The organism is Priestia sp. JNUCC 25, from assembly GCF_053667915.1.
In genome coordinates this window covers 590001-647671 of record NZ_CM132211.1, presented here as the reverse complement: position 1 = coordinate 647671, position 57671 = coordinate 590001, and the positions used below count along the sequence as shown (strand labels likewise).

Sequence of the window (57671 nt, the reverse complement as noted above, 5' to 3'; positions counted from 1 at the left end):
ACTCATCGCTATCTTCTCCACCTTTTCCACTATATTTAATTGCTGTACCAATCAGCTTTCCTTCCTTATCTAAAAATCCATCAGTTCCGCTAATAATATGAACTTCTTCAAGCAAAGGAGATAACGCATTTACCGCTGATGTTACTTTCGGAATCATTCCGCCGTAAATTACTTTTTCTTCAATAAGTGCATCAATCTCTGACTTTGTAAGCTCAGGAAGCAATGCTCCATCCTTTAACACACCTTTTACATCCGTTACAAACATCAGCTTTTCAGCATTTACTGCTTGTGCAACGGCTCCAGCTGCCACGTCAGCATTAATATTATAGCTATTGCCTTCTTCATCGGCTCCAATGGAAGAAATAACTGGAATATACTGACTGTCAGTTAGTTGTTTTAATAATGTATCATTTACGCCTTTTACTTCTCCAACGTAACCTAGACGTTCAACATCGATAGCCTCTGCTTTAAGCAATAATCCATCAATTCCTGATAGTCCTACCGCTTTTAAGTTCGCTTTTTGTAGTTCTTTTACAAGCTGCTTATTAACCTTGCCTGCTAATACCATCGTCACAACTTCTAATGCTTCTTTGGACGTTTTTCGAAGCCCATCTACAAATTCCGTTTCAATGTGAAGTTTGGTAAGCGTATCTTGAATATCAGGCCCGCCTCCGTGCACAACAATGATTTGATATCCACTCGCTTTTAACTGCTGAATACTTTCAAAAAAAGCGCTTGTTAACTGATTGACAATGCTGCCTCCGCATTTTACAACGACGATTTTTTCACTGCTCATTTCACTCTCTCCTTACGTTCGATAACTGGCGTTGATTTTGACATAATCATAAGTCAAATCGCAGCCCCACGCCTTGCCAATTCCATTTCCCTGCTGCAAGTCAACATAGACTTCGACCGTATCATTTTCTAGATAAGCCTTTGCTTCTTCTTCACTAAATGAAACAGGCTGACTGTTTTCTAACATCTGGATATTGCCTAACGAAACATTCACTGTTTCTGGATTAAGCGCTACTCCGCTGTACCCAACTGAACAAATAATTCGTCCCCAATTAGCATCGGCTCCATACATGGCCGTTTTCACTAGGTTCGAGCCCACAATTTGTTTAGCAATCACATTTGCTTCTTCGTTTGTATGAGCACCAGATACGTTTACTTCAATTAGTTTTGTTGCTCCTTCACCGTCGCGTGCAATTTGTTTGGCTAAATCTTCACACGTCAAGCGCAGTGCTTCATAAAACGAATTCCATTCAGGATGATCTGGTGTAAGCGACTGGTGACCAGCTTTTCCATTTGCTAAAACAACAACCATATCGTTGGTTGACGTATCACCATCCACTGTAATTTGATTAAAGCTTTTATTTGTAATAGAACCTAGCGCATCTTGTAGCACTGAAGCTTCAACCTTAGCATCCGTTGTGATAAAGCTAAGCATCGTAGCCATATTTGGGTGAATCATGCCTGATCCTTTCGCTGTGCCGCCAATGGTAACTACTTTGCCGTCAATTTTTGTTTCATAGCAAGCTGACTTCATCACTGTATCTGTTGTTAGAATAGCCGTTTGAAATTCTTCTGCTTTTTCTTTGTTCGACGAAGGACTTAATAACCTAATACCTCTAACAATTTTTTCCATATCTAGAAGCTCTCCAATTACGCCTGTAGAAGCTACCGCTACATGATGAGGTAGGATATTAAGCTTTTCTGCACATGTATTTCGCATTTGGTATGCATCTTTTAATCCTTGTTCTCCAGTACATGCATTTGCACATGCGCTGTTCACAACGATCGCTTGCAGCTTCTGCTCCACCGCTACACTTTCTTTTGTAACAGCTAAAGGCGCTGCTTGAAAGGCATTAAGCGTGTAAACAGCTGCGCAATTAGCTGGCACGTCGCTTACAATAACTCCTAAATCTTTTTTAGCATAACGTAAACCAGCGTGAACGCCATCTGCTGAAAAACCTAGCGGCGTTACAATTGTACCGTTCTCTATTTTCTTTATCTTTTCTTTCGTTTGTTTAACCGTAATCACTATACGTTCCCTCCTGCTTTTATCGTGATTAGTGATGCTGTGTCTTTATGGGAAGACAGGCAGTAGCCCGATACCCGCTTGCTGTTCAAATCCCATCATGATATTGGCATTTTGAATGGCCTGACCAGCTGCCCCTTTAACTAAGTTATCAATGACAGAAACAATCGTGACACGCTTTGTTCGTTCGTCAAATGCAACACCGATATCGCAATAATTTGATGCACTTACTTCTTTAGTAGACGGAAATTCACCAGCTTTTCGAACGCGAACGAACGGGGAGTTTTGATATGTATCTACATATAGCTGATGAAGTTCTTGTACTGAGCTTTCTTCAGAAAGTTCAGCGTATATTGTACTCATAATCCCTCGCGTCATTGGAACTAAGTGCGTACTGAACGTAACGTGGCCAATTTCCTCATCCCACTTTTCTAAAATAGATTCGATTTCTGGGATATGCTGATGTTGATTAACTTTGTATATTTTCATATTTTCATTGATTTCAGCATAATGAACCATTTGCGAAAGACCGCGTCCTGCTCCTGAGATTCCGGACTTTGCATCAATGATAATAGAGTTTGATTTCACCATTTGTTTACTAACGAGGGGAGCTAGCCCAAGCAGTGTAGCTGTTGGATAACAACCCGGGTTCGCAACGAATGTACTGCTTTCGACTTCATCTGCAAACCATTCTGATAATCCATACACAGACTGTTGTAAAAACGCTTCGGCTGCAGCAGGCTTTTTGTACCATTTTTCATAAAGCGCTTCTGTTTTTAATCTAAAATCTCCAGATAGATCTACCACTTTTATTCCTTCTTCTATTAATTGAGGTACAAGTTTGCTAGAAACACCGGACGGAGTTGCTGTAAACACTAAATCTAATTCTTCAGCCATATTCTTAGGGTTTATATCTTGCAGTGTATATACAGTATTAGAAAGGTGAGGATAAACTTCTGCTAGTTCTGTCCCATCCTGAGATGATGAATAAACTGCATAAACATGAAAATGTGGGTGATTCGCTAACAAACGAATCAGTTCTACTCCTCCATACCCTGTTGCTCCAACAATTCCTACCTTGTATTCTTTCATTTTAAAACTCCTTTTTCCACGTATCTATTTGAATTATTTATCATTATAATACCGTATAAAAATAAAATCAAATGAATATTTAAAAAATCCAACACTTTATTCTATATTTTTAAACATTTTTATTTATTCATAAGTTTTTATTTTTATAACAACTTTTCTATTTTTGTTTAGAAATTGTTCACAGATATTTTTGGAAAACACTGGTTGTTTTTGTGTATAATAAGAATATCGATAAAAATCATCCGTATGATATTTTTTATACGGCTAGTGGACGTACAGCATATACAGACTGTTCTAACTTAATAGATTAATAAGTAGAAGTCGAAAAATTTTTAATTAAAAGGTGATAACATGATGAACATCACAACGGATTCTTTTTCGAATGAGCTGCAGCAATTTTTTATGAACTTTGATCATAAAATTTCGTTTAAAAAAGGTGACTTTCTCTTTCAAGAAGGTTCGACTTCAACTCATTTATTTTTTATTACGTCAGGGGCCGTGCAAGTAGGTAAAGTGACACCGGAAGGACGCGAGCTGACGCTTCAGCTGGCGAGTTCAGGAGACTTAGTCGGGGAAGTCATGCTATTTTGCGGATCTACTCCCCATATGCTTCAAGCAAAAGCTATTGAACCTTGTACGGCAATCAGTATTCAAAAAGGGGTGTTAGAAAACGAACTAGCACAATACCCTGCTCTTTCTATGGAGTATATGAAGTGGATGGGACTACAAATTAAGCGAATGCAGACAAAATTTAGAGACTTAATTCTAAATGGAAAAAAAGGTGCTCTCTATTCTACTCTGATCCGCATGTCTAATAGCTTTGGAGTAATGAAGCCAAATGGTATTTTATTAAACGTAACGTTGACAAATCAAGAAATCGCCAATCTATGCGGGACATCTCGAGAAGTGGTCAACCGCATGCTCGCTGAGTTGCGAAAAAACGAAGTGATTTCAATGGCAGATGGAAAAATTATCATTCATAAGCTTTCTTTTTTAAAGAAAGAAATAGACTGTGAGGACTGCCCTGTGGAATTGTGCAGAATTGAGTAAGAAAAAAAGCCATCGTTGATGGCTTTTTTCTTATTGAACACCTAATGCAATTTTAGCGTAGCGCGTCATGCGATCTTTATCCCATGGCGGATTAAATGTGATATTCACTTCTACATTTTCTACTTCTTCAAGCGAAATTAATTGTTTTTTCACTTGTTCGCCAATCACACCAGCTAGCGGGCAGCCGATAGAAGTTAACGTCATCGTCACGATAACCGTGTTGTTTTCTTCCATTTCTACACCATACACTAAGCCTAAATTTACGATATCAACGCCAAGCTCTGGATCAATTACTTCTTCTAGTGATTCCATGATTTTATCTTCTAACTGTTTATCCATATTCATTCTCCTTTCTTTTACTTCCGTAATTATCTTCACGTATTAAATATACCCTTAAACAATTTATCGTAAGCAATCAATAACTATGTCTTACACCGTAACAAGACAGCTTTTGCATGTCAATCGTTCTGCTTTGCTCCTAAGGAAAAGTTGTGTAAAATATGGGAATACAAGCATGAATATTAGTAGAATTCAATATAATCGTATAACTACTTCAATTTAAAAGGAGCCCTATATGAGAAACGATCAACACTTAATCGCCTTAGATCTGGATGGAACATTGTTAACGAATGAAAAAACCATTTCACCTACAACAAAACGGGTATTAGAAAAAGCCAAACAAGAAGGACATATTGTAATGATTGCAACTGGTAGACCTTATCGTTCCAGTGCTATGTATTACAGCGAATTAGATTTATCCACACCTATCGTAAACTTTAACGGAGCGCTTGTCCATCACCCCCTTCAGCCTGATTTCGGCACGCATCACGAACCTTTAAACCGCCGCACTGTCCATGACATTGTGACAGCTATGCAAGACTATCGCATCAACAATATCATGGCAGAAGTACAAGATGATGTGTATCTTCATTTTGAAGATCGAAAATTAATGGATGTACTTAGCCTAGGGGATCCTAAATTACAAATGGGTGATTTGCGTCATACGCTGCAGCACGATCCAACGTCTATTTTAATTCACGCAGATGAAGAACATGTACAAGATATACGCTCTCACCTTTCAGATGTTCATGCAGAAGTACTAGAACATAGACGCTGGGGAGCACCTTGGCATGTCGTTGAAATTGTAAAAAAAGGACTTAATAAAGCTGTAGGTCTTGAGCGCGTAGCTAATCATTATCAAATTCCACGCGAACGAATTATTGCGTTTGGAGATGAAGACAATGATTTTGAAATGATTAAATTTGCAGGACACGGTATCGCCATGGAAAATGGTATTAGCGAATTAAAACAGCTAGCGCGTGAAGTAACAAAATCGAATGAAAATGATGGTATTGCTTATTATTTGGAAAAAACGTTAAATTTATAACTTAGCTTTTTTTGAAAAGCAAGGTAAATTTTTATCGCTATCATTTTTTTTATTTAGCACACACTATAACCGACACTTCTTAAGGTGTCGGTTTTATTTATATTACGAGGAGGAATTTATGATGGGCAGAGGCAATCGATCAAAACGTTTTGTGAAACAAGGTGCAGACGCAGTTCAAAAACATGATGAACGAATTCCTTATCATATGACTATGGCAGAGGCAGAAGCATTTCAAGCTCAGCAGCGCCAAACTCCTCATGGAGGACAGTAACTTATGAAAAATTCACTTTTTGGTCAAGTAAAAGATGCGATTCGAAATGCAGTATCCGGCCATTCAGAAGATCAGCTTCACCGTCAAAAGCACGGCAATGGTGAGCTTGATATTTCAGAAGGCGTATTAAATAGTATTGCTTCTAACGCTTCTCCTGAGGAGCAAGAGCAGCTGAAGCAATTCCAAAACTCATTGCATCAAGCGTATGATACAGATGGAGAATCACATTCACAAGAGAAAAGCGCAGACATTACGTCTGATACGCTGTCTCATATCGTTCAGAATGCTTCTCCAGAAGAGAAGGCACAGCTTGAACAGCTTCAAAACACTTTAGAAGGCGGTCAGTCTCACGCTCACGGTAAAGCTCCCACGTCCAGTGAAAGCGTGGCAGCTGATATATTATCTCATGCACAGCAAAATGCTTCTCCTGAAGAAAAGAGCCAGCTTGAACAGCTTCAAAGCACTTTAGAAGGCGGTCAGCCTCATGCTCACGGTGAAGCTCACACGTCTAGTGAAAACGTAGCAGCTGATATGCTGTCTCATGCACAGCAAAGCGCTTCTCCTGAAGAACAAGCTCAGCTTCAGCAGCTTCAGAATACATTGGGAGCTGCTGGTCAAAATCATCAAACGTCTCAAGCTCATACGTCTGCAGCTTCTGATGAAAACATTGCAGCTGATATGCTGTCTCATGCGCAGCAAAATGCTTCTCCTGAAGAACAAGCTCAGCTTCAAGAACTTTCTAATGACTTAAAAGGTACACATTAATACAAAGGGTCCAGGTAATTAATACCTGGACCCTTTTTTAATCCTTGCGAAACAAACCAAAGATTCCCGTTGTCTGAACGATATTAGTAAATGCTTTAGGATCTACCTCTTTAATCACTCGTTCCAAGTCAAATAATTCATATCTGGTCAAAACAATCATTAGCATTTCTTTATCTTCGTTTGTAAAGCCGCCTTTAGCCGGCACCGCCGTAATCCCTCGCACGAGTTTGGCGTGAATCGCCTTTCTTAGCTCCACTCCTTTTTTCGTTACGATCATTGCTGTGAGTTTGACATGACGCGTATGAATAACATCAATGACGCGAGTAGTTGTATAAAGCGTCACAAGCGTATAGAGTGACTTCTCAGCACCATATAAAAGACCTGCTAGCACGATAATAATTGCGTTTAATATGAACATATAAGTGCCAATTGGTCGGTCTTTTACTCGAGACAAAATCAGGGCAATAATATCGAGCCCACCAGTTGAAGCTCCAAATTTTAACGTAATTCCTACCCCTACCGCTAAAATAACGCCTCCAAAAACTGCGTTAAGGATGATGTCTTTAGAAAGTGCTTGAATAGGAATAATTCCAAGAAACAAAGTTGTTGCAGCAACGCTGATAAAGCTGTAAACAGTAAATGACTTCCCAACTTTTTTCCACCCTAAAATAGTTACAGGAATATTTAACAACAACAGCAGCACTCCCGTGGAAATAGTAAAAGGGGTGTAATCTGTCACGATACTCGAAACAAGCTGCGCTACTCCTGTAAAGCCGCTCGAATATACATTAGCAGGTATCAAAAACAAGTTGAGCGCAAGCGCATTCAATAATGCTCCTACCAAGACGACTATCGCTTTTTTTGTTTCAAGCCACATATTCAAATGACCGACCTCCGCTTTTTTAAAACTTCTTACTCTCCTATACCCATTTATAAAATGAATAAAGTCAGCATCTTTAAAATAGTTAGTACATATAGTATGTACGATTTGGCAGAATTAAAAAAACTTATTCAAAAATTGTATTTTCCTCAAAGTGCTTATACACTAATACTATGTCGTATATAACGCTTCTCAATGTTTATACATCAAATTCATTTAATATTTTATAAATGCAATTAGGAAGGTGACATTTATGTCAATTAAACTTTTAACCGATAGCGCAAGCGATTTGCCTTTATCCTTTTTTCAAGAAAATAACGTTGGCTTTTTACCGCTTCGCGTAAGCCTGGATAATCAAGAATTTTTAGATCTACAAACGATTGAACCAGCTTCTGTCTACGAAGCCATCCGTAAAGGCAAGATGCCAAAAACATCTCAAGCGGCTCCAACTACTATGTATGAAGTCTTTGAGGACATAGCTAAATCAGGTGATTCTTGCGTTTATTTAGCTTTTTCTTCAGAATTATCCGGTACATATCAAACAGCAATGATGATTCGAGAAGAACTCCTAGAAAAGTATCCCGATTTCCAATTAGAGATAATCGATACGAAATGTGCATCTCTTGGCCAGGGAGTAGTTACTTATTATGCAGCACAATTACTACAACAAAACCTCTCACTAGTAGAGATGACAGAAAAAATAAAACAATACGCGCTGCATATGGAACATATTTTTACGGTCGATGACTTAGATTTTCTTGCTCAAGGAGGACGCGTGAGCAAAGCTTCTGCTTTTGTAGGAGGTCTGCTTAATATTAAACCGCTGCTTCATGTGGAAGATGGAAAATTGATTCCAATCGAAAAAATCCGCGGCCGTAAAAAAGTATTTAAGCGCATGCTTGATGTAATGGAAGAGCGAGGAAAAAACCTCTCTTCTCAAATCATTGGAATTAGCCATGGAGATGATTTAGAAACAGCTCTTCAGCTGAAAGAGATGATTCAAGAACGTTTTGGAACCAAACATTTTATTATTAATATTATTGGTGCAGCCATAGGTTCTCACTCTGGCCCAGGGACGATTGCAGTATTCTTTTTGAACGAAACCATCGAATAATTTAAAGAGGTCAGGGCATTCTAAAGGTACGATCAAAAAGGGGTGTATCACAATGCCAAAAACGAGCGATAACGATAAAAAAGCAAAAGATAATAACGCAAAGCTTCACGAAAAGAATCTGCAAGCTAAGCATAACCGTGAGCTTGGAAAACATTCATTTTCTAAAAAAACTGATCACTTATAAAAAGAAGCCGCTGAATTTTCAGCGGCTTCTCCTTTTAGTTTTCTTCTTTTTTAAAATATGTCCATCCTTCTTCTTGATAAACTTTTCCTTCTTTCATCAGTTTACCAAGCGCACGTTTGAACGCAGCTTTACTCATATTAAAGCGCTCGCGAATATCTTCCGGATAGCTTTTATCCCAAAATGGCATAACGCCACCGCGGCTTTCCATGTAATCGTATAGTACTTGTGCATCTTCATCCATGCTTTCTTGCTTGCGCGGAAGAAGCGATACGTTTAGCGTTCCGTCTTCTTTTACATTAATTACGCGGCCTGTTACATACGTACCAAGCTTTGGTTCTTTGCGTCTCTCGCTTTCATGAATAAATCCAACATATCCTTCATCTGTCATAATAAATGAACCTACGCGCAGTACGCGATAGATGTATCCGCTCACTTCACGATTAAAAAGTTCGGGCGGAGCATCTAATGCCATTGCTTTCATCACATCGTCTGTAGCAATTTTTCCGTACATCTTACCGCGCTTTGAAATCTTCATTGTACAGTAAACCTTGTTTCCGACTTCTGGCCACAGATCTTCTAGCGCAGGTAAGTCTGTTGAACCAATTAACATATCTTTGTTCATGCCGATATTTACAAACACGCCCAAACCTGGATTAACATCTACGACCTCGACCCACTCATAAACACCTTCTTCAACAAGAGGTAAGTGCATCGTTGCCGTTAAACGGTCATGCTGATCAAGGTATAGAAAAACTTCTACTTCTTCTCCTTCAGCAAGTTCTCTTGTTGTTTCATTTTTATGTAGCAAAATTTCTTCTTCACCTTCTGCTAACATATAACCAATCGGCGTTTCCCGGTTTACTGTTAAATACGCTTTCATCCCAGCTTCTACATTCATCGTTCTATCCATCCTTTATATAAATTAGTAGTGACTATTCCGTCACCACATACCTTCTCACTTTGCATCGAACAGCATTTTAAATTTCAAATCAACTTAAATGCATGCATTGTTTAAAAAAGCTGCTTCTATAGCTTACAACAAAAAGCATAACTTGTATTGTATCAATTACCGGCTCTCTATTCAATATCAGTTGTATACAGTTTGTGTTTTATTTATAATAAAAGAACAAACTCTTTACATATGGAGGTTATTATGGCTAAAGATAGTTCATTTGACATTGTGTCACAAGTCGATTTATCAGAGGTAACAAACGGCATTACCATGGCAACAAAAGAAATTAAAACCCGCTACGATTTTAAAGGCAGTAAAAGCGAAATCTCGCTTGAAAACGAAGAACTTGTTCTTATTTCTGATGATGAATTTAAGCTTGAACAGTTAAAAGACGTACTGATCTCTAAGCTTATTAAACGCGGCGTACCTACACGCAATATCTCATATGGAAAAATTGAGAACGCATCTGGAGGAACGGTTAGACAACGCGCCAAGCTAATTCAAGGTATCGACAAAGACAACGCTAAAAAGCTAAATACAATTATTAAAAATACTGGTTTAAAAGTAAAAAGCCAGATCCAAGATGATCAGCTTCGCGTAAGCGGTAAAAATCGTGATGACCTGCAGCAAATTATTTCAGCTATTCGCAGCGCTGATTTACCTATTGACGTACAATTTATTAATTACCGCTAAAAAAATGGATGCCCCGGCATTCATTTTTTCTTTTAAAGCCTTTTTTTATTCGTTCAGGCTTATTCCTATGCATAGATACACTTTCTTAACAAATACTAGTATACGCTTACATACTCATATTAATTAAGGAGTGTATACCAATGAATCAAAATCAAAAACAAAACTTCCCTCCTCAGCATCAGCAAACTCAGCCAGGTATTGAGAAAGATATGCATCCAATCCCTACCTCTATCGCTCCAGACTATAAGGCAAGCGGAAAATTACAGAACAAAGTAGCCATTATCACCGGAGGAGACAGCGGCATTGGACGTTCCGTCGCTTATCATTACGCTAAAGAAGGCGCAAATGTTGTCATAACCTATCTTAATGAACATGATGATGCAAATGAAACCAAAAAACAAGTTGAACGAATGGAAGCTTCTTGTTTATTGCTTGCTGGTGATATAGGAGATGAGCATTTTTGTCAAGAAGTCGTCTCAAAGGCCATTCAGACTTTCGGAAAAATAGACATCTTAGTCAATAATGCAGCTGAACAGCATCCTCAAAAAAGTATTACGGATATTACGACTGAACAGCTTACTCGTACGTTTCAAACGAATATTTTCTCAATTTTTCATCTCACCAAAGCTGCATTGCCTCATTTAAAACAAGGAAGCGCTATTATTAATACAACGTCTGTGACAGCTTACCATGGGCATGATCAGCTGATTGATTACTCTTCAACCAAAGGTGCTATCGTTGCTTTTACACGTTCTTTATCAGCTTCGCTCGCAACAAAAGGCATTCGCGTAAACGGCGTAGCTCCGGGACCCATTTGGACACCTCTTATTCCGTCTACGTTCGACGAACAGCAAGTTGCGACATTTGGGTCTAATACACCTATGAAACGGGCAGGACAGCCTTCTGAGCTCGGACCGGCCTATGTATACTTGGCAAGCTCTGATTCTTCTTATATGTCCGGGCAAGTTCTGCACATTAATGGGGGATCCATTGTAAACGGATAACATTTCTCTTCGGTCATTCATTTATTTTTATGTGGAAACACTATCAGAATTCAGTTATTTTTGTTTAAATAGAGATATGAACACCGCTAAAGGAGAGTATTTGAATGACCGATACATTAAGCACTCTTAAACATATATATGAAACCATTTTAAATAAAGTCGATGCCGGTATCCATGCGGTCGATGAAACAGGAAAAACTATTATTTATAATGAAAAGATGACAAAGATGGAGCTGATGGATGAACAAGACGTTTTACATAAAAACTTGTTAGATGTGTTTATGTTCAAAGAAAATCAGCAAAGCACACTTGTACAGGCGCTGCAAAAAGGAAAAGAAACGGTTAACGTCAAGCAAACGTATTTCAACAATCAAGGACAAGAAATCACGACGATTAATAATACCTTCCCTATTTTAAAAGACGGGGTCATTCAAGGAGCGGTTGAAATTGCTCAGGACGTGACGAAACTAGAGCGTCTAATCCGGCAAAACATTAGGCAAAAAGGAAACACACGCTTTACGTTTGATAGCATCATCGGAAGCAGTCAAGCGGTTCACGATGTGATTGAAGATGCCAAGCGTGCAACTAGAACTCCTTCTTATGTCTTAATTATTGGAGAAACAGGCACAGGGAAAGAACTGTTTGCTCAGAGCATACATAATGGCAGCAGCCGCTCTTCTGCTCCTTTTATTTCACAAAACTGTGCTGCGCTACCGGATAATTTAATTGAAAGCCTTTTGTTCGGTACGAAACGCGGAGCTTTTACAGGTGCAATGGATAATCCTGGTCTTTTCGAACAAGCGCAAGGAGGCACATTACTGCTAGATGAAATCAACTCGTTAAACCCAAATCTTCAGGCTAAGCTTCTTCGAGTGCTGCAGGAAAAAACCGTACGAAGAATTGGGGATACAGTGGACAAACCGGTTAACGTTCGAGTGATTGCGAACATGAATGAAGATCCAATCGATGCAATTGCAGAAAACCGATTACGCAAAGACTTATATTATCGACTTGGCGTCGTGACGCTTTTTATTCCTCCTCTTCGTGAACGAAAAGAAGATATTATTGAATTGACAAAGTTTTTCATCAAAAAATACAATGATTTGTTTCAGATGAATGTAAAAACCGTAGATCACCAAGTCATGTCTTCTTTTCTCTCTTATGACTGGCCAGGGAACGTACGGGAATTAGAACACATTATTGAAGGTGCAATGAACTTGGTAATGGACGAAGATGTTATTCACTATTCTCACCTTCCTTTCCAATACAGAACGAAGTTCCAGCTAAAGCAGCATGAACATTTTGAAAATAAAGCAAGCAGTGACGCACCTTCTTACCCAAGCGCTTTTCACCCTTCTCTTCCTTTAAAGGAACAGCTGTTAGCGTTCGAAGCAGAATGTATTAAACAAACGCTTGAACAACACAGACACAACATCTCAAAAAGTGCTAAGATACTAGGGCTGACCAGACAAAGCTTGCAGTATCGTATGAAACGATTAAACATCCGCTCTAAATAAAAAAGAAGTGCACAGTGCACTTCTTTTTTATTTTGCTTTATAAACCGGTGAATCCGATTGTTTTTGATCAATATTTTTCTTGATTCCTACGTGATAATACACGTAGAGTACAATGATTAAAGGGACACCACAGTAAAGACCAATTCGTTGATCCGGAATAAAAATTAAGCTGATTAATACAAGTCCATACAAACAAAAACCTAGAATAGGAACGAACGGATAAAGCGGCGTTTTAAATTTCAGTTCCTTTATGTCTCCTCCTTCCGCTAAAAAATGACGGCGGAACATAAATTGAGAGGCACAAATGGACATCCAAACAATAATGGTCACCATTCCTGAAATCGAAATAAACCAAAGATATACGGTTTCAGCAGCCACGATGCTTGTAATCAACGAGCACCCTGAAATAATCATTGTCACAATTAATGCGTTAATTGGAACACCTTTTGAAGATAATTTCTTCAAAGATTTTGGCCCCATATTGCTGTTTGACAGTGACCAAAGCATACGAGAAGCAGCATAAACGCCGGAGTTCGCCACTGATAGAACGGCTGTTAAAATGACAAAGTTCATGATATCCGCTGCGTATGGAATGCCAATTTGATCTAATACGGCAACAAACGGACTTTCAATGACGCCTGCTGTTTTGTATGGCAGAATAGAGACTAAAACAAACATAGCTAACACAAAGAAAAACAGCGTTCTCCAAATGACGTTTCGAATAGATCTCGGCAACGTTTTCTCAGGACTTTCACTTTCTCCTGCTGCAATGCCGACAAGCTCCGTTCCTTGAAACGAAAAGTTAACCGTTACTAAAGTCAATAGAACTGCCAGTATTCCATTTGGAAAAAGACCTGCACCTTGCGTGAAATGCGAAAGAAACGGTGCGGGTTCTCCTCCCTTGAAGTCGATAAAACCAAAGACAGCAGCTCCTCCAATTAAAATAAACAGAATAATAGCCGTAACTTTAATACTCGAAAACCAAAACTCAGTTTCAGCATAGCTTCGAGCAGAAAGAGCGTTAATTAAAAATGTAATGACGCCAAAAATCAAGCACCAAGACCATACAGGTACATCAGGAAACCATCTCTGCATTAAAATTCCTGCTGACGTAAATTCAAGCCCTGTCGTATTTGCCCAGCTGAACCAGTACAGCCATCCAATCATAAAGCCTGTAGAAGGTCCTAAAAACCTTGTAGAGTATTCTTGAAAGGAACCTGAAACCGGCATTGCTACCGCTAGCTCTCCTAAACAAAGCATAACTAAATACATGAGGAAGCCGCCTATTATATATGCAAGAATGGCTCCTCCCGGCCCTGCCTGGCTAATAGTAAAACCCGAACCTAAAAATAGGCCTGTTCCAATCACGCCTCCTAACGCAATCATAAATAAATGTCTGCTTTTCATTGTTCTCTGTAATTGGTTTTGTTCTGTATGTCTATTCATCGGTACCTCCGTTCTTCATTTTCTTATATGTGGTTTGTACAAGCATGCCTACTTTTTAGCATCTGAACAGTTGTTTCTTGAATCAACTTAGGAAGAACTCCGAACGAATAAGGCTTATACACTCGCTCTGTCCACTTATGTCCGTCTTTCCCATATACTCCTATATTGATGGACGGAATATTTAACTCTCGAATTTCACGGAAAGGAATCGCCCCTGCAATCCCCCACCCCGGAAAGTTACGTGTAAAAGCATCGATTTCCTCATCTGTCTCATGAAGAGATAAAAAGCTGCCATCTGCTAGGTAGGGAAAAAATTTTTTAAACTGAAACGTCTCTCCCGTCTGTTTTCCAACCTTCTCCACAGCTGCTTGCAAGGGATAAAGAAGCTGCTGATCTCTGCTTTCGTCTTTCTTCAAGTGATTATGAGGCAAGTAAGGCGGTGCAAAAAAGACAATTACGCGCGGACTTTGATGCGGATCTAACTTTTGAAGTTCTTCAATTACTTTAAAGCACCTTGTTCTAAGTTCTAAATGCGCATACTGTTCGAAAGCTCGTTCAATACAAGCCTGAGCATTTATCCCTTTTTGATCCAATTCTTCCAGGTAATCTTCCAAACTCACAACATCCACTTTCCAAGACAAGTTTCGCTTTGGTAAATTCGTTCTCTGAACAAAAAGTTCGTAATAATCAGAAAGTTTTTTCTCCACTTTTTCACATGCTTCGATTGATAATCCAATTAATTGACTCATCACTTCTTTTGCCGTTCGTTCATAGATGAAATAGTTAAAATACAAATGACTGCTTACAGCAGTTTGCACATTATAAGCCTCTTTATTATCTCGTTGATACAGACAGGAAGGTGGCAGTACCAGCTCTCCTTCAATATTTTCAGCTAGATTAATATTGTTATGGATGCTTCCCGTAATCTCAGATGCAATCAAATTAGGATCTATACCAGCAAGCGTATCTCCTACGTGTACCTCCCTTCCGTAAATATAAAAACATGGAAGCAGTTTCCCAGCGGCTCCTGTATAAATATAGCGCGTGGAATCTCCATCGTAAAGAGGTGTAATAAAGTCGGTATTAATCGCTGCTACATATGAAAGATTTTTTTCTTTTTTCAAACGGTTCAGTTCAGAAACAGCAGAAATAATTCCAGCATGCTGACTTTCCTCATCTGGGTTGACCATAAAAAGGACGTTTCCTTCTAATTTATTTGGATGCTTAGTAAAATGCAGCACATTGGCTAAATGTACAGCAATTCCACTTTGCATATCAACGGCTCCTCTTCCAAACATCCATTCACCTGAGCGAGCATCTCGCTGTACATCTTCATTAATGTTATGCATAGAGAAATAGCGCTGAAGTTCTTCTGGGTCTAATGCTATGTCTTTTAATGGACCAAAATCTTCAATACCAACCGTATCTAAGTGAGCGTGATAAATCATTGTTTGAGCATTTTTTTTGCTGCCTTGAATAAAAGCAAATACATTTTTTCTGCCTAGCGTATCGCCATTAATTTTCTGTTCCCAAACGTGAAGGGGGTTTTCTTTGAAATAAGGAAAACTTTGAAGCGTGTTTTTAATGAAATCAGCAATCTTTACTTCGCCGCTTGTCCCATTGATACTTTTGATTTTCACTAACGTTTTTGTTAAACATTCAACTTGCTCTTCCATGCTTAGCTGTGAGAGTTGGATATACACTTCTATTCCTCCTGCCTATCAAATAAAAACGTCATTTAGCTGCATATGAATAAAAATAGTACGATATATACATATCGTACTATTTTTATTTATTTTAAACCGATTACTCAGCAAATACTTTTTCAATTCGTTCAATTGCCCAGTCTAACTCTTCTTTTGAAATCGTTAGCGGCGGAGCAAAACGAATAACCGTACTGTGCGTTTCTTTACAAAGCAAACCTTGGTCTTTTAATTTTTCACAATAAGGACGAGCTTCTTCGTGTAATTCTACCCCGATGAATAGACCTCGGCCGCGCACTTCTTTAATAACTGGATTGCTTAAGCTTTGGAGCTTCTGCTTGAAATAAGAACCTAATTCTAATGAACGCGCTGGAAGTTCTTCGTCTTCAATTACTTCCAAAGCAGCTAATGATACGGCACAAGCAAGCGGATTTCCTCCAAATGTTGAACCATGAGAGCCAGGGTTAAAGACACTTAAAATGTCTTCGTTAGCGACTACGCAAGAAATAGGGAAAACTCCTCCTCCAAGCGCTTTACCTAAAATCAGCATATCTGGTTCTACGCCTTCCCAATCACAAGCAAACATTTTGCCTGTACGCGCTAAGCCAACTTGGATTTCATCAGCAATAAATAGCACATTATGTTCTTTACATAAATCAGCTGCAGCTTTTAAGAAGCCTTCTGGAGGTAAAACGATACCTGCTTCACCTTGAATTGGCTCAATTAAAAATGCGGCTGTATTTGGTGTAATAGCAGCTTTTAACGCTTCTAAATCACCATAAGGAATGGTTTGAAGCCCTGGAAGCATCGGTCCAAAACCACGTTGATATTCTGCTTCAGACGATAAGGAAACAGCTGTCATTGTACGACCGTGGAAGTTGCCCACACATGCGATGATTTGTGCTTGATTTTCAGCAACGCCTTTCACATCGTAAGCCCAGCGGCGTGCAGCTTTAATGGCTGTTTCCACCGCTTCTGCTCCCGTATTCATTGGAAGAGCCATATTTTTATTTGTTAATTTACAAATCTTTTCATACCATGGACCAAGCTGATCATTATGAAACGCTCGTGACGTTAACGTTACTTTATCAGCTTGACGTTTTAATGCTTCAATAATTTTTGGATGACGATGTCCTTGGTTAACAGCGGAATAAGCACTTAGCATATCCATATATTTATTATTTTCTGGATCATGTACCCATACGCCTTCTGCCTTTTCAATTACAATCGGCAGCGGATGATAGTTGTGTGCCCCAAATTTTTCTGTTTGCTCAATGATTTTCACCGTTTTTTGTGTTTCAGTTGTCATATTTACTCCTCCTTATTTTCCAATTAAAATGTTTCAGATGTTGTTTTTGCTTGCATGTGAAGAACAAGATAATCCGGTCCGCCTGCTTTTGAATCCGTTCCTGACATATTAAATCCGCCAAAAGGCTGGTAACCAACAATCGCTCCTGTACATCCTCTGTTAAAATACAGATTTCCAACATGGAACTCTTCACGAGCGCGCTCAATATGCTCGCGGTTGTTTGATAATAAAGCGCCTGTTAATGCATATTCTGTATTGTTTGCAATCTCCATCATATGATCAAAATCTCGCGCTTTAGAGAATGCTACTACCGGACCAAAAATTTCTTCTTGCATGAGACGAGCTTTTTCATCTACATCCGCAAAAATAGTTGGCTGAATAAAGTATCCAGTTGAATTGTCTGCTTCTCCTCCCGCAACAAGCCGTCCTTCTTCTTTTCCAATTTCAATATACGATAATATTTTGTTATACGACGCCTCGTGAATAACAGGTCCCATATAAGTTGAAACTTCTTCCGGGGTTCCAACAGTTAATGTTTTTGTTAGCGCAACTGCTTTTTCAAGCACTTCATCATACACATCTTGATGCACAACAGCACGAGAACCAGCGGAGCACTTTTGCCCTGCAAAACCAAATGCAGAGTATACGATTGAAGAAGCAGCTAAATCAAGATCCGCATCTTTGTCTACAACCACCGTATCTTTTCCCCCCATTTCAGCAATAACGCGTTTTAGCCATTTTTGGCCCGGCTGTACTTTTGCTGCTCTTTCGTAAATGCGGCAACCTACTGCGCGCGAGCCGGTAAATGAAACAAAGCGTGTTTTTGGATGTTCAACTAAGTAGTCACCGATTTCAGGTGTAGCACCAGGAATAAAGTTTAATACGCCTTTCGGTAAACCTGCTTCTTCCATTACTTCTACAAATTTCGCTGCTACTACAGGAGTGGCATCAGCTGGCTTTAATAAAATCGTGTTGCCTGTTACGATAGCTGCTACTGCTGTTCCAGCCATGATAGCTAACGGGAAGTTAAATGGTGAAATGATAATACCTACGCCAAGCGGAATATAATTGTACTGATTATACTCACCGTCTCGACTCTGTACTGGAGAACCATCTTTTAACGTCAGGACTTGACGTGCATAGTACTCTAAAAAATCAATTGCTTCTGCTGTATCAGCATCTGCTTCGTTCCAAGGCTTTCCTGCTTCTTTTACAAGATAGCTAGAAAATTCATGCTTTCTGCGACGGATGATGGCCGCTGCACGGAAAAGAATATCTGCTCGATGTTCTACTTTCCATTTTTTCCACGTTTCAAAAGCTTTTAAAGCTGACTGCATCGCTTGCTCTGCTAGATCTTTATTTACTGTAGAGACATATCCAATCACTTCTTTTATATTCGCTGGGTTAACAGACGTAATTTTCTCTTCAGTTTCCACTTTTTCACCGTCGATCACAAGTGGGTACGTTTTGCCAAGCTGTGTATTTACATATGTTAATGCTTCTTGAAATGCCTTTTTATTGTTTTCTTCCTTAAAATTTGTAAATGGTTCATGAGAATAAGAAACTACCATGATATATACCTCCTAGTATGCAAATCTTTGTTTACTTTATAGTTATGCAAATAGCGTGCCAACTTTTAATAAAACTTTACAGCCTGTTTGTCATCAAGGTTTTCATCACTTATATCATTCTTTCTTTTTGATAAAGGAAAAAATAATTGGCATATGTATATTTTTTTTGCACTTTAAATGCCAATATCTTTGGCATAAAGAATATATTGAGACATACCTAAATCAACCCAATCAACAGCTAAGAAGCAGCTACCTACGTTTACCGTCCCAACGAAAAAATCCGAACAAGTTTGATTCTCCATCAAGAATCAAACTCGTTCGGATCTTCCTTCAACTACAATACTTTTGTTCCAGCCTCTTTTCTATTTGTATATAAAGTTATCTCTTCGTCATTTGAATAGTTTTACAGGACTGTCTTTTAATCATTTTGTGAGGAACGCGCACTTGTTCTGCAACAGCATATGGCGTTTCAATCTGCTTAATCAAGCAGCGTACAGCCTGATAACCAAGTCCAAAAATATTAATATCAATAGATGTGAGAGCAGGTCTAGCCATTTCGGCGATCAGAACATTATTAAAACTGACAATCGAAATGTCTTCAGGAACTGAAATTCCCATTTCATCCAATGTATTTAAAACGCCTAATGCCATTAGATCGTCTGCTACTACCAGAGCCGTTGGACGTTCTTTTAGAGATAAAAGTTCGCAAACAGCTTCTTTTCCTCCCTTCTGTAGAAATTCTTCATGAATCACATACTCGTCCCGGTAAGGAATGTTTGCTTTTTGAATCGCTTTATCATAGCCTGTTAAACGGTCAATGGTAACGACTAATTCAAGGCTTCCGCCAATAAAAGCAATACGCTCATGCCCAGATTCAATTAAATATTCCGTCGCTTCTTTTCCAGCTTTAAAATTATCATTATCAACAAACGTGATGCTTTCACTATGTTTAAACGGCTTTCCAATAACTACAAACGGCACGCTCTGTTCTTGCAAATAAGAAAGTACTTGATCATCAACTTTGGAGTACAGCAAAATTAATCCATCCACTCGTCTCCCCTGTACCATTTGAACAACTTCTGCAAAAATCTCTTCTTCCGTTTCTCCAGTGGACATATAAATCGCTCTTTTGTTTTCGTGAGCTCCGGTGCTGATTCCTCTTAGCACTTCGGGAAAGAATGGATTTTGAAACACCTTGTCTGCTGAGCTCGGCATCACTAGGCCGACTGCCTCTGTGGTTTGATTTGCTAGACTTCGCGCAATAATATTTGGGTGATAACCAAGTTCTTTCATAGCCGATCGCACGCGCTGTTTTGTTTTTTCACTAATTCTTGAGCTGTCTGCAATGACGCGAGATACCGTCGAAGGGGCTACATTTGCTAAATTTGCCACATCTTTTATTGTTACACCCATAATTCCACCTCTTAATTATGTTTTCTTCATTAATACTTATCCAATATAATTTGACAACTACGACGCGCTGTCCTTTTCACGAGATTGAGAAATTTTCTTTTCTTTTCTTCTTTTTGAAGATGCTTTGTACAAAAAGATGCCAAATCCCGTATAAACAGCAGCAACCGCTGCGATATATCCAATATTAAACCCTGACTTTTTCACTACTTTATATACATTTGTGGTCTCAGGCTCCGATGAAATGTTGTATACATCGTCAACGGGTCGTATAATTCCTTCCGTTATTAACCCTCTTAGTTCATTTTCTTTTCCAACTTTTTTAAGCGGGACATTAATGACCGACGTTTCCTTTGTATTATTAATCACAACAAACGTCGTTTCGTCCTTATACCTTCTCTTGTATACAGCCACACCTTTTTGCTCAGACACAAGGGTAAAGCTTCCTTTTCGAAGAGAAGGCGACTTTGCTCTAAGTTCAGCCAGTTTTTTTAAATGATCTATAATATCGGGATTAGCTAAAAAATTCATCATGCCATAATTTTCTGCTCCCTTTCCCCCATTCAGCGCAATTTCCGTTCCATAAAAAACGATTGGTACACTCGGCGAAGTATAAAGGTAGGAAAGCCCTTGCTTTGTTCGGGCTCCAGGATGATTTTCACTCTTTAATGCTTGTGCTGTAAAACGTGTGCTATGAACATCATCTAAAAAATTGGCTAAAGGCTGATTACTTCTTCTCCCCCACTTGTCATACAACATTTTCTGCGGACGATTAGTACCGCTAAACGTAGCAGCAGTGGCTTCGGCTAGCGTTCTATCTACAAGCAAATCTACTCCTAACGAATCAGCCTGCTCATTTTTTTTTAATGGTTGCCCGTTTATTTCTCCTATTAATAGAAAAGAAGGATCCATGCTTTTTAGCGTCTTAGAAAAGGATGAAATAAATGCAGAAGGAGCTTGATCGATATCTTTAACGTAATATCCGTCAATATCTGCTTGTTTGCTCCACCAAGCAGCATTTTTAATAAGGTATTTCTGCACAGCACTTTCTTTTAAATTAAGGTGAGGCAATGCTTTAATTACTTCGTTATCTGTACCGGATTCATTACTTATCCATGTTTGTTTTCCTTTATCTGCTACCCAGGTATGATTGTTACTGATTGTCAAAGGAAATTCGACCATAATTTTTATATTGCGCTCATGTGCTTTCTTCACAAGATTTTGTAAGTCTTTTAACGTTCCAAAATGATCGTCTATTTTATAATGGTTGGTCACCGCATATCCATGATAGCCTGTCTCATCATTTTCCATAAAAGGAGTTAATAAAACAGCGGTAAATCCCATCTCTTGAATATAGTCTAACTTTTGTGCTATTCCCTGTAAATCGCCTCCATAATAGGCATCTGAGCGTTCATAGTTAACATTTCGATCATTCTGTTCACTTCCGTTATAAAAACGGTTGATCATCAATGAGTATATTACCTCATCACGTATATCTTTATGATCTTGCGCTGAGGCACTGCTTCCAAAAAGCAATAATAGTATAAGTAGCATACTTGTCCTTTTCCATTTCATCTATTCCCCTCCTATAGACGAACTGTTTCAAACTCACTTTTGTTTCCATTATAACGTTAACGCTTACATTATTGTTAAATAAGTTGATAAAAACAAAAAAAGTGATTAAAAGTTTTTACTTTTAATCACTTTTTTCCATCTATATACTGCTATACCGTCTCATTTACGTTCGATATATGAGGTTTATCCGATACTTTACCAACTTTATTTAATCGATCAATCAATCCAACACCAAATTCAGGATGAAGGTTACCATCTCCTGTCGCTACGAAACTTTCAAGAAATTCGTATGCGGATGAACCGTGTTCAGCAAAATCTAAACCAGCAATTTCTTCTTCGCTTGATACTCGAATAGAAGAAAAACGCGTGAGAACAAATAAGAATAACCCAACCGTTCCAATGGTCCAGCCCATCACAGCTATAATTCCAAGAGCTTGAATACCTAATAGCTGTACGCCACCGCCATAAAATAAACCATTAGCTGTATCAAACAGTCCCACTGCTAACGTCCCCCAAATACCGCAAATTCCATGAACAGTAATAGCACCAACTGGATCATCTAACTTCATTTTGCTATCGATAAAATGCACAGCTTCTACTAGAATAATTCCTGCAATTAGCCCAATGACGATCGCACCTGGAATCGATACGTTTGCTGTTCCAGCTGTAATCCCTACAAGTCCAGCTAAGGCACCGTTTAATGTTAAGCTAGCGTCAATACGTTTGTAGCGAAACTTTGTATATAAAGCAGAAGACAGGACTCCGCATGACCCAGACATTAATGTAGTTGCGATGATTCCTGGTACAAGGGCAGGATCCGCTGCTAATGTACTTCCTCCATTAAATCCAAACCATCCAAACCGGAGGATAAATACACCTAATGCGCCAAGTAGAATATTATGTCCTTTAATGTTATTTATATTATCATATGGGTAATTTTCTGAATATTCAAGTTAATACGTGATAAAAATGAGACTTTTTTCTTATTTACATAATAGTTAACGCTTTCATACCTTTTCAAAAAAAAGTAACGCAAAGGAAAAGTAATTCCTTTGCGTTACCCCGTAGAAATAGATGTCATAATTTTCTTTTTCACTTGACTTGTGACAAAGTGCTTTTCTGTAAATACGTCATAATTTTCTTTTCGAATTTTATCAAGAATCGCTCGGTATAAATGCGCCGCTCCTGTAAGAGGCAAACGAGAAGCCACCGGATATTTATGAATCGACTGAAGTCCTTTTATATAATACATTTCCGCTTCTTTGGCCAGGTGCTCCCACATCTCTATGAATTCAGAAGTGACCCACCGGTTCTCTAATAGCATGTGCGTATATCCGTAAGAATTCATAAGGTCTTTCGGTAAATAAATGCGCCCTCGCTCTAAGTCTTCCCCAACGTCTCTTAAAATGTTGGTCAGCTGCATCGCAATGCCTAATGCAACTGCTTCTTCTTCTAATTCTTTATGAGTAGTTGGAGCTAAAATCGGTAAAAGCATTAACCCTACCGTACTCGCTACGTGATAAGAGTATGTTTTCACTTCATCAAGCGTATCGTATTCTTTTTTTACTAAATCCATTCTCTGGCCGGTAATCATATCATCAAACGCTTGAACATTCATCTCATATTGTTCAAATACATTGCGCAGAGCTACCCACATGGCGCTTTCGTTTAATAGTTCTCCATTTTTAAATCGGGCAAATTCTGATTCGAATTGCTGCAGCTCTATTTCAGGGTTGCATCCTTCATCTACAATATCATCGACTTGACGGCAAAATGCATATACTGCCCATACTGCCTTTCTTTGTTTTGACGGCAGCATGGAAAAAGCTTTGTAAAACGTTTTTGAGTTTTCTTTAATAATTTCTTCACACTGATTGTACGCTTTGTCTAACGAAATGTTCATCATATAGGACCCCTTTCTCTATTAAAGGATAAACCATCATTTCCTTATGGCTTACAAGATCTTAAGAAAGCTTTGCAACCGTTTGAACAGATGATTGTTCAATAAGATGATCAGCTAACATTTTTGCTCCTTGCATAACAATTGGCACGCCTCCGCCTGGATGAATAGATGCTCCGACCGCAAAAATATTTTTATATTCGTACGGCTGGTACTGGGGTCTGAATACGCCCGATTGAAACAGCTCAGGAGCAATACCAAAGCTTCCTCCTTCGTAAAGTCCAAATGCTTGAGCATCATTTGGCGTGCGTACTTTTACCCACTCTATTTCTTTACGAAGCTCTTCAAACCCTTTTTTTTCTAAAGTTCGAATGATTCCATCAACAAAATCTTGCTGATTGCTCCAATCAATGTGGCCACCTGATGGAACCGGTACAAGTGCATATAGCACACTTTTCCCTTCAGGGGCTAACGATGGATCAATAACAGAGGGATTAAATGTATAAATAGCGGGATCTTCAGGAATCGTTTTATGCTTAAACACTGCTTCCATATGTTTAGCTAAATCATTGCCCATAAAGTATTGATGCACATTGTGATGATCATATTTTCTCTTCAAACCAAGATAAAGCAGCAGACAGCTGGACGAAGGCACATACTTCTTTTCTTTTTTTCGAGCAATTTTCGCCATATTAGGAAAGTCGCCATTTAAAACAACTTGATCAAACGGATAAAGTTTTTCGTCAACAATAACCCCTTCCGTCTTGTCTCCTGATATAGAAAGCTCTTGAACCGCCTTATTCAAATGAATGTTTACACCTTGCTCTATCAGCGCCTTTTCAAGAAGTGGCACAAGACTTGCGTATCCGCCTTTTACGTAATAGATGCCATGAGCATGCTCACTGTAAGGAACAAGGGAATAAATAGCTGGCGCCGAATAAGGATTTCCTCCAATATAGAGAGATTGCAGGGAATAGGCATCTACTAGACGTTCATCATGGAAATACGTTGAAACAAATTTTCTCATTGATTTATTTGCATTCATTTTTTTTAATGCCTTGATGTTTTGCCATGTCCAAAAATCTCGTTTATTTACAAATGTTTTTTCCAAAAATGCCTTACTTCCTAATTCAAATCGCTTTTTTAATTCAGTCATAAAACGCCGGTAGTTTTGCTCTTCGCCTGGAAACAAACGGCTAATCTCCTCTAACTGATCTTTTTCAGTCGCTTTTTTTGTATAGGTCGTACCGTCTGGAAAATGAATATCATAAAGTGGATCACAGCGTATTAGTTCATATTGAGAAGCAGAAATGCCTGCTTCATCTAAAATACGTTCAAGCATTAAAGGCAGTAAGACAATCGTGGGACCTTCATCAATTTTATAACCGTCTTTTTCTACAAACGCCAACCGGCCGCCAAGCTTGTTTTCTTTTTCGAAAATATCAACAGAAAATCCTCGTTTGCTTAATAACAAAGCGGTAATTAAACCGCCTATGCCGCCTCCAACAATTGCTGTTCTCATAATGCACTCTCCATTTCCTTCATGGTTTTAAACGGCTCATTCAGTAATTGTCCGTCTCTTTTTAAGATGAGCTTTGTCGTAATGCGAGATGATTCGAGAATAGTTGGTAGACCGCTTCCTGGATGAGTTCCTCCTCCAACTAGCCAGCAGTTTTCTAATTCTTCAAATTTATTATGCGGACGCAGCACCATCATTTGAGTGAGCTGATGTCCAAGGTTAAATGTCGCTCCTTTATAGACCAGCACGTCTTCTTCCCACTGCTTTGGTGAAATGATTTTTTCAACTTCAATATGACTCTCTAAATCTTTGAAACCCGTTTTCTTTTCTACAATTTTTAATACTGCATCCCGAAAATCTTTTTGTTTTTCATCCCAGTTTACACCGCTGAAATTATTTGGAACCGGCGCTAAAATATAAAGAGCAGACTTTCCTTCTGGTGCTAAAGTTGGGTCTGTTACACCTGGGTTTTGGATGTAGATAGAAGGGTCCTCTGAAAGAGCTAGCGTTTTTGTGATCTCTTCTACATTTTTTTTATAATCTTCAGCGAACACAATCGTGTGATGAGGCAGATCTTTGTACTGTTTGTCTATGCCTAGATAAATCATGAAAGTAGAACAAGAGTATTTTTTCTTTTCAAGTTTTTTAACTGCATATTTTTTAAGGGTACCTTCATCTATTAAATTCGTCATGGCATGAGCAAAATCTCCATTGATAATGACGTCGTCTGCCCCTATTCGCTCTCCATTTTCTAGAATAATTCCTTTTACTCTCTTATTTTCAATCCATAGTTTTTGGACACCTTGGTTTAAGTGGATGTGCCCTTGATGTTCTTCCACTACTTTTGCCATTGCTTGAGATAGTTGGTTTACTCCTCCTATCGGATGGAAGATACCGTAAGCGTGTTCCATAAACGATAAAATAGAAAAGGCTCCTGGACATTCCCAAGGGGACATTCCCAAGTACTTAGATTGAAAAGTAAAAGCTAATTTCAATTTCTCATCAGTGAAATACTTGCCAAGTACATCATAGAGCGTTTTACCTAAGGATAAATGCGGCAGTGCTCGAATTGCTTCAGGCTTTAAATAGTGATGAAAACGATCCATCTCGCCCTGCAATAAAGGCAGCAAAGCCGCCATCTTTGCTTCGGTGTCTTTCATAAAGCGCTCATAGCCTTCTCCGTTTCCTGGGTATAAACGTTCGATTTCTTCTTTCATCTTTTTATGGTTATCCGTCATCTGAATCTGCGCATCATCGAAAATAAGCTCATACATGAGATTTAGACGTTTTAAGTCCATATAATCATGCGCATTGCGATTAGCAGCTTGAAATAATTCTTCAAAAATCTGTGGCATGCTCAAAAATGTAGGACCCATATCAAACGTATAACCTGACATTTTAATCGCTGAATTTCGCCCGCCCACGTATCCTTGCTTTTCATATACATCTACTTTATAGCCATGACTTGCTAACAGCATCGCTGCCGCTAGTCCTCCTGGACCCGCTCCAATCACGATTACGTTTTTTTGCATACATACACTCCTAATCCTATACAATAGTTATACAAACATTATACAAATCTTTATTATTAAACACAACGATAAACTGCTTGTCTTTATTCGAATCATAAAATTACCAATAACTAAACCATTAAAACATGACGTTTGTACCATTTTTCCAGGGTTTCAGTACACTTTCCCTTTATTCGGTGCTTTCAAGCTTTTATTTTATATCTATGTAAAGTTATACAAAAATAGACTGCGGTCTTCTTCTCTAGTTAAACGTACAAAAAAGAGAAACAGATGACTTATTTCATAAAAAAAACCCTCTGTACTGAGAGGGTCCTGTCATTCAACAATTTGAATATTATTGTGAGTAAACCAGACGTGAATTTGAGCTAGATGAGCTAGCAGCTGAGGTCCTGTCATTAATTGACCAAACCAAGGTGCTTTAAATCCTTCTCCGCCTGTATCAATAATATGCTTTAACTGCTGCTTATCAAAAAATTCATGAAGAGGTGACTGTTTATCTTGTAAAAGAGATTGAAGCCATACAGTTACAGCTTTTGTATAAGCTGGGTTATGCGTTTTAGGATAAGGGCTTTTCTTGCGATAAAGAACATCATGAGGCAAAATTCCTTCAAGCGCTTTTCGTAAAATCCCCTTCTCTTTATTGCCCGTCATTTTCATCTCCCACGGAATATTCCATGCATATTCCACAAGGCGATGATCTGCAAAAGGTACGCGTACTTCTAAGCTCGCGCCCATGCTCATACGATCTTTACGATCTAATAAAGTTGTCATAAACCAAATCTGATTTAAATAAAACAGCTTTCTTCGCTGCGCATCTTCTAACGATTCACCTTCTAATTCAGGCACTTCCTTTAATGTTTCTTCATATCTTGCACGCACATAATCTTCTAACTGTAATTTCTTTCTCCATGAACTTTGCAGCAAATCAATTCGAGCATCTAATGAACGCATCCATGGGAAGGTATCCGAAGACAAATCATGTTTTCGGTGAAACCACGGATATCCTCCAAAAATTTCATCCGCACATTCTCCTGATAAGCTCACAACAAAATCTTGTTTGATTTCGCGGCAAAACCAAAGCAGCGATGAATCTACATCAGCCATTCCAGGAAGGTCTCTCACCTCTACAGCCTCTGTTAAATGCTGCACAAGGTCCTCCGTTGAAATAATGCAGCGGTGATGATTTGTTTGGAACGTATCCGACATGAGCTTGATATAAGTTCCATCAGAATTTGGCTGAAACTCATTTGCTTTAAAAAATTTATCATTGTCTTCATAATCGATAGAATACGTATGAAGAGAGCCCTTGCCGCTTTCTTTGAACGCATTTGCAGCAATTGCTGTAATGGCGCTTGAATCTACTCCACCTGATAAAAATGTACAAACCGGGACATCGGACACTAGCTGTCTTACAATCGCGTCTTGCACTAAAAATTTAACTTTTTCTGTAGTTTCACCTAAATCATCTGTATGCTGCTCACTTTTTACGTTCCAGTATCGCCAAATCTTCAACCCGTTACGCGTAAGCGTGAGGGCGTGAGCCGGGCGCAATTCATTTATTTCTTTAAATACGCCGTGGCCGGGAGAACGAGAAGGTCCTAAGCCAAACACTTCTGCTAATCCATCTAATCCTACTTCGGCTTTCACCTCAGGATGAGCTAATATCGCTTTTAATTCCGATGCAAATTGAATTCCACCTTCATAAGATCGATAGAATAAGGGCTTCACTCCCATTCTGTCGCGTGCTATAAATAACTTTTCATTGGCTTCGTCCCAGATTGAAAAAGCAAAGATACCGTTAAAATGATCTACGCATGATTCTTTCCATTCTATATAAGATGTTAGAAGTACTTCCGTATCTGAATGTCCCTGAAATTGATAACCTCTTTTTAGTAATTCTTTCCGAATATCTTCCGTGTTGTAAAGCTCTCCATTATAGCAAAGCGTATAGCGCTGTTCATTTTTTTCTCTTGTCATCGGCTGTCTTCCGCCTTGAGGATCTACTACAACTAAGCGTTTGTGCCCAAAAGCAACATGCTGCTGTGTCCATACGTTGGTGTCATCAGGACCTCTTTTCGATAAAGTGTCAGCCATTTTTGTTATTGTTGCTGTTTCATTTAAAAGCGATCGCTTTAAGTCGACCCAACCCGTTATACCACACATCGTTTATCATCCTTTCTTTCACGCTCTTGTTTATGAATGAAATAATGCCATTGTATGCACGCAATAGTTACAGTTGAATTGTCCTTATATTTTATTTTCACTTTCGAGTTATAAAGAGAGCTTTTTTAGGCAATAAAAAAATATGGATAAATTTCACACGGAGGTTTGATTATGAATCATTATTCTAAACAACAAGCTCTGAACAATCAGCCGCGTTCCTTCGTGATTGGTACGGTTGAATGTGTTGATTCACAGTGGATTTTCTTTGAAGATGAAAGTGACGAAGCTTCCATGCTCCATGAAGTAATGGATGATACATTAGAACTTCTTATTGATACACGCTGGGAAAAAGCCATTATGGTTGATGACCGTCAAATAAAGCTTCACGATGGAACGTATTTATTGCGAAATGGGGATAAGCTAAGACTGACTAAAAAGCTACCTTATGCATACGAACAGCTTCTTCAATCACTACCGAAAGAGACCTTTTTATCATTCACTCAGCACTTAAATTCATTAAAATTCTCTCTTTATGATTGTATTTACTGTCACAACACATTATGTTTTTTACCGACAGACGGTGATACAAAAGGTGCTAATTTTATCATTTATGACAATGAGGAAAAAATTTGTGCCGTTCAGCATTTATTCGAACGAGGGACGCATCACCTAGATCGATTTGAATATACCGTTAATGATGGAGAACGTTCAATGAATCTTTTTTTAGATTAAAGCAAAAGAAAAAAGCTATCTTATCCAAGATAGCTTTTTTCTTATCCTAGTACGACATATCCGTAATAGAATACTAAGATAAGCGCAATTACAAGAACTGCCCAAGCAACGCCTGTACGCTTTCTTTTTCCAGTACGAACAAGTACCATTTCCATTCCCACAAGCACTAACACGCCTGCAATCCCTTTAATGAGCGCTGCGCCTTGAAAATGGTACCAAGCTGCTAACATATGCAGACCTGATACTAATACTAATAAGTATAGGAGTCTCGCCACCATATGTAGGATTTTTTGACCTTTAGCTTTACCTGCTCGATGTAAAATCAACGAAACCACAAACGAGATAATTAATAATGTCCAAAGCGTTACATGAATATGTAGTGGAGCCATTTATCTCACGTCCTTTCTGAAAATATCATATCATGAAAACCTTTCCTTCACCAATGATATAAGGAAGGAAAAGGATTTTTAGCGGCTGCGTCCATAAGTAGCATACCGAATGAGTTTTTCAAGGGGTCCATCTGAAAATAGGCTCATCCATATCCAGCTTCCCAGCAGTTGAACAAAAATGATAATCCCCGCAATAGCCAAGCCTTCTACAATTGAAATATGTCCATAGTATCCTAACCCATATGAGTAAAAAAGAAATGTACATACAATGGACTGGACAATATAATTAGTTAAAATCATTCTCCCCAAAAAGGCAAATGGCTGCATGACTTTTTGAATAGATACACTTCGCATAGCTAATGTGACCAACGTTACAATAAAAATTGCTCCTGCCGTTCCTCCGATTGTATCGTGAATATAAGATGTCGCTACATTGTGATCTAAAACATACGGCAATACAGATGATGCTGCATACACGATGAATGAAATAAGACAAAGCCACTTTGTCTCCACTATATATTCTTCTATTTCTTCGAACCACTCGCTTTTTGCCATAAAACCGCCTAATAAAAACAGTGGAAATAGCGATAAAAACAGAAAAGGAACCGTATTTAAATTATACGCGTAGTACCAATCAAGCAAGCGCTGATGAAAGATTGACGCAAAACTTCCGTGTCCATATGCTTGAAGTGCTTGGTCAATAATAGGCTGGTGAATTCCCGCTGCTGTACCTCCTTCATTAACCAAAGCCGCTGCTGTTAAAATAACAATCATAATCACAGCATAAATGCTAAATATTCCGGTTCCCCACGCTAATAACACTTCTTTCTTTGCTTCTTGAAAAAATAGCATGATCAAAGCAAAGAAGCTGTACATCACAATCATATCACCGTGCCAAATAAATAAAGCATGAATAGCCCCAATGAGAAGCAAAGCCGTGATTCTTCGTACATAAAAAGGAGTAAAGCTTACTTGCCTTTCGTATGTACGCTGGAACATTTTCATAAAACCAAATCCAAACAAAATAGCGAGCAGCGCGTAGCCTGTCTGCCCTACAACTACATCAACTAATCCATTAGCAACATAATTCATTCTTGAACCGTCCAACAAATTATGGTCGTAATAGGAAGCAGGTGAATAAAAATTCGGCATGTTCATGAGCAAAATACCAATAAGCGCGATTCCTTTTAATACATCCGCTGCCTCAATACGCTGTTCTTTATCAGCTGCGTTCATTTTGAAACGTTTCATTCTTTCACACCTTACATTATTTCATTATTGCTTTCACATTATATCGAACGCAAAAGTTTTTCTTCAATGTTTACTATTTCCATTCCTCTCTTTAATGTTTTGCTTACTCTCGGCATATAGATAAAGAAAAAGCATTAATCACCTTTTTGTCTAGGCTTCATATGCTGTTACTAGACTAAATTAAAAGGGTGTTTGCCTATGCCTGCCATTGTTGGTGTTGTTAATCTTAACAGTGTTGGTTCAGCCAGCGTCTTTCATATTGGAGATGTTTATACAATAGCCCCTATTTCCACTGCTAAAACATTTGCTGGCGCAGGTTCGTTTAATACAGGTGACGGATTATATGTTGTGAATCAGCAGAGCTCAACCAATACGTCAGACAATGACGTAAATGATCAAAATGTCGCTGGAAATCTATAATAGAAATGAAGCTCATACAGGAGGATGCTTATGAACTTTTATGTGAATCAAAGTATCTGTATTCAAAGTATGAAAATCAGTGCTGTAAGTAACTCTTCGGTACTTCAAATTGGAAGCGTCGGTGTCATTAAACCAAACTCAAATCTCTTTAATACAGGAGGATTTACAGGCGCCGCACCTACTGAAACAAAAAAAGGCATTCTTGGATCTGTTTCTCCTTCTACCTTTACTCCCGGAACCGGCGCAGGCACTGCCCCAGCTCCTTTTTCACAGTCGTTAACTCCTCCAGCTCGAGACAACGACTGACATGTTACAACCTTCATCGCCATATGTATATATATAACTATTTTCTTTATCAGAAGATAAGGGAATCGAGGTGATTGAAGGTGGATAACATGAACTATATTCAGCAAGTACATCAGTATGTTCAGCAAATGTCTTCGTATATTCAACAGCAAGAAGGACGCATTGCTCAGCTTGAAAAAAACGTACAAGAACTTCAGCAAAAAATAAAAGAGTTAGGTGAACAGCCACCTATTAAAATTGATAAAATTGAATATAAATTTGAACAGTTAAAAATTGATTCATTAGATGGAACATTAAATATTGGATTAAATCCTCTTACGCCTGATAATTTAGAAGATATCATTATCAATGAGAAACCAGAAGTAACGTTTTCGCAAGGGCAGCAGCCTCAAGGTGAGCAGCCGGGACAACCCGGAGGTCCTGGACCGCAAAATCCTAGCTTAAAACCATTGGACCGCCAGCTAGAAAAACAGTGGGTCTCTGATATCCACGAAACGATTTTAGCTGAACTTAATCAATATGGATTTTCTATGGTTCAACATGTGCTTGATGAGCGCTCGATGATGATTGATGAATCGTACTACGAGTTTATTTTAGAAGATATTAAAAAGCAGCTGCAGCAGCGGATTACTTTTTATATACAGCAAGTTCAGCCGGAAGAAATGGAACGAAATTTTGAACAAATCAAACCTCAAATTATCGGTAAACTTTATGAAGATATGAAAAAAGGAATTGACGCATTTTTAACGTATTTACCTGAATCTTTAAAGAAAGGTGGACCCCCTTCATGAACTTTAACGTTGTAAACCGCGAATTGCTTGTTGGAGACGTTAGTATTACAGGCGTATCTTCTTCTTCTCTTTTTTTAATTGGTGATGCCAATTACATCTCTCTATCCTCAACATTTGATACGCCGGCTGAATCTTTGATTATCGGCCCTTATGTTCCATTATCGTTATCATAAAGGAGCTTACCTATGCTTTCACGCACATCTTCTGTTAATTATATAGAAATTAATTCCTTGTCGGCGAGCTCCTTTTGCCAAATTGGAGATTCAACAGAAATTCATCTACTTAATAAAGCTTTAGCTGATCGGAGACAGTATCCGTTTTTCTACGGTCGAGAAGGAAACTTTGATGATTACGCTATCTTTAATGAGCCTATTCCTCATGGCGATTACGAACCTATTCCTGTTCAAACATGGAATGAAATACCTTTGATCCGTGTTAACAGAATTGATATAAAGGGATGCTCATTCTCATCAGTTATTCATGTTGGCTCAACGTGCAATGTTTATGCAGAAGCTCGCATTAAGCATATTCGCGAACTGATCAACGATGAACCTTCAAAGGAAGCTGAAGCAGGAACATCAAGTAGTGCTTCTTCACAAGCTAGCAGCAGTGAGTGAACCTTTTAAAAAGCGGCTCATATACTAAATTAATATCACGAAAAAAGGGTGTGAATCTCATGCCAGCAATAATTGGACCCGTTAGTATCACGAGCGTCGGAGGCGGTGTCGTAACGTTTGGAGATACGTTTTATGTTTCTCCAAAAAGCGCTGCTAAAACAGCGTCAGGCTCTGGTTCTTTAAATACAGGTAACTTTGTTAATACAAATAACGGCATTTCCGGAACAAATACGTTAGATCCAGATTTATTCGATCAAAATATAGCAGCAAATGCTTAAAAAAACCCCTTATCTTTGCTACTAAAGCGGATAAGGGGTTTTTTATTCACTTGGATTTTCGGCTGTTTGATTTCTTGGTTTTAGGTAATTTAGAAGAAGGCTGTTTACGAATCCATTTAATAAAAGAGCTAATTTTAGAATCAGCTTGTAATAAAGAAATCGTATTAAGACGAATGGCTAATTCATCATTTGTGTATAATGCATGAATTTGTTTATGACACGGAATACATAAGTTTGCCGTTGGTTCAAACGCTCCGCCCATTTCCTTTGGCGTTAAATGATGTACGGTCGTCAAGACATCCTGCCTTCCGCATAATTCGCATGTTCCTATCCGCCTGTCTTTTTTCTTCATATAGATTTCCTTCCCTATAAAGTTTCTACTCTTACACTAGTTCCTTTGCCAGAAGGCTCGGATGGCTCAACAATCAAACGTTTTGGCAGACGAGCGCGAAGTTCTTGAACGTGACTGATGACTCCAATTGATAAATTATTTGATTGAAGCTTTTCAAGCGCTGTAACAACCGTATCAAGAAGCTCTCCATCAAGCGTTCCAAATCCTTCATCTAAAAAGAAAAACTGCAGTGGATATTCTCCTCTTAGCTGAATTTGTGCAGATAATGAAAGGGCTAAAGCCAGCGAAGTTAAAAACGTCTCTCCACCAGATAAAGTTGAAACCGGACGTTTTACGCCTCCATTTGCATCATCTCTCATAATAAAGCCGCCTTGGGAATCAACTTCAATCGCATAGCGCTGACGTGTTAATATACCCAGACGCTCTGAAGCATCTCGGCTAACAGACATCAGCTGTTCTTCAGCAATGTATTCCACGAAAGCATTTCCTTTAAATACTGTTTGAAGCTTTTGATACTGTTCAAATAACGCTTGTTTTTCTTCACGGTCTTGTTCAAGCACTAAAAATCGCTCATGTCGTTCTTTGACGCTTTTTAACGTTTGCTCAGCTGCTCCCTTGAGCTGAACGGCTTCTTTCACAGCCGCTTTTATATCATGAAGCAGCTGCTGAGTTTCTTCAAATTGCTGCTCTTCTATGGACTGGTGATTCAGCTGGATATTTAACTGTTCAATTGATGACTTCATCTGTTTTATGTTGTCCCAATAAGCCTGAACAGTTTCATCCAACAATTTCATCTCATCATGTGATAACAAAGCTTGCTGAACTTCTTTTCCTTCGCTGAATAAAGAATTCCCTATAGCTTCTTCCCATTTTTCAGCTGCTTTTTTATACTGCATATGAGCTGTTTCTAGAGATTCGCTCGCTGCTTTTTCATCCATTTGCAGCGTTTGATACGCTTTTTGAACAGTCTGCCAATGTTGATATGCCTGCTGTTCATTCGTCTCTAACTCCGCAAGTAAAAGAACTGTTTTTTGCAGCGCCTGTTCAATATCTTCTTGATCTGTAAGCGTACGCAAGCGTTCAATTTGCGAGTGAACAAGAGATTGTTTATGAGACAGCATTGCTTTTAATTCTGTAAATTCTTTTTCGCCCGCATATTTCTCTTCTTTTAGACGTTCGATTTTCTTTTGCTGATTTTCAAAAAATACGCTGCTTTTTTCAATTCGAGCCTTTATTGTCTGCTCTTCTTTTTCTCTTTCAGTCAGCCTTTCATTAATTTTTTCCATCTCTTCAAATACAAAGGAAGGATAGTCTTGTTGAAAAGCTTCTTTTCCCGCTTGTAGCGCCTGTTTTTGCTGATTTACTTTTCCTTCTAATTCAGCTTGTTCTTTTTGATAATGAGCAAGCTCTAATTCAATCTTTTCAAGACTTTGCTGGACCTTTTGTATCTGCCCGAGAATTGCTTGCTGTTTTTCACTTACCTGCAAATAATCCTGCTCAAGAGATTTGATTTCAACTTCTATTTTCTTAGCATAATGGCCAAAGGCATCTGTATCCATTTCTCCTAAAGCAGGAACTTCGCCAGCTTCGTTCATAAACTCAGCTAACTCAGGTATTTTTTCAACAAGAGGTTTAGCTAGCTGTTCAAGCTGCATTTTGAGCGACGAATAACTAAATCGCTGTTCACGCAATTGATTAACTTGATCTTCGAACTGATCCGCTGATTCAGTTGTGATGTCATCTTCTTGTTGGTGTAACACGGGGTTAGGGTGATGCTCAGAGCCACAAACTGGACAAGGCTCACCTTGGGTCAGCTGCTCAGCTAATTGATGAGCCAGACGGCGTGACCATTCTTTTTCTTTGCGTCTTTTTAGATCGCTCATTAAACGATCTGCTTGTTGAAAAAGCTGCTGAAATTCTTTTTCCCGCTCACATACAGTGTGATACAAGCCTTGAATATCTGAAAATAACCCTTTACTTTGTTCTACTGCTTGCTGATATCTCTCTTGGTGTGTTTGTTTTTGTGTGTGCAAATGCTTAAGCTGTTCGGCTTTTTCTTTATACGTTTTTTGACCTTCATCTAGGTTTTTTTTATCGTTATTCCATACTTGATAACGGTAAAATGCTTGCTGAACAGCCTGCCGATAATCAGGTTGAATCTCCACTTTTGTTAATGCTTCTTTTAACTCTTTTTGAAGAGTCAAGCCTTGCTGATACCGCTTATCTGCTTCCATTAATTCATCATTTTTCGCTTGAAGTGCCTGCTGCTTTTGCTGAAGAGAAACTTCCCCTTCTTTTATTTCTTGCTGTCCTTCTTTAATTTGTTTTTGAAGATCAGATGCTTGTTGAAGCTGTTCTTTTTGAACAACTAATTTGGGCTGCTGTTCATTTTTTTGTAAGCGAGCCTGCTCATATAAACTATTCGATCGCTTATATTCCTCACTTTTTTGAACAATTTGTGCTTTTAATTTTTCTACTTTATCTTCGTAAAGCTTCTGCTGTTTTTCAGCTTGTTCAAATGTTTCTAAATAGGGAAAAAGACGTTCTGCCTGCTGAGCTTTCGTCAGCACATCTTGCTTTTGTCTAATCTCCTCTTCCTGCTTAGAAGCATGCACTAGTTTTTCTTCTATCAGTGCTTTTTCCTGCTGCGCTTTCCAAAGAGACGCCTGCTGATCGTATCTTTCCTGCAAATCAGACGCTTCTTTTTCTCGTTTTTCCAAAAGTACAATGCTATCACTTACAAGCTGCTCCGCTTCCGTTACTTTCTCTGTTGAAGCTTCACCTAATCCCGTTTGTTCTGCCGTGATTTTATCTAGGTCTGTCTTTAGCTGCTGAACTTGATAGCGTATTTTCTTACTAAGCTGATCTCCGTACTGCTCGAGATTAAAAAGACGCTGCAGCATTTGACGACGCTCCGTTCCTTTTAACGATAAAAACTCCGCAAATTTTCCTTGCGGTAATACAACAGCTCTTGTAAAATCATCAATTGTTAAACCAAGAAGCTCCTGTACCTGCTGGTTTACATCATTTGTTTTATCTGCTAATACGTACGTTTCATCTTCGATTTCAATCAATCGACTTGAAGCTGATTTTACACGAAGCTCATCCGTCCGTTTAAAGCTTCGTTCAACAGTATAGCGTTTTTTATGATTAGCGTTTTCCAGCTCGAACGTAAACGATACTTTCAGTTCATTTTCCCCGTGATTTAAAATTCCTTGTGTATTATTGGCTGCACGCTCTACTTTTCCGTATAAAGCTAGTGTAATGGCATCCAAAATGGAAGATTTCCCGCTTCCTGTAGGACCAAATATTCCAAACACACCGCCTGAACACAGCGCTTCAAAATCGACAGTTTGTTTTTCTCTAAAACTGTGAAGCCCCGAAACGGTCAAGTTAATAGGTTTCATTTTTCATCCTCCTTTCCCGATACTTCTTCATCGTTAATCAAGGTTAAAAACAGTTTGACTAATTCAGTATCTGGTGCCCCTCCGCCGGTTTGCCTGCTGTAGAACTTTGTAAACAGTTCTTCGATCGGCACTTCGCGCTGTGAACGTGTTTCAAGTGCTAGTTCTTCTGCTTTGAATACCGGACGAATATGAATAAAGCCTGGATGAAGCTTGCGAAGGCGATGGATTTCTTCTAGTGAAAGTGCATCTTCTACGTGAACTTCTAAATCAACCCATGCCTGCGTATCTTTTTGCTCATCAAGCCACGTATATACTTCTGCCAATCCGTTTTTCGCTTTCCAACGTGCCAAAGGCTTTCCACTAGATAATGGAATTTCAGTCATCTCAATCTCTTTTCCTGGCTTAGCGTCTAAAATGGTAACGGACTTTGCATATCCTGACTCTGAAAAACTATAAGCAAGAGGTGAACCGGAATATCTTGCAAGGGTGCTGGCGCGATTGATCATTTGCGGGCGATGCAAATGTCCTAGAGCTACATATTGAGCATTAGCAGGTAAACTAGTTGCCGCCACCGTATAAGCTCCTCCTACTTCAATTGGACGTTCTGAGTCCGTTGAACTTCCGCCTGCTACGTAAATATGACTCATGGCAATATTAACGCTATCTGTTGTGAACTGTTCACTCATTTTATCGAAAATACCTTTTACTCTGGCATCATATGAGTTTCGAAGAGCCAGCTCATCATTTTCTTCTGCTAACAGTTCCTTTAACCTTGATTCAGATGGGTAAGGAAGAGCCGCAACCTTTAACATTTCATCTGATGTAGGAATGTGAATGCTTTCTACATCGGTAGTAGGCAAACCAAGAAGCGTAATATTTTGATGAACAGCTAATGGAGAAGCCGCCGACAGCCGATCTGGGTTATCATGATTACCTGCAATAACAATAATCGGACGTCTTCCATTGTTGCTCAACCTAGACATACTTTCGTAAAAAAGCTGCTCTGCCGCTGCTGGAGGGTTAACCGTATCAAAGGCATCTCCCGCCATGAGAATAGCATCTATCTTTTCTTCTTCCACAATGTCTGCCAGTTCATCTAAAAACTGTGCTTGCTCAGCCAGACGGCTTCGACCTTCTAACGTTCGCCCCAAATGCCAATCCGCTGTATGTAATAAACGCATGTTACTCTCTCCTTATTGTTGAAAAAGAAGAAGACTAGGGCCTTCTTCTTTTTTTATATTTCAACAGCATGTCCACCATCTAAAAAGTACAGATAGCGATGCTGCACAGGTTGTTTTACAATCCGCTCAATGGCCTTTGCGTAAAGCTCTAACTGAATGCGGTATCTATCAATTAGAAATGGTTTTGCTCGTTCAAAATCCCCTTGAAAACGATCCGAAATATTATCTGTTTTAAAATCAAGTAAAACGAGGCCTTCTTCCGTTTCATACAAACAATCAATAATACCTTGCACTAAAATTGTTTCGTCTTCCTGCTCCCAGTGATCATAGATTTCTTTAGCGGAGACACCTAAACTAAAAGGCATCTCTCTATAAACCGTGCGAGCCGTTCGAATACCTTGTGCAATGTCACTGTCTAGAAAGTCTGCTACATCATTTGCATCAACAGCATCCGCTTGTTCTTGCGTCAATAATTCTTTGGTAACCATTGATTGAATAAAGTCTTGAACCATTTCAAGGGTATAAGCTTTATTTAATGGAAGCTGCTGCATAACGGCATGTGTAGCTGTTCCTCTTTCAGCTCCTGTGAGAGATTTCTCTTGAAGAAACAGCGGACGATTTTCAAGAGGTGCTTTAGATCCCCGAACGAGATCGTCGCTTCCACCTGCATCCGTCAGCTGCTGCTGCCTTTTTAATTCAGAAACAGATTGCTTCGAACGATGAACGGAAGCTACACGATAATCATAAGACCAATTTAAGCGTCTATACACTTCGTCTTTATAATCGCTCGATTCTGAAACTGGCTCATGCTTTTGAAGAGCGTTTAAAAGCTCTTCATGATGCTGCTGCTCTTCAAGAGGCTGTTCGGCTAAATCACCTGCTAATAACGTTGAAAGTTTCCAGCTTGAAGCATGCTGATGAATCATCTCAGCCGGCTGGACCTCTCCTTCAACCATATGACTAACATTTTGGTGACGAATTAAAGAAGGTCCAATCCAGTCTAAATAACATTTTGCATCTCTTCTCACGTGAGCTGGAAGCGTCCAATCTTCATGTGCCATAACGGAGCTCCATTGTCTGAGCTTTTCTGGTGCATCTTTTACTGTTCCAACTAAAATAAGTTTTTCTTTCGCACGCGTCAAAGCTACGTATAATACCCGCATTTCCTCTGCCATGCTTTCTTTTTTCATTTTTTTCTTCATGGTCTGCTGAAGAAGAGTAGGGTACGTAATACGCAGTTTTGGATCAATATATTTAGATCCAAAACCTAGTTCTTTATCGAGTAAATATGCTTTATTCAAGTCCATTAAGTTAAACTGGCGAGCAAGACCAGCTACAAAAACAACAGGAAACTCAAGACCTTTACTGCTGTGGATCGTCATCAAACGCACCACATCTTCTTGTTCTCCCAGTGCTCGAGCAGCTCCTAAATCGTTGCCTCGGTCCTGCATGCGTTCAATAAAGCGTAAAAATCGAAACAGACCTCTAAATGAAGTTGCCTCGTACTGGCGAGCGCGATCGTAAAGAGCACGTAAATTGGCTTGACGCTGTTTCCCGCCAGGAAGTCCGCCAACAAATTCAAAGAAACCCGTATCGCGGTAAATTTGCCATACCAGTTCTGACAAAGAGCTTTGTCTAGCTTGTGTTCTCCATGCTTTTAACTGCTCATAGAAATACTTTACTTTATCGCGAAGTTCTTCATCATCTGAAACCGCTAAGTACGTTTTTAACGCATCGTAATACGTTCCTTTCTTTTGCTCTGCTCTCAGTGTAGCTAACTCTTCATCTGAAAGCCCTACTACCGGTGAGCGAAGAACAGAAGCTAACGGAATGTCTTGATGCGGGTTATCTACTACTTTTAATAAAGACATCATAATCATCACTTCAGTAGCATCAAAATAACCTGTTGATAAATTGGCATAAATGGGCACGCCTTCTTGCTTAAATTCATCCATAATCTGCGCAGCCCAAGGCATGGAACGAAGCAAAATAACAAAGTCACGATACGTCACATTTCTCATGATATCGAGCTTGCGATCATATATTTGAAAGCGGTTTTGAACGAGTTCTTTGATTTTACGCGCCATTGCTCTTGCCTCTAACTGAGCCGTTTCAAGCTCTGCTTCTGAAAAAGCGACGAGAGAAGAATCCGATTCTTCTTCCCCTCCTTCTTCTGCATTTTCTTTTGCAATGAGCAGAAGCTCCGTTTCCATTCCTTCCACTTTTGGATACGATGCTCCTAATTTTAAAGAAGCATCATCGTCATATGCAATTTCTCCTACTTCTTCATCCATCAGCTGATTAAAAATAAAGTTTGTAGCATCAAGCACTTGAGAACGACTGCGGAAGTTTTTATTCAAATCGATACGTTTTCCGAACTGGCGACCATCTTGTGTAAAGCGCTTGTACTTTGTTAAAAACAAAAATGGCTCCGCTAAACGAAAGCGGTAAATGGATTGTTTTACATCTCCAACCATAAATAAATTCCCTTGTTCTTCACTATCTCTCGTCACTAATTTAATCAGTGTTTCTTGAACCATATTTGTATCTTGATATTCGTCAACAAGCACCTCTTCAAACTGAGTGCGATATTTTTGGGCAATGGACGAAGGCTTAAGCACTCCATCTTCTTTTACACTCAAGATTTGCAGGCAATAATGTTCTAAATCAGAAAAGTCCACTAACCCTTTCTCTTTTTTCATATGTTCATATCGTTCACCGAAGCGCTGAACTAAAAAGATTAGCGTTTCAATAACGGGCTTCATTTTCTCAAAATCAGCCATGTAGCCGTGCAAAGGCCTAGAAAACAAATCAGCATGAAGTTTTTCAAGACTTGTTTTAGCTTTTTTGCGAAGCTCTCCGAAATCATCTAAAAGCTGCGAGTCGTATGCTTCTCCTTTACATGGCTTTAAACGAGTAAAATTCAAATTCTGCATTTCCTCATGCAAATCAGCAAAAGAATGCTTAGAAGCGCTGATCAGCCGATGAATTTGAGCCAGGTCTTCCTCTGCATTAACGGCGCGAGGAGCAGGCCCTCCTGGCAGCTTTGTTAACTCTAAGCCCTGTTTTAAAATCGACTCAATGCCCATCAGCTGCGTTGTTACTTCTTGTAGAAGAAAAGATAGAAACGGAAGTGAATCAATAGAAGAGTCTTCTGTCACATCATATTGACTCACGATCATTTCAAGCCAGCCGTTTGGGTCAGGGTTAGATCTTGCAAAGTCATACAGCTTTCTTACCATAAGCTGAATATCTAAGTCATTTCTGTCACTTGTATAACGATCAATTAAATCAAAGAATCGCTCGTTCTGTTCAATACTGTACTGTTCTTCAAACAATTCTTCTAATACTTCTTCACGCAGAAGATCCGCTTCCGTATCATCTGCAATCCGAAAACCAGGATCTACATCGATCAAATAATAATACGTTCGAATGACTTCTAAACAAAAAGAATGGAGCGTAGAAATCGACGCACGGTTTAATAAATTAAGCTGTCTGCGCAAGTGCAAAGAAGATGGATTCTTTTTTAACTCTTTTTCCAATGCTTCTCCAATTCGATTTCTCATTTCGGCTGCAGAAGCATTTGTGAACGTAGCAACGAGTAATCTATCAACATCGATTGGCTCATCACCCATCGTAATCTTTTTAATAATACGTTCAACTAAAACCGCTGTTTTTCCTGAGCCAGCCGCCGCGGCTACTAATATATCTTGACCGGATGAAACAATGGCGTTCCACTGATCATCCGTCCACTGGGAGTCGGCCGGTTTTACGTGTATATCTTCACTCATCTCGTTTGGCCTCCTCTCGAATTTTATCTAAAATAACACTTTGACTCTCTGTACTAAGCTGACGATATTCGTTGTTTTCCATTGATTCATCGAACTGACAAATTGAGCGGTATTCACAAAACGCACATGGTGTTTTATCTTTTAGTTTATAAGGCGAAATATCAATTTTCCCATTTGTAATCTCTGTACCTGCCTCCACAAATTTACCTCGCACATACTGACGGAGATGTGTAAAATCTTCTTCGCTCGCAACCGAAGAATTGGAATAAAAGCCCCCTGTCTTTTTAATGCCAGCTGATATAACCTGTGAGTGCCCTGATTCTAACGTTTCGTCCATTAACCTTACTGCTTCCTCGTCTCCTACAAGCAGTCCTTTCATTTTAAACTTCTTGAAGATTTCAGCTTCAATTTGATCAGGCTGTAATGCTTTAGTACTGTTGATCATTGGGTTATGAACGTGGAAATAAAGAACGCCAGCAGGCAATGCTCCTCTATTATCATGAAGAAGCTGTTCAGCATACGTCACGACTATGTCTAAATAAGCTAAAATTTGAAGAGATAAACCGTAGTACACTTCCACTAAGTTTAATGCTTTATCGCTTGATTTATAGTCGACAATACGCAGTAAAAGTCCTTTTGAGCTTTCCGCTTTATCTACCCTGTCAATTCGGCCAACGAGTTCCATCGTATGGCCATTTGGCAGTGTGAACTGCATAGAAGGCAGCTCTGCGCTAGGTCCAAATCCAAGCTCCAATCCAACAGGAACAAAGCCGCTCATCTTAGCGTGCTCACTTAACACAAACGACGCACGTTCAATAATTTGCTGCAGCTTATGTGTTAAATAGTGGTGGCGATTCGAGCTCAATAAAATCTCATTTTGCAAGCGCGGAGCAAGTTCATGCACCGCAGCCGTAGAAAGCTGCTGACAGTCTTTTCTCGTTAAGTTCTTCCATTCTTTTTGACCGCCGCGAAGTTCGTCTGAAATCATTTTCAACGCCGCGTGAAATAACTCGCCTATGTCAGGAGCCGCCAATTTGAAAACTTTTCGTTCTTTAAGCTTGAGCCCGTGAGAAGCAAAATGCGCATATGGACAGGCTTCAAATTTTTCCATTCTGGATACGCTTGCTTGAATATGCTTTCCATACAGACGCTGACTAGTTTTCTTTGTTAACCGTTTTGCTTCATTTTGATAAAATAAGCTGCTTAGTACTTTCTCACTGTATGAGTTCCAATCTGGATTTTTCACATAAAAATTATACACATCCCACCAAGCGGAACTCATCGGATAATGGCGTTTCCATCCTTGCAGCTGGCTGGCTAAATGCGCGATGCTCGTTAAAGGATTTGTTATATAATCAACTTGCTTTTCTTCTTCTAAATCTGTAGGTTCCGTCATTAACAGCTTTTCCTGCAGGAGCGGAAATAGCTCTTTTACTCGATTAATAACGAGTGAAGGCAGCAGGGTCTTCCCTTCCTCATTGGCAAGAGGATACGAAACATAAAGTTTTTCCGAAGAGCTGGAAAGTGCTAAATAAATGAGAAATTGTTCGTCAAACAGCTTTTGTCTTCCGGTTGGCGCAAGTAATAAACCTGATTCAAGCAGCTGCTCTCTCTCCTTCTCAGATAACAGGCCATCGCTTTTTGGTTTAGCTGGAATCACACCGTCATTTACACCTAACACAAAGCTTGCTTTGATATCGGATAAACGCGAACGCTCAAAACTTGCCACAACCACTTGATCCAGCGCAGGCGGAACAAGTGCAAACTGCATGCTGTCAAGCCCTGTCTCAAATAGATCTGCGAACAAAGAAATCGATACTTTCTCTTCTCCCATCATTTCAACAAACTGATCAAATAAGTGAAGAATTGCTTTCCATACCTGCTCGTGCTCTCTTGCTTCTTGAAGCTTTCCTTCTTCTTCACATCGATTGCGCAGCGCTTCTATCTTTCGTGGAATATCTAAATTCGTTAAAAAACGATAGAGCGCTTCTGCTTTTTCTTTTCCTATTTTCCCTTGTTTTAATTTTTGCTGAAGCGAATAAATAGGAGGAACAATCATATTTTTTAATTCATTTATTTTTTGCTCAAAAGCAAGCTCTTCGTCCGTTTTCCCAAGGTTCATGTCTTCAAGTGAACGATATTTTCTGTAGGTAAATGGTTCCTTGCTCGTCCACTTAGATCCTTGAATACCGTAAGCAAGTACATAATTTTCTAATTCATCCATCTCTTCGCGAAGCTGGTGCACATCAGATGACAAAGGAAATAAAAGATCTGTTTTCACTGCTCGAAAGATGGTTTCATATCGCCATGACCCGCTTACCACCTCTAAGACTGAGCGAACAAATTCAACGAGTGGATGGTGAAACATCGCTCGCTTTTGGTCAATAAAGTACGGAATTTCATAATCTCGAAAAATGGTTTGAAGCAAGTCATGGTAGTCTTCTGCATTTCTAACAATCAAGGCGATATCACGGTAGCGATAGCCGCGATCGCGAACAAGTGAAAGCACTTCTCTTGCAATCCCTTCAACTTCTGCTCTTCGGCTAACAGCCGGCAGCAGCTGAATGTTCTCGGGCTCTGACTGAAATTCCGGCGTTGGCCGTTCATCATAATATCGTTCTAAATAGGCAAGCTCTGGACTGTTTTGATGCCTTTTTTGTTCGTTAAATACGATTGGCTCTTGAATCTCTATCCCGTTTTCAGCCGCCAGGCCCATTAGTTCTTGGTACGTTTCGCTCGTTAATCGAAACAAGTGCAAGTCATTTGGAATAAAATCTTGATATGAATAATCAGAAGTCACCGCTATTTTTACTTCTCTACAAACTTTCATCAGCTCTACTAATACGGTTAATTCTTGAGGAGTATAGTGATGAAATCCATCTACATAAATCGTTGCTTGAGCAAGGTAGGCAGAAGACGCTACTTTTTCACTCAGCAGCTTCAAATAATCTTCTCCATCTACATATTTCGTCATCAGCTGTTTTTCTAATTCTCCGTAAATGAGATGTAAATCACGTAATTTATCAGCAAGGACTTTCTCATCTTCTGCTTGAAGCTTTTTCTTCATCTCTTCGAGAGACGGGGCATCTACTGTGTACTGTTTAAATTCTTTAACCATTTTTTCTAGTTCTTCAATAAACCCTGCTTGTTCTGAAGAATTCGCAAACAGTCGAAGCTCTTCTTTTTGATGTTCGATAATTTTTTTAAGCATCATATGAATACCTGTTTGATCCACATGATAGCGGCTAATACCTCCCACTTCTTGCAGGATACGCCATGCAAGACGTGTAAAACTATAAACTTGAGCACGCATCATGCCTTCTAACCCAGGTGTTTGAACAAGCGCATACTCCGACTGAAATGTCATCTGTTCAGGTACAATATAAATAAGTGGATGCCCAAGCGGAGCATTTAACAGCTCTTGGCGCATGCTATTTAAAAGATATTCCGTTTTCCCGCTTCCTGAACGTCCTAATAAAAACTGTAGCCCCACGTTTTCACCCCTTCATTTTTTTCTCTATGTTTTCATTTGTTTAAGTACAAAATGGATAAACGCCACGTAAACACGTGACGCAGTCGTCAAAATTTTATAGTGATAATCATCTAAATCTCTCTATCTCTCTCCTTATTATTTTACTGAACTTGCAGACAAAATTCCACTTTGCCGATATGTGAAATGCTGGATGCAACAAAAAAACTTTTCAGTAGTCAAAAGACCACTGAAAAGTTTTAGAAAAGCGAATTATTTTCTACTTTTACATCATGATTCCACCATCTACATGAAGTGTTGTACCGTTAATATAGTTGGATTCATCAGATGCTAAATACAGATACGCATAACCAATGTCAGAAGGCTGACCTAATCTTTGTAAAGGAATAGTGGATTTCATTTGATCAATGATTTTGTCTGGCATCGCCTTCACCATATCCGTCTCAATAAACCCGGGAGCTACAGCGTTTACATTAATTCCTTTTCGCCCCAACTCTTTAGCCCATGTTTTTGTCATTCCTACTACGCCTGCCTTTGTCGCCGCATAGTTTGTTTGACCAACATTTCCATATACGCCAGATACCGAAGATGTGCTAATAATTTTCCCTTTACCTTGAGCAATCATATGCGGTACCACTGCTTGTGTACAGTGAAAAACGCCTGTAAGGTTTACGTTGATTACTGCTTGAAAATTTTCAACTGATAATTTGGTTAGCATTCCATCTCTGGTGATACCTGCATTGTTAATTAAAATATCTATTTTAGAGTAGCGTTTCACTACTTCTTCTACCATTGCATCTACACTGTCTCGATCCGCTACGTTCACTTGAAAAAATGCTACATCTCCGCCTTCTTCTTTTAGCTGAGCTGCTCGTTCTTCTCCCGTTTTTGCATCGTAGTCAACCATAGCGACCTTTGCACCCTCTTGTGCGAATATTCGAGAAGCTTCGAACCCTAATCCATTTGCTGCACCCGTAATAATTGCCACTTTATCTTTTAATCTCATGTCACCCGCGCTATAAGATGCTTACTAACAACGATTAATCAGCAAGTCGCTTGAATCTTAGTAGCGCATTCCCCTCCTCAAAACGACGCCAAGCACGTCTTAATGATCATTCGGTGCTTTTCTAGTAATGATCCCTCTACTTACATCTTAGTAGTCAAGCTCAAAAATCATTCATATAATTTTTAAGAAAACGTTTTGAAATACATGAGGTGATAATACATGTTGAGAAAAAACATGTATATCTCTAGAAAACAAAGGGTTCATTACTTAGGTGCAACTAGGAATAGACGTCTAATTTATTCCCAGTTTTTTCTTTTATTTTAGCATATTTTTCATAATTGATAAACAAAAAACTTGTTCATTACTGGACAGATACTCTGCATGTGCATTGTTCTGCCAACCGAATAAACAGACAAATAACTTCTTTAAGAAAAATTTTAAGATCCTTTCAAAAATGCTGTTGTATCCCTATAAGAAAAGGTTTTTCTATAGTTTACAATACCCCTTTTGGCTGTATGTATAACAAAAGACTGCCTATTAAAAAGCAGTCTTCCATCACTATTTGTTATATATAAACAAACTATTTGTCATACTGTTTCACTTTAGATTTTTCATTTAATCTTCGTTCAATTTGTTTTCCAACAAGCCATAGAACAAAAATGATGACTAAAACAAGTACTGCTTTTAGAGGCTGTTTCACAAATGAAACAAAATCGGCCCCAATAAAGCTCATCATAAATATCATCACCATTTTACCGGCTAATACAGCAAGCATAAACTGAGCCATACTAACACGTGATAGCCCTGCTACTACATTAATCGCCGAAGACGGGGTAAAAGGGAAACAAAGCATAATAAACAGCGGTCCGAACCCGTGTCTTTCTACCCAAATCATAATCTTTCGAATTTGCGCATGCCGGCTGATGAAATGTAAAAACCTCGCCTGTCCATATTTTCTAAAAATCAAAAAGACAAGCAGTGATCCAACGCAGCTGCCAACCCATGAAATTAAAAAACCTAACCATAAGCCAAAAGCGGCAGCATTGGCCATTACAAACGCAAAAAGCGGCAAGATGGGGATGAACGCTTCTAAAATAGGAAACAGCAGCCCTGGAATGATTCCAAATGATTGATATTGTTTTAATAACTCGAGGACGCCGTCTAATGTCAAATAATGCTTTAATGTTTCAAAATCCATCGAATGTTCTCCTTATTTAAACAACTGTGCTACTTTTCACTTATTGTACTACTTTCCTTTACCAAACAAAAGTTTTACAGCGTTTTACCTTTCCTGTCCTTTTACGTTTGTCATACAGCCTTTATTTACGCACACATATTTGGTTGAACAGCCATGCACTTTTTACTGAGACTGTTTTAAATAACGTTTAAACCAGCTTGTTAAATATTTTAGTCTTGCCGTTCGTAAATTAGGCTTACCGCTTCTAGAAAGTTCATGATTAGACTGGGGAAAACGAATAAATTCTACTTCCTTATTTTTTCTTTTCAGTGCCACATAAAGCTGTTCAGCTTGTTCAATTGGACATCTATAATCCTGTTCGCTATGCAAGATTAACAGCGGTGTTTTAACGTTCTCCGCTAAACGAAGCGGCGAGTGGTTCCAAAGTTTTTCCGGATTTTCATAAATATCAGCTTTTAATTCCCATTCGGTAAAATAATAGCCAATATCACTAACGCCGTAAAAACTTGTCCAATTTGAAATAGACCGTTGCGTTACCGCTGCTTTAAATCGATTTGTACTTCCTACAATCCAGTTTGTCATAAACCCTCCGTAGCTTCCTCCTGTTACGCCAAGCTTATCTTCATTAATATAAGAGTAGCGCTTAACTGCTTCGTCGGTCACTGCCATCAAATCCGTATAATCCATGCCTCCGTAATCCCCTCGAACCGCATCTGTAAATGCTTGACCATATCCTCTGCCGCCTCTTGGATTAGAAAAGAGGATATTGAACCCTTTTGATACAAGTACTTGGAATTCAAGCATAAATGTATGACCATACATAAGATGCGGACCTCCGTGGATTTCTAAAATGGTTGGAGATCCATGGTTTGTGGCAGCAGCTTTTACTACCCAACTGTGGATATGTATACCGTCCGTAGAAGTCGCGTAAAAAGATTCTGCTTGTGTGAGCTGCACATGCTTTAAAAATGAGTCATTAACGTTTGTCAGCTTCACTAATTCCTCTGTTTTTAAATTTAGAGAATAAAGATCTCCGGGATGTGTAAATGTACTGATTGCCACGATAGCTTTCTCACAATTTGGAAGAACAGATACCCCATATACGTGAGCATTATCCATAAATACAGGGTCTAACTTTCCATTCACATTTCCTTTATATATGCCTACAGACCCCTTTTCACTTACGACAAAATAAAATTCTTCATTACTGCCCCACATAATTCCCGCTGCGGTTCTGCCAAAGTGAAAATCTCCTGCTACCATATCTCCTACTTCTAAGTCTATGCCAGCAGTGATACAAGCTGTTTTTTGGTTAGAGATCTGATAAATGTATATGTCATTCATTGAAGCTGATCCATATGTACGTTCATTTCCAATGTATGCTATGTATGACCCATCCGGTGACCACGAAACTTGATGAAAATATCCTGTTTCTGCTGTAATAGATGTTACTTTTTTAGTATCGCGATGCAAAATAAACACGTCCATAGTTAATGATAAATCCGGATTCTCTCCTCGGCTGCTGCAAAATACAATTGAGTTTGCATCAGGGGACCAGCACCCAACAGAGTGATGATAAGGTCCATCCGTTAAAAACGTCACTTCTTTATTTTTAAGTTTAACGACAGCAACGTGAGTATATTCACCTTTTAAATAACCGCTAACATCGGATTTGTAAAGTAAACGTTCCACTTCATACGGCTGGGGATGTTCATGATTTTGTTCAACTCTTACAGCTTTTTCTCCTACTTTTGTAGAAAACATAATTTCGTCACTATAAGGAGACCACACCGGATTACTAACGCCTTTTTCAAGATCTGTGAGTGCTTCTGCTTCCCCGCCTGTCGCTGCTAATAGGTAGAGCTGAACGGCTTGACTGCGATCGGATAAAAAAGCAATCCACTTGCCATCAGGAGACCATACTGGAGAATGATTATTTCCTTTGTAGTACGTTAATTGCTTAGTTTCTTTCGTTTCAAGATCTAACATAAACAGCTGCGTTTCATACGCGTTTTCTATTTTCTTCGTTTCTCGAACCGTATAAACTACACTTTTTCTATCTGGAGAAATCTGAGGATTATAAACAGACTTCAATTCATACAAATCCTCTATCGTTACCGTACGCTTTTTTAAATCATTCAATTTCTTCGCCCCCAAGGATTCATTTTTAAATCAAATAGTCAATCGATAAAAACGAAAGTAGCGTTTCCCTCTTACTTTATCATTTCTAAAAATAAAAATCTAAAAATTTAGAAAATTAGTTGTTTTTTCTTCTTTTAATCTATATAATAATAAAAAGGGTGCAGAGGTGATGAGGTATGAACAATGAAAAATCGTACACGGAAATGATGAAGTCCCTCGCTCGCAAGAAAAAAGTAATTGATACTGTGAGTATGTTGGATGTTTATATCGAAATGGTAATTGATGAATCGCTTTTTAAGCGTCAAAAAGAACTGTTAGAAACAAACATTAACACGGCATTAGATCAACGTGATGAAATTGCTTTTTATGAGCTATCAGCCCAGTACCAATCCCTGCTTCAAACATCTACTTAATATTTTAAAACTTAATTCATGTTAATGATTTATATGTACGTTTAACAGGCAGATCCTTTCTTCTCAGGAAGAACAGCTGTCTGTTAAATCGTGTTTACTACATAAAAAAAGATTCTTACATCTGTAAGAATCTTTTTTGTTAGGATTTTTCCTATGAGTGGAAGTAACCAACCGTTCCACTCATAGGTTTTTTGTTATTTATGGGCTTGAAACTGCTCTTCTTCCGTTGAACCTTTTAAAGCTGTTGTAGAGGAAGTCCCACCAGAAACTACTTGCGCCACTTCATCAAAATAACCCGTGCCTACTTCACGCTGATGTCTTGTAGCAGTATATCCATTTATTTCACTAGCAAACTCTCTTTCTTGTAACTCTGAATAAGCTGCCATTCCTCTTGTTTTATATCCTCGTGCCAGCTCAAACATGCTGTGATTTAAAGCGTGGAAGCCAGCAAGCGTAACGAATTGGAATTTGTAGCCCATTTTTGCGATTTCTCTTTGGAATTTTTCAATCGTTTTCTTATCTAATTTTTTCTTCCAGTTGAAAGATGGTGAACAGTTATAAGCAAGCATTTTACCTGGGAATTTTTCATGAATAGCATCTGCAAATTTTTGTGCTTGTTCCAAGTTTGGTTCAGACGTCTCACACCATACTAGATCCGCATATGGCGCATATGCTAAACCGCGAGCAATAGCTTGATCGATTCCGGCTCTCGTGCGATAAAAACCTTCAGCAGTGCGTTCACCTGTAATAAACTGGCGATCTACAGGATCAACATCACTTGTAATTAAATCAGCAGCATCAGCATCGGTACGAGCAATCAGAAGTGTTGGAACACCCATTACATCAGCAGCTAAACGAGCAGCAATCAAGTTTTTCACAGCGGTTTGAGTTGGAAGCAATACCTTGCCGCCGAGATGACCACACTTTTTCTCAGAGGATAATTGATCTTCAAAGTGTACGGCAGATGCTCCCGACTCAATCATTCCTTTCATGAGTTCAAATACGTTTAACTGTCCTCCAAACCCTGCTTCTGCATCTGCTACAATTGGAGCAAAGTAATCGATATTCCCTTCTCCTTCTAAATGCTGAATTTGATCGGCACGCTGCAGCGCTTGATTGATTCGTTTCACAACATGCGGCACGCTGTTTGCCGGGTATAAACTTTGATCAGGATACATGTTTCCTGAAAGATTTGCATCTGCAGCTACTTGCCACCCGCTTAAGTAAATTGCTTTTAACCCTGCTTTTACCTGTTGTACTGCTTGATTTCCTGTTAAAGCTCCTAAGGCATGAACGTATGGCTCTGTTTTTAATAAGTTCCAGAACTTTTCGGCTCCTCTTCTAGCAAGCGTATATTCAATATCAATGGACCCTCTTAGCCCAATGACTTTTTCTGCAGAATATGGACGTTCAATTCCTTTCCAACGCTCATCGCTTTTCCAGTTCTCTTCAAGGTTTTTTACACGAATGTCTTTCATTCTTTATACCCCCTAATGAATTTAAAATTCTATATTCATAAAAATATAAAACGCAGCAGTTAGAATATGTCTGTTTCATGATGAAGTAAATTAGCAGCTTGCCATAATATTAGCAAGAACGTAGATGAAATAAGTAAGTAGTTGAAGGACATGTAGTAAGACTTAGCTGAGGTGAATATACGCTGAGAATTTAGACTGCTATCTTTTCAATCACAAATAACTATTCCTCCCTATTGTTATAAAACAGATTTTATTTTACATACGTTATTATATAACAGTACTTTCGAAAATGAAACCTCCTTTTAGAATTTTTTCCCTACTCGCAAGGAGGCTTTTCTATTAATACCTACGTATAAAAGGCTTCATATATCCTTTACTTTTTCTTATATCACTTATTCATTTCTTTCATACTTCTCAACAAATGAAATTCTTTCCAGTATTGTTGGGTGACCATATCGAAAAATCTTCACTAAATACGGCGGATTTACCTGAGACAGTCCTGATTTCGTTAAGTCCTGAAACGTTTTAATAGCAGCTTGCTTATCTCCTGTTAGGTCCATGGCGTACGTGTCAGATTGAAGTTCATGATGACGCGACTGCATATTTGTTAACGGACTCACAGCAAATGTAAGAATAGAAAAAATAAGTAGAATAAGCGGTAAAGAATTTAAATCACTAAGAGAAGTAATTTTTAATGCTTTCCCCCATCTCTTAATCACAAAGCGAGCTAAGTGCTTCGTTAGCCATAAGCCTACGATCGATAAAACTAATGCTGAAGCAATCCCCACATAAATATGTTTCTTTACATAATGACCCATTTCATGCGCCATGATAAACAAAATTTCACGTTCCGTTAATTTATTAAGAGTAGTATCCCATAACACAATTCTTGAATTAGAACCTATTCCCGTCACATATGCATTAAGAGAGTTCGTTTTTTCAGACATGTTTACTTCATATACATGCTTAGCAGGTATGTGAGCTTCATCTGCTAAATGTAAAATTTTCGTCTCCAGCTCTTTATTCTTTAATGGATAAAAATCGTTATATAACGGATCGATAACCACTGGTTGAATAAACGTCAAAAATAGCGTAAATGGAATAGATACTATCCACGCATACAGCCACCATCTTTTTGAAAACTTACGAATGAATGCATATAACACAGCAATCACTAAAAACATGGTGGCATAGTTCACCCAAAAATCTGTAAAAAGATCTTTCATCCATCCTTGGAAAGGTTGCGTCGTAATATGGTAAGCCTTTGAAAGCTTATAGCTAATCCAGTCCATAGGAAAAGAATAGATCAGCAGCAGAACGGATAACCAAAATACATAAATAGCAGTTTGGAGAAGACTGAAACGGCTGACGTCTTTAGACCACTTATTAACTTTCTTAGACACACCTAACACTAAAATTAAAATAAACCCTAGCCACTCATATGGAATTCGGATAAAAAAGAGCGCATCTCTAATTTTTGAATATTTTTCGGTTAACATAAGTTCTCGTGCATTCATAAACGTAGCCGGGTCTACGCTGGTGCCTTTTAATGATTGTGGAATAGAGGTATCGCTTATATAGAATAAATACACCCAAATACACGCTCCATACACAAGAAAAACTCCGATGGACCACCAAACAATTTTTTTCACGCATTCCCCTCCTTTTGTACAAACAGTATGCCGTTATTACTATTGTAGGTTTTTTTTCGAAATTTAGAACAAGCGTTTATAGATGTGCTATAAGAAATGCAATTTAGGGCGAGGAAATCATAGAAAAACGAAAAATAGAGTTTAGACAAAAGAATAAACTCTGTTTCCAAACAAAAAAAGCAGTTTGCATATGCAAACTGCTTTTAAGATGACCCGTACGGGATTCGAACCCGTGTTACCGCCGTGAAAGGGCGGTGTCTTAACCGCTTGACCAACGGGCCAGTATGGCTCCACAGGTAGGACTCGAACCTACGACCGATCGGTTAACAGCCGATAGCTCTACCACTGAGCTACTGTGGAATATGGTGGGCCTAAGTGGACTCGAACCACCGACCTCACGCTTATCAGGCGTGCGCTCTAACCAGCTGAGCTATAGGCCCTTCATTTGGAGCGGGTGATGAGAATCGAACTCACGACATCAGCTTGGAAGGCTGAGGTTTTACCACTAAACTACACCCGCGTTACTTAAGATGGGGCGACTGATGGGAATCGAACCCACGAATGCCGGAACCACAATCCGGTGCGTTAACCACTTCGCCACAATCGCCGTCTTAAAATGGTGGCTCGGGACGGAATCGAACCGCCGACACAAGGATTTTCAGTCCTTTGCTCTACCAACTGAGCTACCGAGCCTTTATGTAAATGGCGGTCCCGACGGGAATCGAACCCGCGATCTCCTGCGTGACAGGCAGGCATGTTAACCGCTACACCACGGGACCACTTTGGTTGCGGGGACAGGATTTGAACCTGCGACCTTCGGGTTATGAGCCCGACGAGCTACCGAACTGCTCCACCCCGCGATGATATGAATATGATATAAATAAATGGCGGAGGAAGAGGGATTCGAACCCCCGCGGGCTTTAACACCCCTGTCGGTTTTCAAGACCGATCCCTTCAGCCGGACTTGGGTATTCCTCCGTATATTTATAACAAATGTAACTTATATGATAGCGGCGGAGGGAGTCGAACCCACGACCTCACGGGTATGAACCGTACGCTCTAGCCAGCTGAGCTACACCGCCATATTATTCGTTACAATTATTCAGTTTAATTGGTGGAGCCTAGCGGGATCGAACCGCTGACCTCCTGCGTGCAAGGCAGGCGCTCTCCCAGCTGAGCTAAGGCCCCATAAATGGTCGGGAAGACAGGATTCGAACCTGCGACCCCTTGGTCCCAAACCAAGTGCTCTACCAAGCTGAGCTACTTCCCGTTTATGGCGCGCCCGAGAGGAGTCGAACCCCTAACCTTTTGATCCGTAGTCAAACGCTCTATCCAATTGAGCTACGGGCGCTTTATATGGAGCGGAAGACGAGGTTCGAACTCGCGACCCCCACCTTGGCAAGGTGGTGTTCTACCACTGAACTACTTCCGCTTATTAAAATGAGCCATGAAGGACTCGAACCTTCGACCCTCTGATTAAAAGTCAGATGCTCTACCAACTGAGCTAATGGCTCTCTATGGCTGGGCTAGCTGGATTCGAACCAACGCATGACGGAATCAAAATCCGTTGCCTTACCGCTTGGCGATAGCCCAATAAAAATGGTGGAGGGGGGCAGATTCGAACTGCCGAACCCGAAGGAGCGGATTTACAGTCCGCCGCGTTTAGCCACTTCGCTACCCCTCCGATATAAATGGTGCCGGCAAGAGGACTTGAACCCCCAACCTACTGATTACAAGTCAGTTGCTCTACCAGTTGAGCTACACCGGCACGGTGGTGGAGGATGACGGGATCGAACCGCCGACCCCCTGCTTGTAAGGCAGGTGCTCTCCCAGCTGAGCTAATCCTCCACGTATCATACACAATATTCATTGTATAGAAGATTTTTATAAATGAGCCAAATAAAAAACCCCTAGACTCTTTTATAAGAGCATAAAAAGGGGTCTTATTCATTGCCTGGCAACGTCCTACTCTCACAGGGACAAAGTCCCAACTACCATTGGCGCTAAAGAGCTTAACTTCCGTGTTCGGTATGGGAACGGGTGTGACCTCTTCGCTATCGCCACCAGACAAGAGATTGCTCTCTCAAAACTAGATAACAGTTTGCTGAGTAAAGCTTACGCTTTTAAAGTTTTGGTTAAGTCCTCGATCGATTAGTATCAGTCAGCTACACATGTCGCCACGCTTCCACCTCTGACCTATCAACCTGATCATCTTTCAGGGATCTTACTAGCTTGCGCTATGGGAAATCTCATCTTGAGGGGGGCTTCATGCTTAGATGCTTTCAGCACTTATCCCGTCCACACATAGCTACCCAGCGATGCCTTTGGCAAGACAACTGGTACACCAGCGGTGTGTCCATCCCGGTCCTCTCGTACTAAGGACAGCTCCTCTCAAATTTCCTACGCCCACGACGGATAGGGACCGAACTGTCTCACGACGTTCTGAACCCAGCTCGCGTACCGCTTTAATGGGCGAACAGCCCAACCCTTGGGACCGACTACAGCCCCAGGATGCGATGAGCCGACATCGAGGTGCCAAACCTCCCCGTCGATGTGGACTCTTGGGGGAGATAAGCCTGTTATCCCCGGGGTAGCTTTTATCCGTTGAGCGATGGCCCTTCCATGCGGAACCACCGGATCACTAAGCCCGACTTTCGTCCCTGCTCGACTTGTAGGTCTCGCAGTCAAGCTCCCTTGTGCCTTTACACTCTACGAATGATTTCCAACCATTCTGAGGGAACCTTTGGGCGCCTCCGTTACATTTTAGGAGGCGACCGCCCCAGTCAAACTGCCCACCTGACACTGTCTCCCGGCCCGATAAGGGCCGCGGGTTAGAATTTCAATACAGCCAGGGTAGTATCCCACCGACGCCTCCACCGAAGCTAGCGCTCCGGCTTCTCAGGCTCCTACCTATCCTGTACAAGCTGTACCAAAATTCAATATCAGGCTACAGTAAAGCTCCACGGGGTCTTTCCGTCCTGTCGCGGGTAACCTGCATCTTCACAGGTACTATAATTTCACCGAGTCTCTCGTTGAGACAGTGCCCAGATCGTTACGCCTTTCGTGCGGGTCGGAACTTACCCGACAAGGAATTTCGCTACCTTAGGACCGTTATAGTTACGGCCGCCGTTTACTGGGGCTTCGATTCAGAGCTTCTCCCAAAGGATAACCCCTCCTCTTAACCTTCCAGCACCGGGCAGGCGTCAGCCCCTATACTTCGCCTTGCGGCTTCGCAGAGACCTGTGTTTTTGCTAAACAGTCGCCTGGGCCTATTCACTGCGGCTCTCTCGGGCTATACACCCTACCAGAGCACCCCTTCTCCCGAAGTTACGGGGTCATTTTGCCGAGTTCCTTAACGAGAGTTCTCTCGATCACCTTAGGATTCTCTCCTCGCCTACCTGTGTCGGTTTGCGGTACGGGCACCTCCCGCCTCGCTAGAGGCTTTTCTTGGCAGTGTGGAATCAGGAACTTCGGTACTATAATTCCCTCGTCATCACAGCTCAGCCTTTATGATGAGCGGATTTGCCTACTCATCAGCCTAACTGCTTGAACGCGCATATCCAGCAGCGCGCTTACCCTATCCTACTGCGTCCCCCCATTACTCAAACGGCGGGGAGGTGGTACAGGAATATCAACCTGTTGGCCATCGCCTACGCTTTTCAGCCTCGGCTTAGGTCCCGACTAACCCTGAGCGGACGA

The 57671-nt window shown here is 39.7% G+C and carries 47 protein-coding genes, 19 tRNA genes, 2 rRNA genes and 1 pseudogene (3 of these 69 running past the window's edge); 17 read left to right on the top strand and 52 right to left on the bottom strand.

Going from position 1 to position 57671, the window contains the following annotated elements; genetic code table 11:
- Positions 1 to 6, bottom strand: the beginning of a protein-coding gene (locus JNUCC25_RS03465; protein WP_029324719.1) for an acetylornithine transaminase. It extends 1149 nt beyond the left edge of the window; 6 of the gene's 1155 nt are visible here — the first part of the coding sequence; its start codon is at positions 4 to 6; its stop codon lies off the left edge, out of view.
- Positions 1 to 796: the 5' portion of an acetylglutamate kinase gene (argB, locus tag JNUCC25_RS03460; protein ID WP_013055388.1), read on the bottom strand. The gene continues 29 nt to the left of window position 1, outside the view; the window shows 796 of its 825 coding nt (coding positions 1–796); it begins with the start codon at positions 794 to 796; its stop codon lies beyond the left edge, outside the window. Before argB ends, JNUCC25_RS03465 begins: the two co-directional genes overlap by 35 nt.
- Before the next feature lie 12 nt (positions 797 to 808).
- Positions 809 to 2041 (bottom strand): bifunctional ornithine acetyltransferase/N-acetylglutamate synthase, encoded by a 1233-nt coding sequence (gene argJ, locus JNUCC25_RS03455; RefSeq protein ID WP_407728409.1) that lies wholly within the window; start codon positions 2039 to 2041, stop codon positions 809 to 811.
- 48 nt (positions 2042 to 2089) lie between these two features.
- Positions 2090 to 3133 (bottom strand): N-acetyl-gamma-glutamyl-phosphate reductase, encoded by a 1044-nt coding sequence (argC, locus tag JNUCC25_RS03450; RefSeq protein WP_029324716.1) that lies wholly within the window; start codon positions 3131 to 3133, stop codon positions 2090 to 2092.
- A 351-nt stretch (positions 3134 to 3484) separates the two neighbouring features.
- Between argC and JNUCC25_RS03445 the strand changes: the two genes are divergently transcribed.
- Complete coding sequence (locus JNUCC25_RS03445; RefSeq protein ID WP_029324714.1) at positions 3485 to 4183, top strand: Crp/Fnr family transcriptional regulator; 699 nt, start codon at positions 3485 to 3487, stop codon at positions 4181 to 4183.
- A gap of 30 nt (positions 4184 to 4213) precedes the next feature.
- On the opposite strand, the gene JNUCC25_RS03440 is transcribed toward JNUCC25_RS03445, so the two are convergent.
- On the bottom strand, positions 4214 to 4522 hold the full coding sequence (locus tag JNUCC25_RS03440) for a metal-sulfur cluster assembly factor (RefSeq protein ID WP_013055384.1): 309 nt from the start codon (positions 4520 to 4522) through the stop codon (positions 4214 to 4216).
- A gap of 235 nt (positions 4523 to 4757) precedes the next feature.
- Between JNUCC25_RS03440 and JNUCC25_RS03435 the strand changes: the two genes are divergently transcribed.
- The 3 genes from JNUCC25_RS03435 to JNUCC25_RS03425 all read left to right on the top strand — a co-directional run bounded on the left by JNUCC25_RS03435 (position 4758) and on the right by JNUCC25_RS03425 (position 6606).
- Positions 4758 to 5570, top strand: a complete 813-nt coding sequence (locus JNUCC25_RS03435) for a Cof-type HAD-IIB family hydrolase (protein WP_029324713.1) — start codon at positions 4758 to 4760, stop codon at positions 5568 to 5570.
- A gap of 118 nt (positions 5571 to 5688) precedes the next feature.
- Positions 5689 to 5841: a hypothetical protein gene (locus JNUCC25_RS03430; RefSeq protein ID WP_013055382.1), complete on the top strand. Its 153-nt coding sequence runs from the start codon at positions 5689 to 5691 to the stop codon at positions 5839 to 5841.
- Between the two features lie 3 nt (positions 5842 to 5844).
- The gene (locus tag JNUCC25_RS03425; protein WP_029324711.1) at positions 5845 to 6606 is read left to right on the top strand and encodes a DUF3813 family protein; all 762 of its coding nucleotides are present in this window, start codon (positions 5845 to 5847) and stop codon (positions 6604 to 6606) included.
- A 37-nt stretch (positions 6607 to 6643) separates the two neighbouring features.
- Here the strand turns inward: JNUCC25_RS03425 and JNUCC25_RS03420 are convergent, their stop codons facing one another.
- Positions 6644 to 7483 (bottom strand): YitT family protein, encoded by an 840-nt coding sequence (locus JNUCC25_RS03420; protein WP_025749916.1) that lies wholly within the window; start codon positions 7481 to 7483, stop codon positions 6644 to 6646.
- 256 nt (positions 7484 to 7739) lie between these two features.
- Between JNUCC25_RS03420 and JNUCC25_RS03415 the strand changes: the two genes are divergently transcribed.
- Both JNUCC25_RS03415 and JNUCC25_RS03410 read left to right on the top strand, forming a co-directional pair.
- A complete protein-coding gene (locus tag JNUCC25_RS03415) occupies positions 7740 to 8600 on the top strand; it encodes a DegV family protein (RefSeq protein WP_029324708.1) in 861 nt (286 codons plus the stop codon).
- Positions 8601 to 8652: 52 nt separating this feature from the next.
- A complete protein-coding gene (locus JNUCC25_RS03410; RefSeq protein WP_013055378.1) occupies positions 8653 to 8784 on the top strand; it encodes a DUF3941 domain-containing protein in 132 nt (43 codons plus the stop codon).
- A gap of 34 nt (positions 8785 to 8818) precedes the next feature.
- On the opposite strand, the gene JNUCC25_RS03405 is transcribed toward JNUCC25_RS03410, so the two are convergent.
- Complete coding sequence (locus JNUCC25_RS03405; RefSeq protein WP_013055377.1) at positions 8819 to 9682, bottom strand: CvfB family protein; 864 nt, start codon at positions 9680 to 9682, stop codon at positions 8819 to 8821.
- Positions 9683 to 9937: 255 nt separating this feature from the next.
- Between JNUCC25_RS03405 and JNUCC25_RS03400 the strand changes: the two genes are divergently transcribed.
- The 3 genes from JNUCC25_RS03400 to JNUCC25_RS03390 all read left to right on the top strand — a co-directional run bounded on the left by JNUCC25_RS03400 (position 9938) and on the right by JNUCC25_RS03390 (position 12950).
- Positions 9938 to 10429, top strand: a complete 492-nt coding sequence (locus JNUCC25_RS03400) for a YajQ family cyclic di-GMP-binding protein (RefSeq protein WP_013055376.1) — start codon at positions 9938 to 9940, stop codon at positions 10427 to 10429.
- Positions 10430 to 10569: 140 nt separating this feature from the next.
- Positions 10570 to 11433 (top strand): SDR family oxidoreductase, encoded by an 864-nt coding sequence (locus JNUCC25_RS03395; RefSeq protein WP_013055375.1) that lies wholly within the window; start codon positions 10570 to 10572, stop codon positions 11431 to 11433.
- A 104-nt stretch (positions 11434 to 11537) separates the two neighbouring features.
- On the top strand, positions 11538 to 12950 hold the full coding sequence (locus tag JNUCC25_RS03390) for a sigma-54 interaction domain-containing protein (protein WP_029324706.1): 1413 nt from the start codon (positions 11538 to 11540) through the stop codon (positions 12948 to 12950).
- A 27-nt stretch (positions 12951 to 12977) separates the two neighbouring features.
- Here the strand turns inward: JNUCC25_RS03390 and JNUCC25_RS03385 are convergent, their stop codons facing one another.
- The 12 genes and pseudogenes from JNUCC25_RS03385 to asnB form a co-directional block, all read right to left on the bottom strand.
- Positions 12978 to 14396 carry an amino acid permease gene (locus JNUCC25_RS03385; RefSeq protein ID WP_454222768.1) on the bottom strand — a complete coding sequence of 473 codons (1419 nt, stop codon included), beginning with the start codon at positions 14394 to 14396 and terminating at the stop codon, positions 12978 to 12980.
- 23 nt (positions 14397 to 14419) lie between these two features.
- Entirely contained in the window at positions 14420 to 16099 is a 1680-nt protein-coding gene (locus tag JNUCC25_RS03380; RefSeq protein ID WP_407728288.1) for a M20/M25/M40 family metallo-hydrolase, read from the bottom strand.
- 103 nt (positions 16100 to 16202) lie between these two features.
- Positions 16203 to 17408, bottom strand: coding sequence for an ornithine--oxo-acid transaminase (locus JNUCC25_RS03375; protein ID WP_013055371.1), 1206 nt, complete (start codon positions 17406 to 17408; stop codon positions 16203 to 16205).
- 23 nt (positions 17409 to 17431) lie between these two features.
- A complete protein-coding gene (gene pruA / locus JNUCC25_RS03370) occupies positions 17432 to 18979 on the bottom strand; it encodes an L-glutamate gamma-semialdehyde dehydrogenase (protein WP_078081459.1) in 1548 nt (515 codons plus the stop codon).
- Between the two features lie 173 nt (positions 18980 to 19152).
- Positions 19153 to 19284 (bottom strand): hypothetical protein, encoded by a 132-nt coding sequence (locus tag JNUCC25_RS03365; protein ID WP_263033175.1) that lies wholly within the window; start codon positions 19282 to 19284, stop codon positions 19153 to 19155.
- Positions 19285 to 19357: 73 nt separating this feature from the next.
- Complete coding sequence (locus JNUCC25_RS03360) at positions 19358 to 20392, bottom strand: LacI family DNA-binding transcriptional regulator (RefSeq protein WP_454222765.1); 1035 nt, start codon at positions 20390 to 20392, stop codon at positions 19358 to 19360.
- A 57-nt stretch (positions 20393 to 20449) separates the two neighbouring features.
- Positions 20450 to 21964: an alpha-amylase family glycosyl hydrolase gene (locus tag JNUCC25_RS03355; RefSeq protein ID WP_454222763.1), complete on the bottom strand. Its 1515-nt coding sequence runs from the start codon at positions 21962 to 21964 to the stop codon at positions 20450 to 20452.
- A 149-nt stretch (positions 21965 to 22113) separates the two neighbouring features.
- A pseudogene (locus JNUCC25_RS03350) lies at positions 22114 to 22899 on the bottom strand (ammonium transporter); the annotation flags it as partial.
- A 122-nt stretch (positions 22900 to 23021) separates the two neighbouring features.
- Positions 23022 to 23870, bottom strand: a complete 849-nt coding sequence (locus JNUCC25_RS03345) for a phytoene/squalene synthase family protein (protein WP_025749927.1) — start codon at positions 23868 to 23870, stop codon at positions 23022 to 23024.
- A gap of 58 nt (positions 23871 to 23928) precedes the next feature.
- Positions 23929 to 25386, bottom strand: coding sequence for a phytoene desaturase family protein (locus JNUCC25_RS03340; protein ID WP_407728285.1), 1458 nt, complete (start codon positions 25384 to 25386; stop codon positions 23929 to 23931).
- A complete protein-coding gene (locus JNUCC25_RS03335; RefSeq protein WP_029324694.1) occupies positions 25383 to 26915 on the bottom strand; it encodes a phytoene desaturase family protein in 1533 nt (510 codons plus the stop codon). The genes JNUCC25_RS03340 and JNUCC25_RS03335 overlap by 4 nt, the downstream gene beginning before the upstream one ends.
- Positions 26916 to 27230: 315 nt before the next feature.
- On the bottom strand, positions 27231 to 29078 hold the full coding sequence (gene asnB, locus JNUCC25_RS03330; RefSeq protein ID WP_013055362.1) for an asparagine synthase (glutamine-hydrolyzing): 1848 nt from the start codon (positions 29076 to 29078) through the stop codon (positions 27231 to 27233).
- Between the two features lie 171 nt (positions 29079 to 29249).
- Here asnB and JNUCC25_RS03325 point away from each other — a divergent pair, with 171 nt between their 5' ends.
- A complete protein-coding gene (locus tag JNUCC25_RS03325) occupies positions 29250 to 29810 on the top strand; it encodes a DUF2777 domain-containing protein (protein ID WP_013055361.1) in 561 nt (186 codons plus the stop codon).
- Between the two features lie 41 nt (positions 29811 to 29851).
- Here JNUCC25_RS03325 and JNUCC25_RS03320 read toward each other — a convergent pair whose 3' ends face one another.
- Both JNUCC25_RS03320 and JNUCC25_RS03315 read right to left on the bottom strand, forming a co-directional pair.
- Positions 29852 to 30199, bottom strand: coding sequence for a DUF1516 family protein (locus JNUCC25_RS03320; protein ID WP_454222759.1), 348 nt, complete (start codon positions 30197 to 30199; stop codon positions 29852 to 29854).
- A 78-nt stretch (positions 30200 to 30277) separates the two neighbouring features.
- Entirely contained in the window at positions 30278 to 31450 is a 1173-nt protein-coding gene (locus tag JNUCC25_RS03315; RefSeq protein ID WP_029324689.1) for a DUF418 domain-containing protein, read from the bottom strand.
- Between the two features lie 198 nt (positions 31451 to 31648).
- Here JNUCC25_RS03315 and JNUCC25_RS03310 point away from each other — a divergent pair, with 198 nt between their 5' ends.
- The 6 genes from JNUCC25_RS03310 (at position 31649) to JNUCC25_RS03285 (ending at position 33862) form a co-directional block, all read left to right on the top strand.
- Positions 31649 to 31870 carry a spore germination protein gene (locus JNUCC25_RS03310; RefSeq protein ID WP_013055358.1) on the top strand — a complete coding sequence of 74 codons (222 nt, stop codon included), beginning with the start codon at positions 31649 to 31651 and terminating at the stop codon, positions 31868 to 31870.
- A gap of 30 nt (positions 31871 to 31900) precedes the next feature.
- The gene (locus JNUCC25_RS03305; protein WP_029324687.1) at positions 31901 to 32176 is read left to right on the top strand and encodes a spore germination protein GerPB; all 276 of its coding nucleotides are present in this window, start codon (positions 31901 to 31903) and stop codon (positions 32174 to 32176) included.
- Between the two features lie 89 nt (positions 32177 to 32265).
- Positions 32266 to 32967 carry a spore germination protein GerPC gene (gene gerPC / locus JNUCC25_RS03300; protein ID WP_029324684.1) on the top strand — a complete coding sequence of 234 codons (702 nt, stop codon included), beginning with the start codon at positions 32266 to 32268 and terminating at the stop codon, positions 32965 to 32967.
- Positions 32964 to 33140, top strand: coding sequence for a hypothetical protein (locus JNUCC25_RS03295; RefSeq protein ID WP_013055355.1), 177 nt, complete (start codon positions 32964 to 32966; stop codon positions 33138 to 33140). The genes gerPC and JNUCC25_RS03295 overlap by 4 nt, the downstream gene beginning before the upstream one ends.
- Positions 33141 to 33152: 12 nt before the next feature.
- On the top strand, positions 33153 to 33584 hold the full coding sequence (locus tag JNUCC25_RS03290; RefSeq protein WP_013055354.1) for a spore germination protein GerPE: 432 nt from the start codon (positions 33153 to 33155) through the stop codon (positions 33582 to 33584).
- 59 nt (positions 33585 to 33643) lie between these two features.
- The gene (locus JNUCC25_RS03285) at positions 33644 to 33862 is read left to right on the top strand and encodes a spore germination protein (RefSeq protein WP_013055353.1); all 219 of its coding nucleotides are present in this window, start codon (positions 33644 to 33646) and stop codon (positions 33860 to 33862) included.
- Positions 33863 to 33908: 46 nt separating this feature from the next.
- On the opposite strand, the gene JNUCC25_RS03280 is transcribed toward JNUCC25_RS03285, so the two are convergent.
- The 8 genes from JNUCC25_RS03280 to JNUCC25_RS03245 all read right to left on the bottom strand — a co-directional run bounded on the left by JNUCC25_RS03280 (position 33909) and on the right by JNUCC25_RS03245 (position 50429).
- Positions 33909 to 34214 (bottom strand): HNH endonuclease, encoded by a 306-nt coding sequence (locus JNUCC25_RS03280; RefSeq protein WP_013081707.1) that lies wholly within the window; start codon positions 34212 to 34214, stop codon positions 33909 to 33911.
- A gap of 14 nt (positions 34215 to 34228) precedes the next feature.
- Complete coding sequence (locus JNUCC25_RS03275; protein ID WP_029324682.1) at positions 34229 to 37621, bottom strand: AAA family ATPase; 3393 nt, start codon at positions 37619 to 37621, stop codon at positions 34229 to 34231.
- On the bottom strand, positions 37618 to 38802 hold the full coding sequence (locus JNUCC25_RS03270; RefSeq protein WP_029324680.1) for an exonuclease SbcCD subunit D: 1185 nt from the start codon (positions 38800 to 38802) through the stop codon (positions 37618 to 37620). Before JNUCC25_RS03270 ends, JNUCC25_RS03275 begins: the two co-directional genes overlap by 4 nt.
- Positions 38803 to 38855: 53 nt before the next feature.
- Positions 38856 to 42593 (bottom strand): helicase-exonuclease AddAB subunit AddA, encoded by a 3738-nt coding sequence (gene addA, locus JNUCC25_RS03265; protein ID WP_013055349.1) that lies wholly within the window; start codon positions 42591 to 42593, stop codon positions 38856 to 38858.
- Complete coding sequence (addB, locus tag JNUCC25_RS03260; protein WP_454222755.1) at positions 42586 to 46086, bottom strand: helicase-exonuclease AddAB subunit AddB; 3501 nt, start codon at positions 46084 to 46086, stop codon at positions 42586 to 42588. The genes addA and addB overlap by 8 nt, the downstream gene beginning before the upstream one ends.
- 262 nt (positions 46087 to 46348) lie before the next feature.
- Entirely contained in the window at positions 46349 to 47089 is a 741-nt protein-coding gene (gene fabG / locus JNUCC25_RS03255) for a 3-oxoacyl-ACP reductase FabG (RefSeq protein WP_013055347.1), read from the bottom strand.
- A gap of 580 nt (positions 47090 to 47669) precedes the next feature.
- Positions 47670 to 48287 carry a TVP38/TMEM64 family protein gene (locus JNUCC25_RS03250; RefSeq protein WP_013055346.1) on the bottom strand — a complete coding sequence of 206 codons (618 nt, stop codon included), beginning with the start codon at positions 48285 to 48287 and terminating at the stop codon, positions 47670 to 47672.
- A gap of 162 nt (positions 48288 to 48449) precedes the next feature.
- Positions 48450 to 50429, bottom strand: coding sequence for a S9 family peptidase (locus JNUCC25_RS03245; protein WP_029324677.1), 1980 nt, complete (start codon positions 50427 to 50429; stop codon positions 48450 to 48452).
- 176 nt (positions 50430 to 50605) lie between these two features.
- Between JNUCC25_RS03245 and JNUCC25_RS03240 the strand changes: the two genes are divergently transcribed.
- Positions 50606 to 50842, top strand: coding sequence for an IDEAL domain-containing protein (locus JNUCC25_RS03240; RefSeq protein ID WP_013055344.1), 237 nt, complete (start codon positions 50606 to 50608; stop codon positions 50840 to 50842).
- A gap of 194 nt (positions 50843 to 51036) precedes the next feature.
- Here the strand turns inward: JNUCC25_RS03240 and aceA are convergent, their stop codons facing one another.
- The 23 genes from aceA to JNUCC25_RS03125 all read right to left on the bottom strand — a co-directional run.
- Complete coding sequence (gene aceA, locus JNUCC25_RS03235; RefSeq protein ID WP_029324675.1) at positions 51037 to 52320, bottom strand: isocitrate lyase; 1284 nt, start codon at positions 52318 to 52320, stop codon at positions 51037 to 51039.
- A 392-nt stretch (positions 52321 to 52712) separates the two neighbouring features.
- Positions 52713 to 53972 (bottom strand): M48 family metallopeptidase, encoded by a 1260-nt coding sequence (locus tag JNUCC25_RS03230; protein WP_013055342.1) that lies wholly within the window; start codon positions 53970 to 53972, stop codon positions 52713 to 52715.
- A 209-nt stretch (positions 53973 to 54181) separates the two neighbouring features.
- A tRNA-Glu gene (locus JNUCC25_RS03225) sits at positions 54182 to 54253 on the bottom strand.
- Between the two features lie 4 nt (positions 54254 to 54257).
- Positions 54258 to 54332: transfer RNA gene (locus tag JNUCC25_RS03220), tRNA-Asn, on the bottom strand.
- Between the two features lie 3 nt (positions 54333 to 54335).
- Positions 54336 to 54412: transfer RNA gene (locus JNUCC25_RS03215), tRNA-Ile, on the bottom strand.
- 6 nt (positions 54413 to 54418) lie between these two features.
- Positions 54419 to 54492: transfer RNA gene (locus JNUCC25_RS03210), tRNA-Gly, on the bottom strand.
- 11 nt (positions 54493 to 54503) lie between these two features.
- A tRNA-His gene (locus JNUCC25_RS03205) sits at positions 54504 to 54579 on the bottom strand.
- Between the two features lie 10 nt (positions 54580 to 54589).
- Positions 54590 to 54665 (bottom strand) — tRNA-Phe (locus JNUCC25_RS03200).
- Between the two features lie 10 nt (positions 54666 to 54675).
- Positions 54676 to 54751, bottom strand: a tRNA-Asp gene (locus JNUCC25_RS03195).
- 4 nt (positions 54752 to 54755) lie between these two features.
- Positions 54756 to 54832: transfer RNA gene (locus JNUCC25_RS03190), tRNA-Met, on the bottom strand.
- 25 nt (positions 54833 to 54857) lie between these two features.
- Positions 54858 to 54950, bottom strand: a tRNA-Ser gene (locus tag JNUCC25_RS03185).
- A 30-nt stretch (positions 54951 to 54980) separates the two neighbouring features.
- Positions 54981 to 55054 (bottom strand) — tRNA-Met (locus JNUCC25_RS03180).
- Positions 55055 to 55084: 30 nt separating this feature from the next.
- Positions 55085 to 55160: transfer RNA gene (locus JNUCC25_RS03175), tRNA-Ala, on the bottom strand.
- A 5-nt stretch (positions 55161 to 55165) separates the two neighbouring features.
- A tRNA-Pro gene (locus tag JNUCC25_RS03170) sits at positions 55166 to 55242 on the bottom strand.
- A 4-nt stretch (positions 55243 to 55246) separates the two neighbouring features.
- Positions 55247 to 55323, bottom strand: a tRNA-Arg gene (locus JNUCC25_RS03165).
- Positions 55324 to 55329: 6 nt separating this feature from the next.
- A tRNA-Gly gene (locus JNUCC25_RS03160) sits at positions 55330 to 55404 on the bottom strand.
- 9 nt (positions 55405 to 55413) lie between these two features.
- Positions 55414 to 55486 (bottom strand) — tRNA-Lys (locus JNUCC25_RS03155).
- 4 nt (positions 55487 to 55490) lie between these two features.
- Positions 55491 to 55565: transfer RNA gene (locus JNUCC25_RS03150), tRNA-Gln, on the bottom strand.
- A gap of 7 nt (positions 55566 to 55572) precedes the next feature.
- Positions 55573 to 55656 (bottom strand) — tRNA-Tyr (locus JNUCC25_RS03145).
- 8 nt (positions 55657 to 55664) lie between these two features.
- A tRNA-Thr gene (locus tag JNUCC25_RS03140) sits at positions 55665 to 55740 on the bottom strand.
- A 4-nt stretch (positions 55741 to 55744) separates the two neighbouring features.
- Positions 55745 to 55820, bottom strand: a tRNA-Val gene (locus JNUCC25_RS03135).
- 104 nt (positions 55821 to 55924) lie between these two features.
- Positions 55925 to 56040, bottom strand: a 5S ribosomal RNA gene (rrf, locus tag JNUCC25_RS03130).
- Positions 56041 to 56103: 63 nt separating this feature from the next.
- Positions 56104 to 57671: ribosomal RNA gene (locus JNUCC25_RS03125) — 23S ribosomal RNA — on the bottom strand (it continues 1368 nt past the right edge of the window).

What these genes read in the sequence shown, in the direction of transcription:
- argC (WP_029324716.1), bottom strand. Translation starts at nt 3,133, where the DNA reads ATGAAAGAATACAAGGTAGGAATTGTTGGAGCAACAGGGTATGGAGGA.
- JNUCC25_RS03445 (WP_029324714.1), top strand. Translation starts at nt 3,485, where the DNA reads ATGATGAACATCACAACGGATTCTTTTTCGAATGAGCTGCAGCAATTT.
- JNUCC25_RS03440 (WP_013055384.1), bottom strand. Translation starts at nt 4,522, where the DNA reads ATGGATAAACAGTTAGAAGATAAAATCATGGAATCACTAGAAGAAGTA.
- JNUCC25_RS03435 (WP_029324713.1), top strand. Translation starts at nt 4,758, where the DNA reads ATGAGAAACGATCAACACTTAATCGCCTTAGATCTGGATGGAACATTG.
- JNUCC25_RS03430 (WP_013055382.1), top strand. Translation starts at nt 5,689, where the DNA reads ATGATGGGCAGAGGCAATCGATCAAAACGTTTTGTGAAACAAGGTGCA.
- JNUCC25_RS03425 (WP_029324711.1), top strand. Translation starts at nt 5,845, where the DNA reads ATGAAAAATTCACTTTTTGGTCAAGTAAAAGATGCGATTCGAAATGCA.
- JNUCC25_RS03420 (WP_025749916.1), bottom strand. Translation starts at nt 7,483, where the DNA reads ATGTGGCTTGAAACAAAAAAAGCGATAGTCGTCTTGGTAGGAGCATTA.
- JNUCC25_RS03415 (WP_029324708.1), top strand. Translation starts at nt 7,740, where the DNA reads ATGTCAATTAAACTTTTAACCGATAGCGCAAGCGATTTGCCTTTATCC.
- JNUCC25_RS03410 (WP_013055378.1), top strand. Translation starts at nt 8,653, where the DNA reads ATGCCAAAAACGAGCGATAACGATAAAAAAGCAAAAGATAATAACGCA.
- JNUCC25_RS03405 (WP_013055377.1), bottom strand. Translation starts at nt 9,682, where the DNA reads ATGAATGTAGAAGCTGGGATGAAAGCGTATTTAACAGTAAACCGGGAA.
- JNUCC25_RS03400 (WP_013055376.1), top strand. Translation starts at nt 9,938, where the DNA reads ATGGCTAAAGATAGTTCATTTGACATTGTGTCACAAGTCGATTTATCA.
- JNUCC25_RS03395 (WP_013055375.1), top strand. Translation starts at nt 10,570, where the DNA reads ATGAATCAAAATCAAAAACAAAACTTCCCTCCTCAGCATCAGCAAACT.
- JNUCC25_RS03390 (WP_029324706.1), top strand. Translation starts at nt 11,538, where the DNA reads ATGACCGATACATTAAGCACTCTTAAACATATATATGAAACCATTTTA.
- JNUCC25_RS03385 (WP_454222768.1), bottom strand. Translation starts at nt 14,396, where the DNA reads ATGAATAGACATACAGAACAAAACCAATTACAGAGAACAATGAAAAGC.
- JNUCC25_RS03375 (WP_013055371.1), bottom strand. Translation starts at nt 17,408, where the DNA reads ATGACAACTGAAACACAAAAAACGGTGAAAATCATTGAGCAAACAGAA.
- pruA (WP_078081459.1), bottom strand. Translation starts at nt 18,979, where the DNA reads ATGGTAGTTTCTTATTCTCATGAACCATTTACAAATTTTAAGGAAGAA.
- JNUCC25_RS03360 (WP_454222765.1), bottom strand. Translation starts at nt 20,392, where the DNA reads ATGGGTGTAACAATAAAAGATGTGGCAAATTTAGCAAATGTAGCCCCT.
- JNUCC25_RS03355 (WP_454222763.1), bottom strand. Translation starts at nt 21,964, where the DNA reads ATGAAATGGAAAAGGACAAGTATGCTACTTATACTATTATTGCTTTTT.
- JNUCC25_RS03345 (WP_025749927.1), bottom strand. Translation starts at nt 23,870, where the DNA reads ATGATGAACATTTCGTTAGACAAAGCGTACAATCAGTGTGAAGAAATT.
- JNUCC25_RS03340 (WP_407728285.1), bottom strand. Translation starts at nt 25,386, where the DNA reads ATGAGAACAGCAATTGTTGGAGGCGGCATAGGCGGTTTAATTACCGCT.
- JNUCC25_RS03335 (WP_029324694.1), bottom strand. Translation starts at nt 26,915, where the DNA reads ATGCAAAAAAACGTAATCGTGATTGGAGCGGGTCCAGGAGGACTAGCG.
- asnB (WP_013055362.1), bottom strand. Translation starts at nt 29,078, where the DNA reads ATGTGTGGTATAACGGGTTGGGTCGACTTAAAGCGATCGCTTTTAAAT.
- JNUCC25_RS03325 (WP_013055361.1), top strand. Translation starts at nt 29,250, where the DNA reads ATGAATCATTATTCTAAACAACAAGCTCTGAACAATCAGCCGCGTTCC.
- JNUCC25_RS03320 (WP_454222759.1), bottom strand. Translation starts at nt 30,199, where the DNA reads ATGGCTCCACTACATATTCATGTAACGCTTTGGACATTATTAATTATC.
- JNUCC25_RS03315 (WP_029324689.1), bottom strand. Translation starts at nt 31,450, where the DNA reads ATGAAACGTTTCAAAATGAACGCAGCTGATAAAGAACAGCGTATTGAG.
- JNUCC25_RS03310 (WP_013055358.1), top strand. Translation starts at nt 31,649, where the DNA reads ATGCCTGCCATTGTTGGTGTTGTTAATCTTAACAGTGTTGGTTCAGCC.
- JNUCC25_RS03305 (WP_029324687.1), top strand. Translation starts at nt 31,901, where the DNA reads ATGAACTTTTATGTGAATCAAAGTATCTGTATTCAAAGTATGAAAATC.
- gerPC (WP_029324684.1), top strand. Translation starts at nt 32,266, where the DNA reads ATGAACTATATTCAGCAAGTACATCAGTATGTTCAGCAAATGTCTTCG.
- JNUCC25_RS03295 (WP_013055355.1), top strand. Translation starts at nt 32,964, where the DNA reads ATGAACTTTAACGTTGTAAACCGCGAATTGCTTGTTGGAGACGTTAGT.
- JNUCC25_RS03290 (WP_013055354.1), top strand. Translation starts at nt 33,153, where the DNA reads ATGCTTTCACGCACATCTTCTGTTAATTATATAGAAATTAATTCCTTG.
- JNUCC25_RS03285 (WP_013055353.1), top strand. Translation starts at nt 33,644, where the DNA reads ATGCCAGCAATAATTGGACCCGTTAGTATCACGAGCGTCGGAGGCGGT.
- JNUCC25_RS03280 (WP_013081707.1), bottom strand. Translation starts at nt 34,214, where the DNA reads ATGAAGAAAAAAGACAGGCGGATAGGAACATGCGAATTATGCGGAAGG.
- JNUCC25_RS03275 (WP_029324682.1), bottom strand. Translation starts at nt 37,621, where the DNA reads ATGAAACCTATTAACTTGACCGTTTCGGGGCTTCACAGTTTTAGAGAA.
- JNUCC25_RS03270 (WP_029324680.1), bottom strand. Translation starts at nt 38,802, where the DNA reads ATGCGTTTATTACATACAGCGGATTGGCATTTGGGGCGAACGTTAGAA.
- addA (WP_013055349.1), bottom strand. Translation starts at nt 42,593, where the DNA reads ATGAGTGAAGATATACACGTAAAACCGGCCGACTCCCAGTGGACGGAT.
- fabG (WP_013055347.1), bottom strand. Translation starts at nt 47,089, where the DNA reads ATGAGATTAAAAGATAAAGTGGCAATTATTACGGGTGCAGCAAATGGA.
- JNUCC25_RS03250 (WP_013055346.1), bottom strand. Translation starts at nt 48,287, where the DNA reads ATGGATTTTGAAACATTAAAGCATTATTTGACATTAGACGGCGTCCTC.
- JNUCC25_RS03240 (WP_013055344.1), top strand. Translation starts at nt 50,606, where the DNA reads ATGAACAATGAAAAATCGTACACGGAAATGATGAAGTCCCTCGCTCGC.
- aceA (WP_029324675.1), bottom strand. Translation starts at nt 52,320, where the DNA reads ATGAAAGACATTCGTGTAAAAAACCTTGAAGAGAACTGGAAAAGCGAT.